The sequence below is a fragment of the Streptomyces sp. NPDC059906 genome (assembly GCF_042730645.1).
In the GTDB taxonomy this organism is placed as follows: domain Bacteria; phylum Actinomycetota; class Actinomycetes; order Streptomycetales; family Streptomycetaceae; genus Streptomyces; species Streptomyces rubrogriseus.
This window is the reverse complement of the sequence record NZ_JBHWKU010000012.1, coordinates 161847-219517: the sequence shown is the minus strand read 5'-3', so window position 1 is coordinate 219517 and position 57671 is coordinate 161847. Positions and strand designations below refer to the sequence as shown.

41 protein-coding genes and 2 pseudogenes (2 of these 43 cut by a window edge) are annotated in these 57671 nt (G+C 72.9%); 30 read left to right on the top strand and 13 right to left on the bottom strand.

Annotation, left to right across the window (positions count from 1 at the left end):
• Nucleotides 1-848, bottom strand: the 5' portion of a protein-coding gene (locus ACFV9J_RS20440; RefSeq protein WP_385356103.1) for a biotin/lipoate A/B protein ligase family protein. It extends 217 nt beyond the left edge of the window; only the first 848 of its 1065 coding nucleotides appear in the window; the start codon lies at nt 846-848; its stop codon lies off the left edge, out of view.
• A 316-nt stretch (nt 849-1164) separates the two neighbouring features.
• Nucleotides 1165-2133 (bottom strand): HAMP domain-containing sensor histidine kinase, encoded by a 969-nt coding sequence (locus tag ACFV9J_RS20435; RefSeq protein WP_385356101.1) that lies wholly within the window; start codon nt 2131-2133, stop codon nt 1165-1167.
• 119 nt (nt 2134-2252) lie between these two features.
• Here ACFV9J_RS20435 and ACFV9J_RS20430 point away from each other — a divergent pair, with 119 nt between their 5' ends.
• The 6 genes from ACFV9J_RS20430 to ACFV9J_RS20405 all read left to right on the top strand — a co-directional run bounded on the left by ACFV9J_RS20430 (nt 2253) and on the right by ACFV9J_RS20405 (nt 8554).
• A complete protein-coding gene (locus tag ACFV9J_RS20430) occupies nt 2253-3023 on the top strand; it encodes an AraC family transcriptional regulator (RefSeq protein WP_385356100.1) in 771 nt (256 codons plus the stop codon).
• A 243-nt stretch (nt 3024-3266) separates the two neighbouring features.
• The gene (locus tag ACFV9J_RS20425) at nt 3267-4313 is read left to right on the top strand and encodes an iron-siderophore ABC transporter substrate-binding protein (protein ID WP_385356099.1); all 1047 of its coding nucleotides are present in this window, start codon (nt 3267-3269) and stop codon (nt 4311-4313) included.
• On the top strand, nt 4310-5353 hold the full coding sequence (locus tag ACFV9J_RS20420) for a FecCD family ABC transporter permease (RefSeq protein ID WP_385356097.1): 1044 nt from the start codon (nt 4310-4312) through the stop codon (nt 5351-5353). The genes ACFV9J_RS20425 and ACFV9J_RS20420 overlap by 4 nt, the downstream gene beginning before the upstream one ends.
• Nucleotides 5350-6402, top strand: coding sequence for a FecCD family ABC transporter permease (locus ACFV9J_RS20415; protein ID WP_385356095.1), 1053 nt, complete (start codon nt 5350-5352; stop codon nt 6400-6402). Before ACFV9J_RS20420 ends, ACFV9J_RS20415 begins: the two co-directional genes overlap by 4 nt.
• Nucleotides 6399-7262, top strand: a complete 864-nt coding sequence (locus tag ACFV9J_RS20410) for an ABC transporter ATP-binding protein (protein ID WP_385356094.1) — start codon at nt 6399-6401, stop codon at nt 7260-7262. The genes ACFV9J_RS20415 and ACFV9J_RS20410 overlap by 4 nt, the downstream gene beginning before the upstream one ends.
• The gene (locus ACFV9J_RS20405; protein ID WP_385356093.1) at nt 7259-8554 is read left to right on the top strand and encodes an MFS transporter; all 1296 of its coding nucleotides are present in this window, start codon (nt 7259-7261) and stop codon (nt 8552-8554) included. The genes ACFV9J_RS20410 and ACFV9J_RS20405 overlap by 4 nt, the downstream gene beginning before the upstream one ends.
• Nucleotides 8555-8629: 75 nt before the next feature.
• Here ACFV9J_RS20405 and ACFV9J_RS20400 read toward each other — a convergent pair whose 3' ends face one another.
• Nucleotides 8630-15577: a glycoside hydrolase domain-containing protein gene (locus tag ACFV9J_RS20400; protein ID WP_385356092.1), complete on the bottom strand. Its 6948-nt coding sequence runs from the start codon at nt 15575-15577 to the stop codon at nt 8630-8632.
• A 396-nt stretch (nt 15578-15973) separates the two neighbouring features.
• Between ACFV9J_RS20400 and ACFV9J_RS20395 the strand changes: the two genes are divergently transcribed.
• The 10 genes from ACFV9J_RS20395 to lysA all read left to right on the top strand — a co-directional run bounded on the left by ACFV9J_RS20395 (nt 15974) and on the right by lysA (nt 33770).
• Nucleotides 15974-17350 carry a hypothetical protein gene (locus tag ACFV9J_RS20395; protein ID WP_385356091.1) on the top strand — a complete coding sequence of 459 codons (1377 nt, stop codon included), beginning with the start codon at nt 15974-15976 and terminating at the stop codon, nt 17348-17350.
• Nucleotides 17344-19470: an MFS transporter gene (locus tag ACFV9J_RS20390; RefSeq protein WP_385356090.1), complete on the top strand. Its 2127-nt coding sequence runs from the start codon at nt 17344-17346 to the stop codon at nt 19468-19470. The genes ACFV9J_RS20395 and ACFV9J_RS20390 overlap by 7 nt, the downstream gene beginning before the upstream one ends.
• A gap of 88 nt (nt 19471-19558) precedes the next feature.
• Nucleotides 19559-23068: an amino acid adenylation domain-containing protein gene (locus ACFV9J_RS20385; RefSeq protein WP_385356089.1), complete on the top strand. Its 3510-nt coding sequence runs from the start codon at nt 19559-19561 to the stop codon at nt 23066-23068.
• 86 nt (nt 23069-23154) lie between these two features.
• Nucleotides 23155-27402, top strand: a complete 4248-nt coding sequence (locus ACFV9J_RS20380; RefSeq protein WP_385356088.1) for an amino acid adenylation domain-containing protein — start codon at nt 23155-23157, stop codon at nt 27400-27402.
• Nucleotides 27399-27806: a cupin domain-containing protein gene (locus ACFV9J_RS20375; protein ID WP_385356087.1), complete on the top strand. Its 408-nt coding sequence runs from the start codon at nt 27399-27401 to the stop codon at nt 27804-27806. The genes ACFV9J_RS20380 and ACFV9J_RS20375 overlap by 4 nt, the downstream gene beginning before the upstream one ends.
• A 19-nt stretch (nt 27807-27825) precedes the next feature.
• Complete coding sequence (locus ACFV9J_RS20370; protein ID WP_385356086.1) at nt 27826-29187, top strand: lysine N(6)-hydroxylase/L-ornithine N(5)-oxygenase family protein; 1362 nt, start codon at nt 27826-27828, stop codon at nt 29185-29187.
• Nucleotides 29184-29570: a cupin domain-containing protein gene (locus ACFV9J_RS20365; protein WP_385356084.1), complete on the top strand. Its 387-nt coding sequence runs from the start codon at nt 29184-29186 to the stop codon at nt 29568-29570. The genes ACFV9J_RS20370 and ACFV9J_RS20365 overlap by 4 nt, the downstream gene beginning before the upstream one ends.
• The gene (locus ACFV9J_RS20360) at nt 29567-31087 is read left to right on the top strand and encodes a class I tRNA ligase family protein (RefSeq protein WP_385356082.1); all 1521 of its coding nucleotides are present in this window, start codon (nt 29567-29569) and stop codon (nt 31085-31087) included. The genes ACFV9J_RS20365 and ACFV9J_RS20360 overlap by 4 nt, the downstream gene beginning before the upstream one ends.
• 83 nt (nt 31088-31170) lie before the next feature.
• Nucleotides 31171-32445 (top strand): acetyl-CoA carboxylase biotin carboxylase subunit family protein, encoded by a 1275-nt coding sequence (locus ACFV9J_RS20355; protein WP_385356081.1) that lies wholly within the window; start codon nt 31171-31173, stop codon nt 32443-32445.
• A gap of 2 nt (nt 32446-32447) precedes the next feature.
• Nucleotides 32448-33770: a diaminopimelate decarboxylase gene (gene lysA / locus ACFV9J_RS20350; protein ID WP_385356079.1), complete on the top strand. Its 1323-nt coding sequence runs from the start codon at nt 32448-32450 to the stop codon at nt 33768-33770.
• Here the strand turns inward: lysA and ACFV9J_RS20345 are convergent.
• The 3 genes and pseudogenes from ACFV9J_RS20345 to ngcE form a co-directional block, all read right to left on the bottom strand.
• Nucleotides 33739-34164 (bottom strand): cold-shock protein, encoded by a 426-nt coding sequence (locus ACFV9J_RS20345; RefSeq protein WP_385356077.1) that lies wholly within the window; start codon nt 34162-34164, stop codon nt 33739-33741. The genes lysA and ACFV9J_RS20345 overlap by 32 nt on opposite strands.
• A gap of 112 nt (nt 34165-34276) precedes the next feature.
• A pseudogene (locus tag ACFV9J_RS20340) lies at nt 34277-34406 on the bottom strand (IS5/IS1182 family transposase); the annotation flags it as partial.
• A gap of 33 nt (nt 34407-34439) precedes the next feature.
• Nucleotides 34440-35729 (bottom strand): N-acetylglucosamine/diacetylchitobiose ABC transporter substrate-binding protein, encoded by a 1290-nt coding sequence (ngcE, locus tag ACFV9J_RS20335; protein WP_385356075.1) that lies wholly within the window; start codon nt 35727-35729, stop codon nt 34440-34442.
• Nucleotides 35730-36100: 371 nt separating this feature from the next.
• Between ngcE and ACFV9J_RS20330 the strand changes: the two genes are divergently transcribed.
• Nucleotides 36101-36691: a prolyl oligopeptidase family serine peptidase gene (locus ACFV9J_RS20330; RefSeq protein ID WP_385356073.1), complete on the top strand. Its 591-nt coding sequence runs from the start codon at nt 36101-36103 to the stop codon at nt 36689-36691.
• An 88-nt stretch (nt 36692-36779) separates the two neighbouring features.
• Here ACFV9J_RS20330 and ACFV9J_RS20325 read toward each other — a convergent pair whose 3' ends face one another.
• From ACFV9J_RS20325 to ACFV9J_RS20300, 6 genes are all read right to left on the bottom strand, one after another.
• Nucleotides 36780-37424 (bottom strand): pyridoxamine 5'-phosphate oxidase family protein, encoded by a 645-nt coding sequence (locus tag ACFV9J_RS20325; protein ID WP_385356072.1) that lies wholly within the window; start codon nt 37422-37424, stop codon nt 36780-36782.
• Nucleotides 37421-38482, bottom strand: coding sequence for a LuxR C-terminal-related transcriptional regulator (locus tag ACFV9J_RS20320; RefSeq protein ID WP_385356071.1), 1062 nt, complete (start codon nt 38480-38482; stop codon nt 37421-37423). Before ACFV9J_RS20320 ends, ACFV9J_RS20325 begins: the two co-directional genes overlap by 4 nt.
• 2 nt (nt 38483-38484) lie before the next feature.
• Complete coding sequence (locus tag ACFV9J_RS20315) at nt 38485-39756, bottom strand: MFS transporter (protein ID WP_385356069.1); 1272 nt, start codon at nt 39754-39756, stop codon at nt 38485-38487.
• The gene (locus tag ACFV9J_RS20310) at nt 39753-41531 is read right to left on the bottom strand and encodes a condensation domain-containing protein (protein WP_385356068.1); all 1779 of its coding nucleotides are present in this window, start codon (nt 41529-41531) and stop codon (nt 39753-39755) included. The genes ACFV9J_RS20315 and ACFV9J_RS20310 overlap by 4 nt, the downstream gene beginning before the upstream one ends.
• A gap of 128 nt (nt 41532-41659) precedes the next feature.
• Nucleotides 41660-41839: a hypothetical protein gene (locus ACFV9J_RS20305; protein ID WP_385356067.1), complete on the bottom strand. Its 180-nt coding sequence runs from the start codon at nt 41837-41839 to the stop codon at nt 41660-41662.
• Nucleotides 41840-42458: 619 nt separating this feature from the next.
• Complete coding sequence (locus ACFV9J_RS20300) at nt 42459-46232, bottom strand: BTAD domain-containing putative transcriptional regulator (protein WP_385356066.1); 3774 nt, start codon at nt 46230-46232, stop codon at nt 42459-42461.
• 280 nt (nt 46233-46512) lie between these two features.
• On the opposite strand from ACFV9J_RS20300, the gene ACFV9J_RS20295 reads away from it, so the two are divergent.
• The 12 genes and pseudogenes from ACFV9J_RS20295 to ACFV9J_RS20240 all read left to right on the top strand — a co-directional run bounded on the left by ACFV9J_RS20295 (nt 46513) and on the right by ACFV9J_RS20240 (nt 56529).
• Nucleotides 46513-47385, top strand: a complete 873-nt coding sequence (locus ACFV9J_RS20295) for a diiron oxygenase (protein WP_385356064.1) — start codon at nt 46513-46515, stop codon at nt 47383-47385.
• A gap of 5 nt (nt 47386-47390) precedes the next feature.
• A complete protein-coding gene (locus ACFV9J_RS20290) occupies nt 47391-48236 on the top strand; it encodes a hypothetical protein (protein ID WP_385356130.1) in 846 nt (281 codons plus the stop codon).
• Nucleotides 48233-48967, top strand: coding sequence for a 4'-phosphopantetheinyl transferase superfamily protein (locus ACFV9J_RS20285; protein WP_385356062.1), 735 nt, complete (start codon nt 48233-48235; stop codon nt 48965-48967). Before ACFV9J_RS20290 ends, ACFV9J_RS20285 begins: the two co-directional genes overlap by 4 nt.
• Before the next feature lie 86 nt (nt 48968-49053).
• Entirely contained in the window at nt 49054-49878 is an 825-nt protein-coding gene (locus ACFV9J_RS20280; protein ID WP_385356061.1) for a class I SAM-dependent methyltransferase, read from the top strand.
• A complete protein-coding gene (locus tag ACFV9J_RS20275; RefSeq protein WP_385356060.1) occupies nt 49878-50849 on the top strand; it encodes a 3-oxoacyl-[acyl-carrier-protein] synthase III C-terminal domain-containing protein in 972 nt (323 codons plus the stop codon). Before ACFV9J_RS20280 ends, ACFV9J_RS20275 begins: the two co-directional genes overlap by 1 nt.
• On the top strand, nt 50846-51115 hold the full coding sequence (locus tag ACFV9J_RS20270; RefSeq protein ID WP_385356058.1) for a phosphopantetheine-binding protein: 270 nt from the start codon (nt 50846-50848) through the stop codon (nt 51113-51115). Before ACFV9J_RS20275 ends, ACFV9J_RS20270 begins: the two co-directional genes overlap by 4 nt.
• Nucleotides 51112-51918, top strand: coding sequence for a hypothetical protein (locus ACFV9J_RS20265; RefSeq protein WP_385356057.1), 807 nt, complete (start codon nt 51112-51114; stop codon nt 51916-51918). The genes ACFV9J_RS20270 and ACFV9J_RS20265 overlap by 4 nt, the downstream gene beginning before the upstream one ends.
• The gene (locus ACFV9J_RS20260) at nt 51918-52316 is read left to right on the top strand and encodes a holo-ACP synthase (protein WP_385356055.1); all 399 of its coding nucleotides are present in this window, start codon (nt 51918-51920) and stop codon (nt 52314-52316) included. The genes ACFV9J_RS20265 and ACFV9J_RS20260 overlap by 1 nt, the downstream gene beginning before the upstream one ends.
• A 137-nt stretch (nt 52317-52453) precedes the next feature.
• A pseudogene (locus tag ACFV9J_RS20255) lies at nt 52454-52561 on the top strand (IS5/IS1182 family transposase); the annotation flags it as partial.
• A gap of 162 nt (nt 52562-52723) precedes the next feature.
• Nucleotides 52724-54559 carry a gamma-glutamyltransferase family protein gene (locus tag ACFV9J_RS20250; RefSeq protein ID WP_385356053.1) on the top strand — a complete coding sequence of 612 codons (1836 nt, stop codon included), beginning with the start codon at nt 52724-52726 and terminating at the stop codon, nt 54557-54559.
• A 97-nt stretch (nt 54560-54656) separates the two neighbouring features.
• A complete protein-coding gene (locus tag ACFV9J_RS20245; RefSeq protein ID WP_385356052.1) occupies nt 54657-55502 on the top strand; it encodes an inositol monophosphatase family protein in 846 nt (281 codons plus the stop codon).
• A 136-nt stretch (nt 55503-55638) separates the two neighbouring features.
• A complete protein-coding gene (locus ACFV9J_RS20240; protein ID WP_385356050.1) occupies nt 55639-56529 on the top strand; it encodes a GNAT family N-acetyltransferase in 891 nt (296 codons plus the stop codon).
• 67 nt (nt 56530-56596) lie between these two features.
• Here ACFV9J_RS20240 and ACFV9J_RS20235 read toward each other — a convergent pair whose 3' ends face one another.
• On the bottom strand, nt 56597-57280 hold the full coding sequence (locus ACFV9J_RS20235) for an NAD(P)H oxidoreductase (protein WP_385356048.1): 684 nt from the start codon (nt 57278-57280) through the stop codon (nt 56597-56599).
• 104 nt (nt 57281-57384) lie between these two features.
• Between ACFV9J_RS20235 and ACFV9J_RS20230 the strand changes: the two genes are divergently transcribed.
• Nucleotides 57385-57671, top strand: the start of a protein-coding gene (locus tag ACFV9J_RS20230) for an AraC family transcriptional regulator (protein WP_385356047.1). The gene runs 655 nt beyond the window's last position; only the first 287 of its 942 coding nucleotides appear in the window; the start codon lies at nt 57385-57387; the stop codon falls past the right edge of the window.

Below are 57671 nucleotides of genomic sequence, written 5' to 3'. Positions count from 1 at the left end.
ATCTTCTCCCGCCCGATCCGCAGCACCTGGAGCATCTTGTCCGCGTCGATGTCGTACGACATGGTCACGTGGTGCAGCACGGCACCGGGCCCGCCCCCGGGCCCCACGACCCGCTTCTGCGCGGCGCCCGCGATCTTGCCCTGGTCGGTGGCGATGTCGTTCAGCGGCTGGTACCAGGCGCGGATGCCCATCTCGCCGAGCGCGCCCAGCACCCAGTCGTCGAGGTAGGCGTAGCTGTCCTGGAAGGACAGGCCCTGCACCAGCGCCTCCGGCACGGACAGGGAGTAGGTGATCGTGTTGCCGGGCTCCACGAACATCGCGCCGCCCCCGGAGATCCGGCGGACCACCTCGATGCCGTGCCGGGCGGCGCCCTCGGCGTCCACCTCGTTGCGCAGCGACTGGAAACTGCCGATGATCACCGCGGGGGCGCCCCACTCCCAGACCCTGAGCGTCGGCGGACGCAGGCCCGCGGCGACCTCGGCGGTCAGCACCTCGTCGAGGGCCATGTGCAGGGCGGGGGGCTCGGGTCCCTCGTGGATCAGCTGCCAGTCGTAGTCCGTCCAGTCCGTAGCGTGCGCCAGCGCGCGGCGCACGGCGATGCCGACGCCCTGCGAGGTCAGCCCGTACATGACGGGGCCCTCGGGCACCGCCGCGTCGATCCGCGCGGCGAGCCCCGCCGCGTCCGTGTCCGCCGGGGCGCCCTCCAGCGCGCGGTTCACGGCGTCCAGCGCCTCGTCCGGCTCCAGGAAGAAGTCGCCCGCCACCCGCACGTGCCGCAGCACGCCGTCCTCGGCCGCCACGTCCACGACGACCAGCTTGCCGCCGGGGATCTTGTATTCACCGTGCACCGTTCCGCCTCCGTTCCGCATCCGGCGACAACAGCGCGCCCGACCGGTGTGTTCCCGCCCTCCCGTGCCCGGCCACGCCCTCCCGTGCCCGGCCACGCCCTCCCGTGCCCGGCCACGCCCTCCCGTGCCCGGCCACGCCCTCCCGTGCCCGGCCACGCCCTCCCGTGCCTGGCCACGCCCTCCCGTGCCCGGCCACGCCCTCCCGTGCCTGGCCACGCCCTCCCGTGCCCGGCCACGCCCTCCCGGGCCTGGCCACGCCCTCCCGGGCCCCGCTCCGCCTTTTCGGGCCCCGCTCCGCCCTCCCCGGGCCGGGCGGTCACGCGACACGGGCGGGCACCCGGTCGCCGACGGGCACGGTCAGCCGTACCTCGGTGCCGCCCCCGCGCGCCGGGCCGACGGCGAGGTCGGCGCCGATCAGCAGGGCGCGCTCCCGCATCCCCCGGATCCCGGCGCCCTCGGCGGTCCCACCCGAGTCGTCGAAGCCCCGGCCGTCGTCCCGCACCCGCAGCCGGACGGCGTCACCGGACCGCTCCAGGGACAGCAGCACCAGGCGGGCCCCGGAGTGCCGGGCCGCGTTGGTGAGTCCCTCCTGGGCGACCCGGTAGAGCACCAGGTCGGCGTTGTCGCCGAGACCGGGCAGGCCGGCGGCGATGTCGTGGCGCACGGTCAGCGAAGGCCCGGTGAACTCGTCCGAGAGCGACCTCAGGGCGCTGCCCAGGCCCAGCTCCTCCAGGACCCCCGGGAGCAGCCGGCGGGCGATGCGGCGGATCTCGTCCAGGCTGGCCCGGGTCGTCTCCTGCACCTGCGAGAGCTGCTCACGCACCTCGTCGGGCGCCTGGTCCGCGACCCGCTTGAGATCCAGCAGCACGGCGGCGAGGGTCTGCCCCACCTCGTCGTACAGCTCCTGGGCGACCCGGTGGCGCTCCGACTCCTGCGCGCTCAGCGTGCGGGCGGCGCTCAGGGCGCGTTCGGCCTCCAGCCGGTCGAGCATGGTGTTGAAGGTGGTGATCAGCTCGGCGATCTCGCCGTCGCCGTCGACCTTGGGGCGGACCCGCGGCCGCAGCAGATCGGTCGTGGTCATGGCCCGCGCGAGCTGGCGCAGCGGTCCGAGGCCGATCCGCAGCAGCAGGATGTTGGCGATCAGTATGACCACCAGGCCGGCCGTGAGGATCGCGGCCTCGGTGAGCAGCACGGGGGTCGACACGGTGACCGGTCCCAGCAGCAACGCGGTCGCCGCGATCAGCACCACCGAGTTGAACAGCGAGATTCTCCAGAACAGGGGCACCGCAGCAGCGTCCGGGACGCGCGCCACGGGCGTCCATCGGTTCGCACACCCATTTCCGGCCCGCAGCGCCGTGTACCGGCCGGACGGGACCGGCGGCCCCGCCGGTTAGCCTGGGCCGCATGCGTGTCACCAGGGAACTGCCGGCGCTCGCCGCCGGCGAGGTGGACGTCTCGTTCGTGATCAAGGCGTACGAGGAGGTCGTCGCCGCCGACACGACCTGGACCGAGCACTCCCACCCCTGGCACGAACTGCTCTGGAACGCCCACGGCGCGTCCACCGCCGTGGTCGGCTCCCAGGTCTGGTGCATCACACCGACGCTCGGTCTGTGGATGCCCGCGGGGCAGCTGCACTCGGCCTCCGCCGTCGCCGGAACCTCCTACCGCGCCCACTTCTTCCGGCACGTCACGGTCTCGGCGCTGCCCGACGAGCCGGTGGCCGTGGACATCACCCCGCTGCTCAGGCTGCTCCTGGACCGGCTGGGGGAGCCGGACCTGCCGCCGCGCTCCCGGGACGTCACCGAGGCCATGGTGCTGGACGTGCTGCGGCCCTCACCCAGGGCGCTGCTGGTGCACCTGCCCACGTCCGCGCTGCTGCGGCCGATCGTGGACGCGGTCCGGGCCGATCCCTCCGACCAGCGCACCCTGACCGCCTGGGCCGGCGTCCTCGGCCGCAGCGAGCGCACCCTGACCCGCGCCTTCCGTACCGAGACGGGCACGAGCTTCGCCCGCTGGGTCGCCTCGGTCCGGGCGCAGCACGCCGTGCGGCTGCTGGCGCGCGGGTTCGAGGTCGACGTGGTGGCCGACGCGGTGGGCTACCGCTCGGCGAGCGCCTTCGGAGCGGCGTTCCGGCGGACGACGGGGACCACCCCGGGCAGGTTCCGGGCGCGCTGAGGGCGGGCGCGCCTGGCGCACCGTCGCACGCCGGCCGCACCGTCACCGTCGCACGCCGGCCGCACCGTCGCCGTAGCGCGTCGGCCGCACCCGTGTCCCGATCGCTACAACCGCTGTCGAAAAGGCTCGATTGCTACGGGTGCGCGGGCTGCTTAGTCTGAGCGGGCGAGTTCAGGTAAGCCTTACCTAACTGACTCTGCCGGACTTCCCGTGCCCTCCTCCCTGAAAGTGAATACCGGGTCGATGAGAACACCCCGCCTTCGCGTACTCGCCCTCGCGGCGGCCCTCCTGCTCGGCCTCACCGCGTGCGGTGGCCAGGACGACGACCCCAAGGCCGACGGCGCCGCCGCCGGGGCCGACGCCGCCGGGCAGTTCCCCGTGACGATCAAGCACGCGCTCGGCACCACCGTCGTCCCCGAGAAGCCGAAGCGCGTCGCCACCGTCAACTGGGCCAACGACGAGGTGCCGCTGGCCCTCGGCGTCGTCCCGGTCGGCATGGCGAAGGCCAACTTCGGCGACGACGACGGGGACGGCGTACTGCCCTGGACCGAGGACCGACTGAAGGAACTCGGCGCCAAGACACCGGTGTTGTTCGACGAGACCGACGGGATCGACTTCGAGGCCGTCGCCGACACCCGGCCCGACGTCATCCTCGCCTCGTACTCCGGGCTGACCGCGCAGGACTACGAGACGCTCAGCGAGATCGCTCCCGTGGTGGCCTACCCCGAGGCCGCCTGGGCGACCCCGTGGCGCGACATCATCCGGCTGAACAGCAAGGCCATCGGCCTCGCCGACGAGGGCGACGAGCTGATCGGCGAGCTGGAGGGGCAGATCGCCGAGACGGTCGCCAAGTACCCCGGGATCAAGGGGAAGTCGGCGATGTTCATGACCCACGTGTCCTCCAAGGACGTCAGCGAGGTCGGCTTCTACACCACCCACGACACCCGCACCCAGTTCTTCACCGACCTGGGCATGAAGATCCCGGCCAGCGTCTCGGGGCCGTCGAAGGACACCAAGAAGTTCGTGCTCACCAAGAGCGCCGAGCGCATCGACGACTTCAACGACGTCGACATCGTCACCGGCTACGGCGACGACAAGGGCGAACTCCTCAAGGCCCTCAAGAGCGACCCGCTCACCTCGAAGCTCACCGCCGTCAAGCAGGGCTCGATCTACCTGCTCCCCGGCAGCAGCCCGCTGGCCACCGCCGCCAACCCCACCCCGCTGTCCATCCCGTACGTCCTCGACGACTACGTGAAGGCGCTCGCCGCGGCCGCGGACAAGGCCGCGTGATCGCCACCGGGACCCTGCGCGCGCCGAACGCCCTCCCCATACGGCGTTCGGCGCGCGTGCGCGTGACATGGCTCCTCGTCCTCGCGGCGGTCCTGCTCGTCGTCATGACCGCCTCCCTCGCCCTCGGCTCCCGCGACGTCGCCTGGTCCGACGTGTGGGCGGCGCTCGGCGGGGCCGAGGACACCCTGGAGGAGGCGGCGGTCGCCAAACGCGTACCGCGCACCCTCCTCGCCGTCGTCGTGGGCGCCGCCCTGGGCCTGTCCGGCACCGTCATGCAGGGCGTCACCCGCAACCCGCTCGCCGACCCCGGCATCCTCGGCGTCAACATGGGCGCCTCGCTGGCCGTGGTCACCGGCATCGCCCACTTCCAGCTCGCGTCGGCGGCCGGGTACGTCTGGGTCGCGATGGGCGGGGCCGCCCTGAGCGCCGGGTTCGTGTACGCCGTCGGCTCGCTCGGCCGCGGCGGCGCCACCCCGCTGAAGCTGGCCCTGGCCGGCGCCGCCATCTCGGCCGCGCTCGCCTCCCTGGTCAGCGCGGTCGTCCTGCCGCGCAACGACATCTCCGACACCTTCCGGCTCTGGCAGATCGGCGGCGTCGGCGGTGCCTCCTACGGGCAGCTCGGCAGCGTCGTGCCGTTCCTCGCCGCCGGGTTCGTGCTCTGCCTCGCCAGCGCCCGCGCCCTGAACTCGCTGGCCCTGGGCGACGACCTCGCGGCCGGGCTCGGCGAACGCGTGGCCGTCGTGCGGGCCGTCGCGGCGCTGGGCGCGGTCGTGCTGTGCGGCGCGGCCACCGCCGTCGCCGGTCCGATCGCCTTCGTCGGCCTCCTGGTGCCGCACACCTGCCGCCTCCTGGCCGGCGTCGACCACCGCTGGCTGCTGCCGCTGTCCGCACTCGGCGGTGCCGTCCTGCTCACGGCCGCGGACGTGGTGGGACGGGTCGTGGCACGGCCCTCCGAGATCGACGTGGGGATCCTGACCGCGATCCTCGGCGCCCCCTTCTTCATCCACATCGTCCGCCGACAGAAGGTCAGATCCCTGTGAGCGCCCCCGCCGTCGACACCCCGGCCACGCTGCGGACCGTCACCCGCACCCGCGTCCGCGGCGCCCTGCGGCGACGGCTCCTCGTCCTGACCCTGCTGGTCCTCGTCGCCGCCGCCTTCGTCACCTCCCTGATGGCCGGGCACACCTTCTACCCGGCCCACGACGTGCTGCGCGTGGTCATGGGGGAGGACGTGCCCGGCGCCTCCTTCACCGTGGGGAGACTGCGGCTGCCGCGCGCGGTGCTCGCGCTGAGCGCCGGACTCAGCTTCGGCATCGCCGGCGTCACCTTCCAGACCATGCTCCGCAACCCGCTCGCCAGCCCCGACATCATCGGCATCAGCGCGGGCGCGAGCACCGCGGCGGCCATCGCCATCGTGATCTTCTCGCTGGGCGGGACCGAGGTGTCGGTCGTGGCGATCGCCGCCGCGCTCGGGGTGGCGCTGCTCGTGTACACCCTCGCCTTCCGCGACGGCGTCGCCGGCACCCGGCTCATCCTCATCGGCATCGGCGTCTCCGTCCTGCTCGACAGCGTCACCTCCTACGTCCTGTCGCAGGCCGGCCAGTGGGACCTCCAGGAGGCCATGCGCTGGCTCACCGGCAGCCTCAACGGCACCACCTGGGACGAGACCGTGCCCACCGTCCTCGCGGTGCTCGTACTCTGCCCCGTACTGCTGTCCCAGGGCCGCAACCTGAGCGCCCTCAGCCTCGGCGACGACACGGCCTCCGCGCTCGGCGTCCGCGTCGAACGCACCCGCGTCGTCGTGATCGTCGCCGCCGTCGGGCTGATCGCCTTCGCGACGGCCGCCGCGGGACCGATCGCCTTCGTCGCCTTCCTCTCCGGCCCGATCGCCGCCCGGCTGGTCGGCACCGGCGGCTCCCTGCTGGTCCCCGCGGGACTGGTCGGCGCCCTGCTCGTCCTGGTCGCCGACTTCACCGGCCAGTACGCCTTCGACACCCGCTATCCCGTGGGCGTCGTCACCGGCGTCCTCGGCGCGCCCTACCTCGTCTACCTGATCGTCCGCACCAACCGGACCGGAGGCTCACTGTGACCGCGTCCCACACCCTGTCCACCGAGGACCTCACCCTCGGCTACGGCGACCGCGTCGTCATCGAGGGCCTGGACCTGACCCTCGCCGCCGGGCGGATCACGGTCATCGTCGGCGCCAACGCCTGCGGCAAGTCGACACTGCTGCGCTCCATGTCCCGCCTGCTTGCCCCCCGCGCGGGACGCGTCGTGCTCGACGGCAAGGAGGTGCACCGCACCCCGGCCAAGGAACTCGCCCGCACCCTGGGCCTGTTGCCCCAGTCGCCGGTCACCCCCGAGGGCATCACCGTCCTCGACCTGGTCGGCCGGGGACGCCACCCGCACCAACGCGCCTTCTCCCGCTGGACGGCCAAGGACGACGCGGCCGTCGCCGCCGCATTGGAGGCCACCCACACCACCGACCTGATGGACCGCGCCGTCGACGAACTCTCCGGCGGCCAGCGCCAGCGGGTGTGGATCGCCATGGCGCTGGCCCAGCAGACCGACCTGCTGCTGCTCGACGAGCCCACCACCTTCCTCGACATCAGTCACCAGATCGAGGTCCTCGACCTGCTCACCGACCTCAACCGGACCCGCGGCACCACCATCGTCATGGTCCTGCACGACCTCAACCTCGCCGCGCGCTACGCGGACCGGCTCATCGCCCTCGCGTCCGGAGGGCTGCACGCGGCCGGATCCACCCGGGACGTCATGACCGAGGACACGGTGCGCTCCGTGTACGGCATGGAGAGCCGCGTCATCGAGGACCCGGTCTCCGGCAAGCCCCTCGTCCTGCCGATCGGCCGCCACCACACGACCGCCACCGCGGCCGCCACCACGACCACCACCGCGGTCGCCGACGGGGACGGCGGAGCAAGGTCATGACCTCGAAGCTCACCGCCCTGCTGCCGGACCTCGCGCCCTGGCGCTCCTCCCGCGACTTCCGGCTCCTGTGGGTGCAGGGGCTGGTCACCTACCTCGGGAGCGTGATGGCGCTGATCGCGCTGCCGCTCCAGATCAAGGAACTGACCGGCTCCCCGCTGGCCGTCGGCGTCATGGGCGCCGTCGAACTGGTGCCCCTGGTGGTCTTCGGCCTCTACGGCGGGGCGCTCGCCGACGCCGTGGACCGGCGCAGGGTCATCGTGCTCACCGAGGCGGGCCTCGGACTCCTCGCGGCCGTCCTGCTCGTGAACGCGCTGCTGCCGCGGCCCCTGCTCTGGCCGCTGTACGTGGTCGCGGGCGGGGTGGCGGCCCTGGCCGGTCTCCAACGCCCCGCCCTGGACTCGCTGCTGGCCCGGATCGTGCCGCACGACCAGCTGGCCGCCGCCGCGGCCCTGAACGCCCTGCGCTGGCAGGCCGGCGCCATCGCCGGACCCGCCCTTGCGGGCCTCGTGGTCGCCTACGCGGGCAACGTCCCCGCCTACACCACCACGGTGGTCTGCTTCTGCGCCTCGGTCCTGATGTGCCGCGGGCTCTCGCCCGTGCCGCCCGTCGAGCACGCGGCCCGGCCCTCCCTGCGCGGGATCGCCGAGGGCGCCCGGTACGCCTGGTCCAGGCCGGTGCTGCTGGGCACGTACGCGATCGACCTGGCGGCGATGCTGTTCGCGTTCCCGAACACCATCTTCCCCTTCCTCGCCGACGAGCTGGACGCCGACTGGGCGCTGGGCCTGATGTACTCGGCGGGCGCCGTCGGCTCCCTGGTGGTCAGCCTGACCAGCGGCTGGGTGTCCCGGACCCGGAGGCACGGCCTGCTGGTGGTGTTCGGCGCCACCGGCTGGGGACTGGCGGTCGCGGCGGCCGGCTGGACCTCGCAGATCTGGCTCGTGCTGGCCTGCCTCGCGCTGGCGGGCGCCGGGGACATGCTCAGCGGCCTGGGCCGCACCACCATCTGGAACCAGACCATCCCCGACCGGCTGCGCGGCCGCCTCGCCGGCATCGAGGTGCTCTCCTACAGCATCGGGCCGCAGCTCGGTCAGGTCCGCGCGGGCGCGATGGCCGGCTGGACCGGCGCCCGCCCGGCGATCTGGACCGGCGGGGTGGCCTGTGTCGCGGCCGTGGGACTGCTCACCGCCGCCCTGCCCCGGCTGGTCGGCTACGACGCCCGCACCGACGAGGACGCCCTGCGCCGCGCCCGGGAGGGCGCCGGACCGCGCGCCGAGGAGCCGACCCCGACGTGAGAACGACGGACCGCCCCGCCACGGACGTGCCGTGACGGGGCGGTGCACCGAGGTCGGGCCGCGGTCAACTCGCTGTCAGTTCACAGCCCGCTCCCACTCGCGGGCCGGTGACCAGAGACCACCACCACCGCCACCGCCCCCGCCCCCGCCGCCACTGCCACCGGCCGTCCCACCGCCGGTGTCCCAGAGCGCGCCCGGCCGGTGCGGGTGCCGCTCCGTTGGCCGGAGCCCGACCGTGTAGGTGCGGGTGAACTCACCGTCGGCCGAGGTCACCACGAGGGTGCGGGTGCTGAACCCGCGCTGGGAGGAGGAGACCGTGGAGCTGCCGGACGTCACCTTCACCCGCGCGCCCGACGCGGCCGTCACGGCACCGACGGCCGGGATCCGCCTGTTCCTCGGCCAGTCCACGACGTAGGTGCTCACGTCCGGGTCGAACCCGTCGAGCCGCACGCCCCCCACGGTGATCGCGGCGGCCTCGGCCACACTGGCCTCGGTCGCGTCCGGGAAGCCGGTCACCGTGACCGACCCGTCGGTGTTCACGACCACGTCCGCCGCCATCGCCGCCGCCAGGTTGATCCGCTGCCAGCCCGGCCCGCCGGAGCCGGTGAGGTCGAGCGGGTACCCCGAGTCCGTCGCGGTCTGCTCCAGGACCTGGGCGCGCTGTCGCTCGGTGAGGTCCGGGAAGGCCGTGATCAGCAGCGCCGCCGCGTCGGACGGCGCGTCGAGGGCCTGCCCCGCCTCCCCGGTACGGGAGAACCCGTAGGTTAGCCGCTGGGTGTACCGGTCGACCTGCTGCGCCGTGCTCAGCCCGGCGTACGGATCGCCCGCGCAGGCCGTCAGGGTGTCGCCGTAGCCCTCCTCCTCGCACCGTGCGAGCAGCACGTTCTCGATCTCGGTGTGGGCCTGCCGCAGCAGCTTCGCGAACTCCGGGTCCGCCCAGCGGTGCGCGACCGTGGCCTGGGCCGTGATCCGGCCGCCCATGACGTCGAGCGGGTAGTGGAACCCGAGGACGATCCGGTTGTCCCCGTACTCCGAGCTGCGCGCGAGGATCGACGGCGCCAGGTCGGGCAGCAGCGTGGCGAGGATCGTCCCGGCCTCGTAGCCGCCGTAGGTGTGACCGCTCGGGTACGAGCCCTGGCCGGCGAGGCCGCTGTACGAGCTGTCCTGCGACTCGTAGACCGCGCCGCCGTCCCCGGCGAAGCCGAGCCGCACGTACGGCCGCAGGTACTGGTAGTGCTTCTTCGCCGCGTCGTGGGTGTCCAGATTCTCGTTGACGCGGGAGAACAGCGCGCTGGTCTTGGGCAGGCGGCCCTCCTTCAGGGCTTCGCCGTACAGCGGGCCGAGCCGGGAGCCGAGGCCGTCGGCCATCGTGACGGTGGCGCTGTTCGACGCGTCCACCTCGGCCCGGTCGACCTGCTGCCGCGTCGCCGCATTGTTGACGCTGACGGTGATCCTGTCGTTCTCGGCGCCGAGCGGGGTGCCCGCGGGCACCTCGGAGTTGGCGCCGAGCGTGGCGGGGCCGAGGTCGTCGAAACCGGAGAGCAGGTGGGTGAACCAGTCGGACCCGTCCCCGGTCTCGGGCCACGTGTCCGAGGCGTAGGCGGCGTCGAGCGTGTCGTCCGGGAAGGGGGACGGCTCGTACTCCGCCGGGTCGGAGGCAGAGGCGGCAGAGGCGGCAGAGGCGGCGGACGTGGCCGGGGCGGTGGAGACCGTCGCCCCGGGGCCGTCCGAGCTGCCCGCCCGGGTCACCGCGGTCACGGTGGCGGTGTGGGCCTTCGCCCCGCCGGCCGCCGTGAGCACCGCGGTGGAGGTGGTGCCGGAGACGTGCGCGGTGGTTCCGTCGTCGAGGGCCACGGTGTAGCCCACCACCGGGAAGCCGCCGTCGCCGGCCGGCCGCCAGTTCACCCGGACCCGTTCGCCGTCGGTGACCACACCCGTGACGGTCGGGGTCTGGGGCCTGTTGTCGCCCGTGACGGCGGGCTGCGTCGTCGCGCTCCAGGGGGAGTCGCCGAGGGCGTTCACCGCGCGGACCCGCGCCGTGTACGACGTGCCGTCCTTCAGCCGGGTGAACACCGTGCTCCGGCTGTCCGGATCGGCGATCTCGACCTGCCGGCCGCCGCTGAGCGTGATCTCGTAGCCGGTGACCGGCGAACCGCCGTCGTCCTCGGGTGCGGACCAGGTGACCTTCACACTGGTGCCGGAAGGGGCCGCGGACACCGCGTCGGGCGCGGCCGGCACCGTCCTGCGCTTCGTGGTGAGCGAGGACCTGGCCCGGTCGAGGGCCGCGTACCGTTCGGTGAGGGTGCGGTCCGTGGCGGCCTCGTCCGCCACGGCCGTCCTCGCCGCGGTGAGCGCCGTGGTGAACGCCTTCCACGAGGCGTCCGTGTAGCGCTCGTCGGCGAGAGCGGACGCCGTGGCGACCAGGCTCTCCAGCCGCAGCCTCGGCAGCGGCACCAGCTGGTTCGCGGCCAGCGTCAGGCTCCGGGTCCGCAGGTCCGCCTCGAGCTGTGTCGCGTCCTCGGCACCGAGGAGGTCGCGGGCGGCGGCGAGTTCGCGCCGGAACACCCCGAAGTCGATCGTGCCGTACCGGTCCGCGTCCTCCGCCAGGCCCTCGTACTGGTCGACCGCCTTGCGCAGCGCGGACAGATCCGTCGGCGCGGGCGCCTCGACACGGTCGAAGGTGACCTGGCCGAGGTTGGCGACATAGGGGTGCGAGGAGTCCGCGTTCGTGGTCAGTCGCAGGTGCACGGCGTGCGTGCCGGTGATCGCCTCGGGCAGGGTCAGGCTGGTCGTCCCGCCCGACGACCACGAACTGCCGGTGACCGGCAGCGGGAGGGTCGCGTACGGCATACCGGGGGCGTCCGGGTCGAAGGAGTCCAGGTAGAGCTGGACGGCGGAACCGGTGCCGCAGCGGGCCGAGTTGTTGACGTAGGTGAGCGTGACGGTGTTCTTGGGGGAGTCGCCGAAGTCGACGTCCCCGTAGTCGAGCCAGGCGCCGTCGTAGGTGCCGCCGAGACTGGTGGCGGAACCCGCGCCGCTCCAGGTGGCCGGTTCGCTCTTCAGCCCGCCGCCGCTGTCGCCCTCGAAGGCAGTGGCGTCGAACACCACCGGGGCGTCCGCCTGCCGCGTCAGGGTGAGCGAGTGGACGTTGGCGACATAGGGCTGTGCGTCGGTCTGGGTGCTGGAGACGAACACGGCGTAGACGTCCTGGGTGCCCTCGAAGACGTCCGGGTCGAGCCGCGCGCTCGTGTCCGCCACGGTGCCCCAGCCCGAGCCGGTGTAGTCGAGCGGGACGGTGACGGCCGTCGGGCCGTCCTTCGCACCCAGGCGCAGTTCGAGGTGCGAGTCCGACGCCGCGCGGGAGCGGGGCTTGTCGTAGCTGACGGTGACGGTGTCGGCGCCGTCACCGAGGTCGGTGTCCCGCCACTGGGCCCACGCGCCGTTCGTCACGTTCTCGAAGACGCCGCCCGAGAGCTTCAGCGGGAGTGAACCGTCCCCGGTCGAGGTGGTGTTGGCCGTGGTGAGCGTCGCGAGTGTGGTGATCGGGGAGGACGAGGGCGCCGCTTCGGGCGAGAACTGGTACCAGTCGAAGTTCGACACCCACTGCCGCCCCGAGGGGGCGTGGAACACGAAGGTCGCGCCCGACGCCTCCAGCAGGGCCTGCGGGTCCAAGACCGCCGCCCGCACGGTCGTGTAGTACTGCCAGCCGCCGGTCCCGGGCAGGGAGACGGTGGCGACGACGGGGCCGTCGGCGTCCCCGGCGTGGATGTCCACGCTGCTCGGTTCCGCCGCCGCGGCCTGCGAGTTGGCGTAGCGCACGGAGACGCTGCGCGGGGCGACCCCGCCGAAGTCGAGGTCCGTGTACTGCTCCCAGGCGCCCTCGGTGACGCCGCCGAGGTCGCCGTCGGAGTAGTACGCCTCCTTCACGAGGCTGGGACCCTCCATCCGGTCGGGGTCCTCGGCCTGGAGGACGGCGTAACCGCCCTCGTCCAGGGTGAGCGCGTCGACGGCCGAGCGCAGCGCGTCGTGCGCCGCCATGAGCGTGCCGGTGGCGGAGGCGGAGTCCGCGAGGACGGTCCGCGCGCGCTCCAGCGCCGTGCGGAAGACGCCGTAGGAGCCGTCGGAGTAGTTGCCCTCGCGCACCAGGGAGGCCTCGTCGACGAGCGCGGCGAGGCTGCCCCGGTGCACGGCCGCGGCCGAGACGACCAGCGGGTCGGTCACGGACACGCCGGTGCCGGTCACCGTGGAGGCCGGTATGCCGTGCGGGAAGGCCCGGTCGCGGAAGGTGATGCCGAAGCGCGCGTCGGTCTTCGTGGTGCCGGTGAGCTTCAGCGACGCGGTGCGCCTGCCCGTGACCCGGAGGTCCGCCGTGACCCCGGCCGGGAGGCCGGTCACGCTCGCCGCGCCGGTCCGGGTGAGGCTGGTGCCCTTCCGCGCCGCGAACGACGCCCTGCCGGACAGCCGGAGCCGGACGCTCGCGTCGACGGTGCCGTCCGCGGCGGTCCGGACGGTCTCCGGGCGGGCGGAGACGACGGTCGTGCCCCTGCCGGGCCCGTGGTCGTCGTCACCGTCGCCCGAGTCGGTGTTCAGCGAGTACGCGGGCTCGGTGCGGGCGCCCCAGGACGACGGCTCGGAGCCCATGTCGAACTTCAGGGTGCCGCCGGCCACGATCTGCGAGTAGTCGAGCCACGTGTTCGAGAACCGCTTGCCGTTCAGAGAGGCGCTCTGCACGTAGTAGTCGTCCGGCGAGACCCCGTCGGCCTCCACGGTGAACTCGGCGCCGCTTGCGTAGGTGATCGTCGTGGAGTCGAAGAACGGGCTGCCGATCTGGAACTGGCTGGAGCCCGCGGTCACCGGGAACAGCCCGAGAGCGGCGGCGACGAACATCGTCGACATGGTGCCGGCGTCGTTGTCCATGGTCGGCAGGAAGCCGTCCGGGGCGAGTTCGTAGGCCTTGGTCTTCACCGGCGGCCTGAACTCGCCGCCGGAGCTGGGCGCTTCGTTCGTGGAGCCCGTCGCGATGTACCGGTTCCAGGTCTCACCCGTGTAGATGGCGCGCACCCACTTCTGCGTCAGGCTCGGCTCGCCGACGTAGTTGAAGAGGTAGGGGGCCTGGAGGTCGATCTCGTTGGCGTTGGAGTGCAGCATGGTCGAGCCGTCGTCGGCGTCGGAGTCCTCGCCGAACATGTGCCGGATCGCGGCCCGGCCGGCCTTCTCGCCGCCCATGGCCTCGATGAGGCCGCCCATGTCGTACGCGTCGTACCAGTGGTACTGCCACAGGGTGCCCTGGTAGAGCCTGGCCTCCTCGAACTTCTCGTAGTCGACCTGCTGCCAGTCGCCCTCGCCGTCGCGCGGCGTGAGCAGACCCACCTCGGTGCCGTCGGCCGCGGTCCAGGCGCCGGGCTTGACCAGGTTGTCGGTCGCCATCGTCGCCTGCTCGCGCAGCTTCCCGGCGTCCGCGTCCTCGCCGAGCGCGTCGGCGATGACGGACAGCGCCCACTGGTCGTAGCCGCGCTGGACCGTCGTACCGGGGTCACCCGCGATGTAGCCCTGCCGCAGCTGCGTGCCGGTGTAGTAGCCGGTGTACGACTTCAGCGCCGGGTACGCCTCGTCCAGCCGGTCGAAGTCCTTGAACCCCTTCGACAGGGCGTCGGCGATCACCACGGCCGAGCGTTCCCAGCGCACCGTCGGCACCGAGTGGGTGAGGCTGCCGAGGCTCTTGCCCGCGGCGTGCGCGTCGGCGAAGAGGATGACCGCGGACTGCACCATGTCCCGGTAGGTCGCCGGGTCGATGTAGGCCTCGACCGAGTACTTGCGGAAGTCGTCCCAGGTGGACCAGCCGTCGTAGTACGTGAAGCCGTTCGCCTTGTGCACGGCGCCGTCGACGCCGCGGTAGGTGCCGCTGGTGCTGGTGGCGTTCACCGGCAGCGCGTACATGCGGTAGAGGTGCGTGTAGAACTGCTTGGTGAGCGTCGAGTCCGGGTCGGCCTTCTTCGAGGCCTCCACCGCCACGGCGCCGAGCGTGCGGTTCCAGTCCGCCTTCGTCCGCGCGCGCACCTCCTCGAAGGTGCGGCCCGCGACCTCCTCGTGCTGGTCGGTGGCGGCCTGTTCGGCGCTGATCGGCGACAGCGTGACGCGCAGTTCGACGTCATCGCCGTCGGCCGGGTCGAACCCGAGGACGGCGCCGGTGTCGGTGCCGTCCCGCGCCGTCGCGTCGCCCAGCGCGCCGTCGTCGCCCCAGGTGCGCAGCGAGGTCACGGGGACGTTCGTGGTGGCGTAGTAGTACAGGCGGTACGAGGCGCCGTTGAACGATCCGGCGATCTGGCCGCTGATCGCGGTCGTCCCGTCCTTCAGCCGTGTCGCGTCCAGGGTCGCGCGGGTGCGGCTGGTGAAGTTGTTGGCGAGGTCGAGGACGAGCTGGGGCCGCGCTCCCGCGGGGAACGCGTACCGTTCGAGCGCCGTGCGGGTCGTCGCCGTCATCTCGGCGTCGATCGTCCCCGAGGGGGACCCGAGCCCCACCCGGTAGGAGCCGGGCGTCGCGCTCTCGTCGTCGTGGCTGTAGGGGTGCGCGTACGTGCCGGTGGCCGGGCGGCTGTCGTACTGCTGGGAGGTCGGGACGACCAGCAGGTCGCCGCCGCCGCCCGAACCGCCCACGCCGTCCAGGTTCGTGGCGGTGAACCCGGCGATGTGGTCCTCGTTGTAGTCGTACCCCGAGTGGTTGCGGCCCGGGGTCGTCATCGGGTTGACCTTGGCCAGGCTGTGCGGCGCCTGGGCGCCGGGAAGGTCGTTGCCGTCGTCGCCCGCGGTGGACACGAACGGGTCGACGAGCTTCGTGTAGTCCGTTGCGCCGGACGCCTCGCCGGTCGAGGGCGAGGCCTTCGTGACGGGCACGGCGACGGCGGTGCCGCCGCCCGTCAGCGCGGCCAGGCCGAGTGCCCCGGCGAGCACCGCCGCGACCGTGGCCCGCAGGGCGGCCCGTGGACTGGACGACCGTATCGGCGGTCTCTTGGATCTGTCGGGCATGACGAGCACGGACCCTTCCCTGTTGGACAACGTTGTCAAGCGGCTTCCGAAGCGTGCGCTCCGGGTGAACGCTCCGCCATCACATAGGGAGAAGTCATACAACGGGGAAACGGAGTTCGTACAGAGGTTCACCCGGTCGCGGGCGCCGCGGACGCGGGCCGCCGGCACCCGGTGTCCACGTAGTGGTATTTGCCGATTGCGTGCGACCCGTCGGCAAGATGTCCGCGAACCCGTGTGTGCGGCGCGGGATTTCTTCGCCCCGGACTCCGTACCGAAGAGGCATCTTCCGGCGCGTCGAACCGGTGCCGGCGACGTGGCGATAGTGTTCCGCTCCAGCGGCTGGGGGGACGCGGAAACCCCCCTGTGCGAAATCGGCATCAGGACATGCGGGGGGGCATGGAGAACAATCTCGGTTCATCGCGTCGTTCGTTCGACATCTGGAGTGAACTCGCCCCGTCCTTCCGTGAAAACGCCCTGGCCCGTTCGGCCGCCGGCGCGCGGAGCGTCCATGACGGAATCAGCGGCTCCAAGGGAACCTGGCGCCCGGTGCGCCCGAGCTTCGTCGACCGGAGCCACTACGACGAACTGGGCCGCGTTTCCGCACGTCTGATGCGGTTGATCCTCGATTCCTGCCGCCGCAGGGCCACCACGGTCGGCGAGCTCCAGGAGGTGCTGGGGGTGGACGAGGCCGACACACCGCTGCTGTCGCGCACCGAGCTTCTCGGCGACCACCTGCTCGTCGCCGCACGCCCCGACATCGTCTATCGCTCCGGCGTCCCCCGGTTCGTCGAATTCAATATCGACGGTGCGCTCGGCGGCACACTCCAGGCCGATCTCCTCGCCGCACGATTCCGCGATCTCTACCGCCCGCTTCCCGGCGGGGACCGTATCGACGCCCCGCCGTCCGCCGTGGATTCCCGTTTCGCCGAAATCCGTACGTCACTGGGGCTTTCGGAGGGGACGCGGGTCGCCATTCCGGTGTTCCGCAAGGGCGCGGCACCCGGACTCGAGGACCCCGACGCCTTTCTCGCCTGGCTGGCCCCGATGTGCGAGAGCGGCCGACGGCACGGCATGGACACCGTCGCCTGCCCCATGGACCGGCTGGAGACCGGCGAGGACGACGTCCTGCTGCTCGACGGGCGGCGGGTGGACGCCGTGTTCCGGCTCTTCCTCAGCTTCGACCAGCCGCCGAGCCGCGGCCTGGACGCCCTGGTCCGCTCCGTGCGCGCCGGCCGGGTGCGGATGCACACGTCCGAGGCGACCTGGCTGCTCAGCGACAAGACCACGATGGCCTGGCTCTGGGCGGACAAGGACACGCTGCCCGAGGACGATCAGCGGCTGATCGAGCGCCACCTGCCCTGGACCGCCCTGTTCCCCGCACCCGGCTCCGAGGGCGACGCGCTGCTGCGGCACGCCCTGGCCCACCGCACGGAGCTGGTCCTCAAGCCCGTCGGCGGCTACGGCGGCGGGGGCGTGGTCCTCGGCCCCGAGGTCCGGGACGAGGACTGGCGCCGGGCGCTGGAGGACGCCCGACGGGCCGGACGCCACATCCTGCAGACCCATGTGACGCCGGACCGGCTCGCGCTGGACTTCCAGGACCAGGAGACCGGGGCCCTGGAACACGCCGAAGTACCCTTCGTCGTCGGCCCGTTCGTGTTCGGCGGCGCCCCCTCGGGCGTGCTGGTACGGCACGGCGTCCCCGGCGGCGGGCCCGTCCTCAACGCCCACCACGGTGCCCTGATGAGCTCCGTGGTGCTGGCGGACCGATGTTGAGTGCCACCCGGAGGGGACGGGAAACCCCGGGCAAGGAGCGGCTCGGCTCGCCGTTCCGGCTCTTCCAGTCCGCCGTGGTCTCCTCGGACCTCGCGGACGGCATCTACAAGATCGCGGTCCCGCTGCTGGCCCTCGGCATCAGCCGCTCCGCGGTCGCGGTCGGTGCGGTCGGACTCGCCGTCCGGCTGCCCTGGCTCATCGCCACCCTGCCCGCCGGGGTGCTGGCCGACCGGTACCCGCCCCGCAGCGTCATGCGCTGGGCGTCGGCGGTCCGGCTGCCACTGGTGGCCGTCATGTGTGCCCTGGCCGCCACGGACCGGCTGCCCCTGTGGGCGCTGGTCGTCACCGCCTTCCTCATCGGCTGCGCCGGCATCTTCGTCGACGTGGCCGCCCAGTCCCAGCTGCCCCGGCTGGTCCCGGTGGGGCAGCTCCCCAAGGCCAACGCCTCCCTGCAGTCCACCCAGATGTTCCTCGCGCAGCTGATCGGCCCGGCACTCGGCGGCTACGTGGTGGCGCTGGGCTCCGGCGGCGGACTGGCGGTGGTGGTCGCCCTGTACGTGGTCACCGTCTGGGCGCTGGGACTGCTGCCCGCGGCCGTCGAGCAGGCGGCGGCCAGCCACACCCGGCCGGCACCCGAACCGGTCCGGGCGGGCGGGCGCCGGTCGTCGCTCGGCTCCCTGGTCGCCGAACTCGGCGAGGGGCTGCGCTACTTCCGCGGCCGGGGGGACCTCGCCCGGCTCGCGACGGCCGCCGCCGTCAACAACCTCTCCTACTCGATGTGCCTGACCATGCTGCCGCTGTGGGCGGTGCGCCCCGGACGGCTCGGCCTCTCCGAGACCGGGTACGGGCTGCTGCTCACCTGCCTCGCGGTCGGCAGCATCCTCGCCGGCCTGGTGACCGGACGGATCCTCGCGGCGGTCGGCGACGGGCCGGTCATGCGGTTCGGTGCGCCGCTGCTCGGCGTCTGCTTCCTCGCCCTGGCCGTGCCCGCGGTGCCCGTCGTCGCCCTGGGGCTGTTCGTCTACGGGCTGGTGTCCATGGTCTGGAACGTGGCGGTGGTCTCCTACCGCCAGGCGACCATCCCGCTGCCCCTGTTCGGCCGGGTCAACGCCGCCTACCGCTGGCTGACCTGGGGAGTCATCCCGTTCGGCTCGCTGCTGGGCGGCACCCTCGCCGCCACGGCCGGCACCACCTGGGTCTTCCTGACCGCGGGCGCCCTGCCCCTGGTCGCGGCGGCCCTGCTGCCCCCGCCCCGCCCGCGCACGGTCCCCGAAGCGTCGACGCCTGCCGCGCCGGCCCAGGAACCGCCGGTGCCCGAGGCACCTGCCGCCGAAGCCCCGCTGCCTGACGTGCTCGCCCCGGAGGGGGCGGTGTCTGGTGCGTCGGCCGCCGAGGGGTGGGTGTCTGAGGTGCCGGTTCAGGAACCGCGCGTGTCCGAGGCGCTTGTCGGCGAAGCGCCGGTTGCCGACGTGCTCGCCCTGGAGGGGGCGGTGCCTGGTGCGTCGGCCGCCGGGGGGTGGGTGTCTGAGGTGCCGGTTCAGGAACCGCGCGTGTCCGAGGCGCTTGTCGGCGAAGCGCCGGTTGCCGACGTGCTCGCCTTGGAAGGGGCGGTGTCTGGTGCGTCGGCCGCCGAAGCGTCGGTGCCTGACGTGTCCGCCCAGGTACCGCTGGTCCCCGAAGAGCCGGTGCCTGACCTCTCGGCCCACAAGCCGCCGGTCCTCGAAGCCCCGGACCACAAGCCGCCGGTCCTCGAAGCGACGGCTCACAAGCCGCCGGTGCCTGATGTGCCGGCCGCCAATGTGCCCGCCAATGTGCCGGCCGCCAATGCGCCGGCCGTCAACGCGCCGTCTCCCGACGCGCCGGTCCTCGAAGGGCCGTCTCCCGACGCGCCCGCGTGGACCGGTGAGGGTGCCGACGGTGCCGGCGGCACCGCGGCGGGCGGTCCGGCCGAGGCACCCGGCGGGCAACCCGACCATGCTCCGGGAGCCGGGCGTACCGGCCGCCCGCACCTGGACCGACGGAAACCGGCGTTCACCGACGTCCCGGACGCGGCAGCCGCCGCCCGGCCCGCCGACCCGACCTCCCCCGGGGTGGACGCGACCCGCGCCGCGCGGGACTGACGGGGCCCACCGGACCTCCCCGCGCCCACCCCTCGTACCGCCTTGCCTACCGCAGTCCGCACCGACCACACGGAAATGGTGTCCACGCATGTCGTTCCTGCATGACCTGCTCACGGCGCAGGCCGCCTCGGCCCCCACCCGCACGGCAGCCCTCCTCTCGGACTCGTCGGCCACCTACGGCCAGGTGGAGACCGAGGCGGACCGGGTCGCCGCGGCCCTCGTGGCCCGCGGCGTCCGGCCCGGCAGCCGGGTCGGACTGCACATGTCGCGCTCCCTGGCGCTGCTCCCCGCCGTCTTCGGCATCCTGCGCGCGGGCGGCGTCTGCGTCCCGGTCGACCCCGAGGACCCCGCCGAGCGCCGCGCCACCATCCTGGAGTACTCGGGCGCCACGCTCGTCGTCACCGAGCGCGCCCTCCTCGACGGGCCCGCGCCCGAAGGCACCCGGCAGCTCGCCGTCGAGGACCTGCTCGACGAGGCCGTCGAACCGCTCGCCGGACCGGTCGAACTCGCCCCGGAAGCCCTGGCGTTCATCTTCTACACCTCCGGATCCACCGGCACCCCCAAGGGCGTGATGCTCACCCACCGGGCCCTGCTCAGCGGACAGCGCTGGCTCCAGCGCACCTTCCCGCTCGAACCCGGCGACCGCCAGCTGCTGCGCACCACCCTCAGCATCACCAACCTGGTCCGCGAGGTGTTCTGGCCGGTGCTCTCCGGCGGCACCGTGGTCATCGTCCCGCCCGGTGACCACAAGGACCCCGACCGGCTGGTCGAGCTGATCAACAGCGGTTCCGTGACGACGCTGATGGTCGTACCGGCGCTGCTCTCCGGCATCCTGGAGAACCCCGGCCTCGCCGCCAACACCTCGCTGAAGTACGTCTTCTGCAGCAGCGACGTGATGCCCGGCGCGCTGCCGGAGAAGTACTTCGCCACCGGCCTGTCCGCCCGGCTGTTCAACGTCTACGGACTCACCGAGGCCCTCTACAGCACCTACTGGGAGTGCCTGCCCGGCGCCGTGTACGACGGCTTCGTGCCGGTCGGTCACCCCGCCGAGCTGACCCCCCGGATCCTCGACGCCGACCTCGGCCCGGTCCCGCCGGGCGAGACGGGCGAGCTGTGCCTGGCCGGCGTGGGCATGGCCGAGGGCTACGACCGGCTGCCCCGGCTCACCGCCGAGAAGTTCGCCGACACCGACGACGGCCGGGTGTTCCGCACCGGCGACCTGGCCCGGCAGTCCGAGGACGGCCGCCTCGAACTCCTCGGCAGGATGGACGACCAGGTCAAGATCGCCGGCTACCGGGTGGAGCTGGGCGAGGTCGAGGCCCGGCTGCTCGAAGTCCCCGGCGTCACCGGCGCCGTCGCCTCCGGGCTGCGCGGCGCGGGCGGCCACCAGCGGCTGGTCGCCCACCTGACCTGCGACGGGGAGCCGCCCACCGCCGCCGCGATCCGCGCCCACCTGGGCGACCGGCTGCCGTACTACATGGTCCCGGCCGCCTTCACCGTCATCGACGCGATCCCGCTCACCCACAACGGCAAGGTCGACCGCCGCTCCCTGCACGAGCTGCCGGGCGCCCACCTGGAACTGGCCGAGGACTACACGGCCGCGCGCAACGAACTCGAGAGCTACCTGTGCGCGCTGTGGGCCGAGACCCTGGAGCTGCCCGCCGTCGGCATCCACGACAACTTCTTCGCGCTCGGCGGCGACTCCATCCAGGGCTTCCTGATCAGCGCCAAGGCCAACCGCGACGGCATCGGCCTGAGCGCCACCCAGGTCTTCGCCACCCCCACCGTCGCCGAGACCGCCGCCTTCATGGCGGCACAGGGCGACACCGGCCCCGCCCCGTCCGGCTCCTTCGACCCGCAGGGCTTCACCCTCGCCGAGGAGGACCTGGCCGCGGTGCGCGCGGCCGCCGCCGACCCCGACGGCGTCGAGACGGTGTACCCGCTCACCGAGATGCAGAAGGGCATGCTGTTCCACTCGCTGCTCGACCCGGACTCCGGCGTCTACTTCGAGCAGTTCCTGTACGCGGTCGACGGCGAGGTCGACCTCGACGCGTACCACCGGGCCTGGCAGCAGGTCGTCGACCGGCACGAGATCCTGCGGGTCTGGATCGCCACCAAGGGCCTGTCCGAGCCCCTCCAGGCCGTGCAGCGCACCGCCGAGCTGGGCTGGACCGTCCTGGACTGGTCCGACCGCACCGAGGCGGAGCAGAAGGAGCTGCTGGAGCGCTACCTCGACGAGGACCGGCGCCGCGGCTTCCCCTACGACCGGGCGCCCCTGTTCCGGCTGACCCTGGTCCGGCTCGGCGCCACCGCGTACAAGCTGGTGATGAGCTACCACCACCTGATCCTCGACGCGTGGTCGCTCTTCGTCCTGCTGCGCGACTCCCTGGAGATCTACCACTCCGGCCTCGAAGGGAGGCTGCCCGAGCTGCGCCCGACGCGTTCCTTCGGCGACTACGTGTCCTTCCTGGAGCACGAGGACATCGAGGGCGCCCGGGACTACTGGCTTGAGCGGCTGGCCGGCTTCCGCCGTCCCACCGTCATCGGCCGCTCCACGCAGCTCGGCCTCTCCGCCAGCTCGCAGGAGATGCACGCCGAGGCCCGCCTCGACCTCGGCGAGGAGCTGACCGAGCGGCTGCTCGCGTACGGTCGCGCCAACCAGCTGACCCTGAACTCCCTGGTGCAGGGCGCCTGGGCGGTGGTCGTGGGCGGGAGCAGCGGCCAGGACGACGTCTGCTTCGGCATCACCATCACCCACCGCCCGGTGGCGCTGGCCGGGGTCGAGGACGTCGTCGGCATCTTCATCAACAGCCTCCCGATGCGGGTGAACCTGGAGCCCGGGCAGCCCGTCGGCCGCTGGCTGCAGCAGATCCAGCGTACCCAGGTCGCCGCCCGCTCCCACGACCACTACCCGCTGCCGCTGATCCAGCAGCGCACCGACCTGCCCAGCGGCCAGCCCCTGTTCGAGTCGCTGCTGATCTTCGAGAACTTCCCCCGGGGCACCGGGTGGACCGGCCGGGGCGGCCTCGACGTGCGCCAGGAGCGCTACGTCGGCTGGACCAACTACCCGTTCGCCATCGAGGCGATGCCCGAGGAGCAGCTCTTCTTCCAGGTCAAGTACGACCTGGCGTTCTTCGACGCGGAGTCGGTGGAGCGCATCCTGGGCGCCTTCCGCGGCGTTCTGGAGGCCATCGCGGACGGCGGCACGACCCCGGTGGGCAAGCTCGCCGAGCACATCGCGGCCAACCGGCCCGGCCCGGCGGCCGGACCCCGGCCCGCGGACACCGGTGCGCGGGCGCTGTTCCCGGCCCGCGGCACCGCCGCGGCCGCCGGGGTCACCACGGCCCCCGCCACCGAGGACGAGATCGCGCTGGCCGCGATCTGGGCGCAGGTGCTCCAGGTCGAACAGGTCGACGTCCACACGCCGTTCCTGGCGCTGGGCGGGTCCTCGCTGGCGGCCATGCGGCTGGTGGCGCTCGCCCAGGCGGAGGGCTTCGACTTCGAACTGAGCGAGCTGTTCGCCGAGGACGGCACCGTCCACCGCCTCGCCGCGGACGCGGACGGCGACGCGGCCGGGGACGGCGGCACCGGACGGTAGCGGCACCCGGACGAAGGCGGTGGCCCCGTCGCGGGCGGGGCCACCACAGGGGCGACGACGGACACAGGTCGGAGGGGTACGGCGAGGTGGAAGACACACAACGGGGTGCGGGGGAGCGGGACCCGCTCGCGCTCCTTCGCGAACTGGCCGAGCAGGGCGTCACGGTACGCTCCCGCCGCGGCAGACTGTCCGTCGACGCCCCGCCGGACGCCCCCCGGGAACTCCTCGACCGCCTCACGGCCGCGAAGGAGCCGGTCCTCGCGGCGATCACCGCCCACCCCGGCCTGCCCGGGCCCCGGGTGGCCGCCGCGGACCCGGCGCCCCGACCGTCCGGGCGCCCCTTCCCGGTGACCGACCTCCAGAGCGCCTACCAGGTCGGCGAGTGGGACTTCCCCGAACTGGCCACCCCGGCGTACATCGCGCACGGCTTCGAGGTCCCGGCCCTCGACACCGGACGCTGGCACGGGGCGCTGCGCACGGTCCTCACCCGGCACGAGATGCTCCGCGCCGCGGTCGGCCCGGACGGCCGCCAACGGGTCGTCCCGCTCGACGACGGCTGGGGCCCGGCCCTGGTCGACTGGAGCCACCTCGACGCCGCCGAGGCCCGCGCGGCCTTCCACCGGGAACGGGAGACGGCGGCCGCACTCCTGCCCGGCCTGACGGACGGCCCCCAACTGGGCTGCGCGGTCTACTCCGCCCGGGGCACCACCTTCGTCCTGCTCTGCCTGCGGCTGTTCGTCCTGGACGCCCGCTCCATCGGGCTGCTCTGCCGCGACCTGGCCGACGCCTACGAGGGGCGGGCCTTCGCCGAACCGCCCGTGGAGCCGGGGTACTTCGCCCGGTACACCGAGGCCCTCGCCGCCCACCGGGACAGCCAGGCCCACCGCAACGCGGTCGCGCACTGGCAGCGCCGGACCCCCGCCCTGCCCGGCCCGCCGACCCCGCCGACCCTGTCCCGCCCGGCCCGCGCCCGCTTCGCCCGGGTCCGCCACCGGCTGCCCGCGCCGGAGTGGGAGGCGCTGCGCGAACGGGCCCGCGGCGCCGGCCTGTCGGCCAACTCCGTGCTGTGCGCGGCCTACGCCGAGGTGCTGCGCCGCTGGTCGGGCCGGCCCTCCTTCACCCTCACCGTCCTCGTCGCCACCCGCGCCATGCTGGCCGCCGGCCCGGACGGCACCGACCCCGCACCGGCCGCCTGCGTGGGGAACTTCGGCAGCACGCTGCTGCTGGAGTGCGACGGCACCGGCGACACCTTCGCCGAGCGCGCCGGGGCCCTGCAACGGCGGCTGATGGCGGACCTGCCGCACACCTGGCTGTCCGGCGTGGAGGTGGCCCGCCGGGCACGCCGAGAGAGCCCCGGGACCGCGGTGGGCAGCCCGTTCGTCTTCGCCTCGGGACTCGACGACGCGGCGTCCGACGCGCTGCCCCCGCACCTGCGGGCCGACGGATGGGAGCTGGTCTTCAAGTCCATGCACACCCCGCAGGTCCTCCTCGACCACCAGGTCTCCGAGGAGGACGGGGAACTCGTCTGCACCTTCGACCACGTGGCCGAGGCCTTCCCCGAGGGCCTGGTCGACGAGCTGGCGGCGGCCCACGCCGACCTGCTGCGCCGCCTGGCCGGGAACGACGCCCCCTGGGCCGCCCCGCACCCGCCGCCGCTGCCCGGGGCCCTGCTGGCCGCGCGCACCGCCGCCAACCGCACCGCGCGCGACCTCCCGGGCGGCGGGGTCCTGGACGGGCTGCGCGAGAGCGCCGCGCGCACCCCCGACCGCGTGGCCCTCCACGGCGCGGACGGCAGGACCACCTACCGCGAGGCCGCGGACCGGGTGGGGCGCACGGCAGCCGCGCTGACCGCCTCCGGGGCCACGCCCGGCGAACTCGTCGGCGTGCTGGCGCGCAAGAGCCCCGGCCAGTACCTCGCCGCGCTCTCGGTGGTCGCGGTCGGCGGCGCCTACGTACCGCTCGGCGTCGACTGGCCGCCCGCCCGGCTCGACGCGCTGCTCACCCGGCACGGCATCGGCAGGGTGCTGGCCGACGCCGAGGGGGCACGGCTCCTCGCGGAGCTGGAACGGCCCGTCCACGTCCTCGCCCTCGACGCCCCCGGGCACCCCGGCGAGCCGCTGCCGCTGCCGCTGCCGGTGCCCGCCCCCGACGACCTCGCGTACGTCATCTTCACCTCGGGCTCCACCGGCACCCCCAAGGGCGTCGCCATCCCGCACGGCGGGCTGCTCAACACCGTCCAGGACATGGTGGAGCGCTTCGGCGTCGGCCCGGACGACCGGCTCCTTTCGCTGTCCGAACTGCACTTCGACCTCTCGGCCTTCGACCTGTTCGGCGCCCTGTGCGCCGGCGCGACCGTCGTCGTCCCGCCCTGCGCAGCCCGCCCCGACCCCGACCTGTGGGCGCACTGGGTGCGGCACAGCGGCGCCACCGTCTGGAACACCGTCCCGGCGCTCCTCGACATGCTCCTCGACCACCTCGGCGACGAACGCGCCGCCGACGTCCTGGGCGGACTGCGGCTGGTCCTGCTCAGCGGCGACTGGATCCCGCTCGGCCTGCCCGACCGGGTCCGGCGGGCCGCGCCCAAGGCCGAGGTGGTCGCCCTGGGCGGCGCCACCGAGGCGTCCATCTGGTCCAACCACCACCTCGTGGACCGGATCGACCCGTCCTGGAAGTCCGTGCCGTACGGGCTGCCCCTGGCCAACCAGCGCTACCACGTCCTCGACGCGGACGCGGGCTTCGCGGACGTGCCCCACTGGGTGCCCGGCGAACTCTTCATCGCCGGTGACGGCCTGGCCACGGCGTACTACGGGCAGCCCGAACTGACCGCGGCCCGCTTCCCCACCCACCCCCGCACCGGCGAGCGCCTGTACCGCACCGGCGACCACGCCCGCTACCGGCCCGACGGCACCCTGGAGTTCCTCGGCCGCCTCGACAGCCAGGCCAAGGTGCGCGGCTACCGGGTGGACCTCCTGGAGGTCGAGCAGCAGCTGGCGGCGCAGCCCGGTGTCCGGGCCGCGGCCTGCGTCGTCACCGGCACCGGTGCCGCCGCCCGCCTGATCGCCTTCCTCGTCGCCGAGGAAAGCGGCGGTCCGGGCCCCGACGGCGGTCCGGGCCCCGACGGCGAGCCGGTCCCCGGTCCCGCCGCGTTGCGCGCCCGGCTGGGCACCATCCTGCCCTCGTACGCGGTGCCCAGCGCCTTCCACACCGTCGCCGCCCTCCCGCTGACCGCCAACGGCAAGCGCGACGCCCGCGCGCTGCTCGCCCTCGCCGAGGAGCACGCGGCGGGGACCGGGGACGCGGACGCCGACCGGACCGCCGCGTCCGGCCGCGCACCGCGCACCGAGCGGGAGTCCGCGCTGGCCCGGCTGTGGCAGGAGGTGTGCGGCACGGCCGTCCGGTCGGTCGACGACGACTTCTTCGCCAGCGGCGGCAGCTCGGTCTCCGCGGTGCGGCTGGTCCGCCGGATCGAGGAGGAGTTCGGCGTCCGGCTGCCGCTGTCCAGCCTCTTCGAGGCGAGCACCGTCGCGCAGCAGGACACACTGCTCGACCGGCACGTCGACACCCTGCTCGTGCCGGTCAGACCCGGCGACGGGGCGGCGGTGGTCCTGGTCCACCCGGTGGGCGGACACCTCCTCGGCTACCGCGCCCTGATCGACGCGCTGCCCGCCCCGTACGCGGTGTACGGCCTGCAGGCCCCGCCCACCGGCCGGCTCCCCGCGACCCTGCCCGAGCTGGCGGCGCGGTACGCGGGGGCGGTCGCGGCCCTGGGGCGGCCCGTCCACCTCCTCGGCTGGTCGATGGGCGGCGTCCTCGCGGCGGAGACCGCCCGCCGCACCGACCTCGTCCAGCCCCTCTCGCTGACCCTGGTCGACAGCTTCGTGGCCGCCACCGACGGCGCGGACCTGGACGAACGGGCCGCCGCGGCCGGGTTCTTCACCGACTACCTCGGCCAGCGGGACGGCACCGCCGAGATCGCCGTACCCGCCGGCCACCCGGACCCCTTCGGGCACCTCGCCGCCACCCACCTGCCCCAGGAGCCGGCCGACGCCCTGCGCGGCCTCTACGACCAGTACCGCGCCCTGTACCGGCTGCTGCTCGGCCACCGCCCGCGGCCCCTGCCGCAGGACTGCCCGCTCCTGGTCGTAGAGGCCGAGCGGGAACGACCGGACGCCTTCGGAGGCCTGACGCCGCTGCACCTGCACCCGGCCGGGCTCGTCCCGCCCGGCGCGCGGATCGCCCCCCTGCCCGAGACGCACTACTCCGTGGTCCGCGACGGTGCCGCCCGGCGGCTCGCGGAACTCTTTCACACCCGTACAGCGAAGGGATCGGCATGACGAGCAGAACGATCAAGGACATCGTGGTCCTCGGCGAGTCCGAGCCGGAGAACGTGCGCCAGGTGCGCAAGGGCCCGGACCGCTGGATCTCCGGCGAGCTGGCCATCACCAACACCCTGCACTTCACCAGCCCCGACGGAGCCTTCACCTCGGGCATCTGGGAGAGCACCCCGGGCAAGTTCCGCGCGGTGTACGAGGAGGACGAGTTCTACCACATGCTCCACGGCCGGGTGGTCATCGCCGACGACGACGGCAACGCCCGCACCTTCGTCCCCGGCGACACCATCGTCGTCCCCGCCGGATTCACCGGCACCTGGGAGGTCCTGGAGCCCACCAAGAAGTTCTACGCCCACTACCGGCCGCTGGACGAGGACCGCACCGGCCCCGCCGTCCAGGCCGGCTGACCCGGCGGAGAGGAACACCATGACCACTGCCCCGCGCGGGGGACACCCGCACCACCGGCTGCTCGGCGTCGGCTACGGGCCCTCGCACCTGTCCATGAGCGCGCTGCACGCCTCGGCCGGACCGGCCGCCGCCGGGACGTCCCTGCACTTCCTGGAATCCAGGGACGCCTTCTCCTGGCACCCCGACATGCTGCTGCCCGGCGCCCGCATGCAGGTCGCCTTCCTGAAGGACCTGGTGACCCCCAGGGACCCGACCAGCCCGTACAGCTTCGCCAACTACCTGGTGTCCAAGGGCCGGCTGGAACCCTTCCTCAACCTGGGCACGCTCAACCCGACCCGGCGCGAGTACGTCGACTACTTCCGCTGGGCGGCCGACCGGCTCGCCGGCTACGTCACCTACGGCAGCACCGCCGAGGCGATCCGCCCGGTGACCGGTCCCGACGGGCGGGTCACCCGCCTGGAGGTGGACCACCGCGGCCCGGACGGCACCCGGCACACCGTCTGCGCCGACCACGTGTCCCTGGCACCCGGCGGCACCCCGGTCGTCCCGTCCGGCGTCGAGCCCGGCACCCTCCGGGACGGCACCGTCCTGCACAGCAGCTCCTTCCTGGGCGGCATCCGGCGCTTCCACGACCGCGGCCGCGAGCTGCCCTACCGCTTCCTGGTGGTGGGCGCCGGACAGAGCGCGGCGGAGATCTTCCAGTACCTGGCCGGCGAGTTCCCGGCGGCGGACGTCACCCTGGCGCACCGCGGGTTCGCGCTGATGCCCGCCAACAGCAGCGCCCTGGCCAACGCCATCTTCGACCCGGCCTCCGTCGACCTGTTCCACGGCGCCGGACCCGAGCGCCGCCGCGGCATCCTCACGGAGCTGAAGGCGACCAACTACGCCGCCGTCGACGACGAGGACATCACCGCCGTCGCCGAACTCCTCTACGACCAGCAGGTGCACGGCGGGCAGCGCCTGCACCTGAGCCGGTTCACCGAACTGACCGGTGCCCGCACCGAGGACGGCCTGGTCACCGCCACCCTGCGCGACCTGCTCACCGGCGAGGAACGCGGCGAGCGCCACGACGCGGTCGTGCTGGCCACCGGCTACGACTTCCGCGAGGCCCGCGGCCTGCTGAGCGGCGTCGACCCGTACCTGCTCAGGGACGGGGACGGCGAACTGCTCGTCGACCGCGACTACTCGGTACGCACCGACGAGAGCTTCGCACCGCGGGTCTTCCTGCACGGCGCCGCCGAACACACCCACGGCCTGACCAGCACCCTGCTGTCGCTGCTCGCCCACCGCGCCGGAGACATCCTCGACGCCGTCCTCGACACCCCGGCCGCCGGCCACCAGGATCTCGCCACCCCACTGTTCGAAGGAGTCCACGCATGAGCGGCATCCGGATCCAGCGGCGGGCCGACGCCCTCGTCAAGGAGGAGTACGGCTGCGCGTTCCGCCGCATCCTGCCCTGGGAGTCCAGCGGACCCTCGGACACCGGCATGGGCGTGTGTACCGTCCCGCCCGGCACGGCCACCACCCCGCACTCCCACGAGGACCACGAGCACTTCTACGTGGTGCGCGGCAGCGGCCACGCCGAGGTCGACGGGGAGCGTACGCGGATCGCCGCGGGCGATGCCCTGGTCGTCGGCGCCCACCAGCGCCACCACTTCGAGAACACCTCGGACACCGAGGAACTGGAGATGGTGTCGGTCTGGTCCCTCGGCCCCTTCGGCGCCGCCCCGGCCGCCGGGCAGGCCCACGGGGAGGACCGATGACACCGGCCCCGCGCCGCTTCCTGGTCACCGCCACACCCCCCACCACCAACGGCGACCTGCACGTCGGCCACCTCTCCGGGCCCTACCTGGGCGCCGACGTGTTCAGCCGCGCCCAGCGGATGCTGGGGCACACCGTCCTGTACGCGTCCGGCGGCGACGACCACCAGACGTACGTGGTCACCACCGCCGAGCGGCTGGGCCTGGACCCGGTGGAGCTGGCGGCGCGCTGCAACCGCGAGATCGTCGGCACACTGGAACTCGCCGGCATCGACATCGACGCGTTCACGAGCCCCGACGACGCCTACCGCGCCGAGGTGCGGGAGTTCTTCACCGGCCTGCACCGGGCGGGCCGGCTCAAGACCCGCACCTGGACCTTCCCGTACTGCGGGCGGACCGGCCGCTACCTCCTGGAGGCCTTCGCCACCGGGTACTGCCCCGAGTGCCTGGTCGGCACCTGCGGGGCGATCTGCGAGAACTGCGGCCACCCCAACGACGTCGACTCCCTGCTCTTCCCCACGAGCACCGGCGCCGGGCCCGCCACCACCACCCAGCCGCGCGAGACGGAGATCCTTGTCCTGCCGCTGGAGGAGTACCGGGAGCAGTTCACCGAGTTCTACCGCGCCCGGCGGGCCACGATGCGCCCGCACGTGCTGCGCTTCGTCGACGAGATGCTCTCCCGGCCGCTGCCCGATTTCCCGGTCAGCTACCCGGCCGACTGGGGCATCCCGGTCGGCATCGACGGCTTCGACGGCCAGGTCTTCAACGTCTGGGCCGAGATGCTGCCCGGCCTGAGGCACATGGCCGAGGCCGCGCGGGCCCGCCGCCGCCCTGCGACGCCGCCCGGCGTGTGGGCCGCGGACTCGGGCTTCGAACTCGTGCAGTTCCTCGGCTACGACAACACGTTCTACTTCGCCTTCGCCCACCTCGGGCTCACCTTCGCGCACGGCGGACTGACCGAGCCGGCCGCGATCGTGACCAACGAGTTCTACCACCTGGACGGGGCCAAGTTCTCCACCAGCCGCCGCCACCTCGTCTGGGCCCGCGACCTGGTCGGCAAGTACGGCGCGGACAACGTGCGTTTCCACCTCGCGCTCGGCAACCCGGAGCACCAGCCCGCCAACTTCACCGAGGCGGACTTCCTGGACACCGTACGCACCCGGCTGCACCAGCCGCTGCAGAGCGTCGCGGCGGCCCTGGCCCCGCACACCGGGCGGCCCGTGACGGCCGGGCCGGGGAGCGAAGTGCTCCTGGACCGCTACCGCGACCGGATGCGGCGGGCCTACACGCTGGAGACCTTCTCGATGCGGCAGGCCGCCGAGACCACCGCGAACCTGCTCGCGCTGCTCGCCGCCAGGGCGCCGGACGATCCCGGGCTCGCCGTCGCCGGTCTCCGGGCCGCCGCCGAGCACGCCGCGCCCCTGGTGCCCGGCCTCGCCGCCGCCGTCGAGGCCCGGTACACGGCCGCGGCCCCGGGCACCGTGCCGGACCTGGCCGACCTCCTGCCCGTCACCCTCTGACCGCCCCGCCCCGCCCCGCCCCGCCCCGCCCCGCCCCGCACCGCCCCGGCCCTCCCTCCTTCAGCGACCCCTAGGCAGAACCCATGCACATCGCGTTCGTCGACTCCAACCCCGCCGCGCTCGAAGCCATCCGGCTGGCCAAGGAGGCCGGTCACCGGGTGACCTACCTCCAGTCCGCCGACCCCTTCTATCCGCCCACCGAGAAGAACCTGCGGATCGTCGGCTCGGTGGACCACCTGGTCGACAACCTCGTCACCACCGACGCCGAGACCGTCACCCGGGTCCTCGCCGCCCGCCACGCGGCGGACCCCATCGACGTGGTCACCGCCCAACTGGAGCTGAGCGCCGAGGCCGTCGCCGTCGCCTGCCGTGAACTGGGCCTGCGCGGCACGGCGACCGAGGGCGTCCTCACCGCCCGCCGCAAGGACCGGTGCCGGGCCGCGCTGGACAAGGCCGGGCTCGCCTCCGCGCGCCACGCGCTGGCCGAGACCGAGGAGGCGGCGCTCGCGGCGGCCGAGGAGATCGGCTACCCGGTGATCCTCAAGCCGCCGTCGGGCGCGGACAGCCTGCTCTCCTACGTGGCCACCAACCCCGAGGAGGCCGCCGCCGGCTGCCGCGGGGTGCTGACCGGACTGGACGCGGTGCCCGTGCAGTGGCACGAGCAGTTCACCCGCGGCATCCTCGTCGAGGAGTACCTGGTCGGCATCCTGGTCTCGGTCGAACTGGGCGCCAGGGACGGGGAGTTCTTCCCCTTCGCGGTGTCCGGGCGATTCCGCTGGGCCGAGGACGAGGTGGTGGAGCTGGGCTCCTACATCCCCGCGGCGCTCTCCGAGGAACAGACCGCGGCCTGCGTCGCCTACGCCGCCGACGTGTGCCGGGCGATCGGCCTGGACCTGGGCGTCTTCCACCTGGAGATCATGGTGACCGAGCGCGGACCGGTCCTGGTCGAGGTCAACCCCCGGGTGATGGGCGGCGCCCTGCCCACCATCTACCGGCACGCCACCGGCACCGACATCTTCTCCGGACTGCTGGCGATCCTGGAACCCGGCGCCGAGGTGGCGCTGCCCGGCACGCTCGACGGCTGCGTCGGCGGACGCAAGGTGATGGCCCGCGACGGCGGAACCCTCGCCCCCGACGCCTCGCTGGACCGGATCGCGGGCCGGCCCGGCGTCCTGGAGGTCGTCGGCTTCGACAGCTACGGCACCGGACCCGGCCGGACGGTGCGCGCCGGACAGATCGTGGCCCGCTTCATGCTGCGCGGGCCGGACCATCCGTCCGTGGTTCGGACGGCCGAGCAGATCTTGCGCCGTTTGGAAGAAGATCTCGGTATTGCCCTGATGATCGGCGAGAAGGACTGACCATGACCTCCCCAACCGCCCCTTCCTCCGCGGAGCAGCCCCGCCTGCCCGGCGCCCTGGACGGCCCCCGGCTGGCGGCCGCGGCCGCCGAGCACGGCACCCCGCTGTGGCTGTACGACGCCGCGACGATCCGCGCCCAGATCGACCGGCTGCGCCGCTTCGACGTCATCCGCTACGCGCAGAAGGCCTGCTCCAACCTGCACATCCTGCGCCTGATGCGCGAGGAGGGCGTCCACGTCGACGCCGTGTCGGAGGGCGAGATCGAGCGGGCGCTCGCGGCCGGTTACCGGGTCGGCGCGGACGACGAGCCGATCGTCTTCACCGCCGACCTGCTGAACCGCTCCACGCTGCGCCGGGTGGTCGAGCTGGGCATCCCCGTCAACGCGGGCTCCCCGCAGATGCTGGACCAGGTGGGCCGGGCGGCCCCCGGTCACCCGGTGTGGATCCGGATCAACCCGGGCTTCGGGCACGGCCACAGCCGCAAGACCAACACCGGCGGCGAGCACAGCAAGCACGGCATCTGGCACGAGCACCTCGAAGAGAGCCTCGCGCTGGTCGACCGGCACGGGCTCGACCTGGTCGGCCTGCACATGCACATCGGCTCCGGGGTGGACTACGGTCACCTGGAGTCGGTCTGCGAGACCATGGTCAAGCAGGTCAGGATGGCCGGGCGGGACATCCGCGCCATCTCCGCCGGCGGCGGCCTCTCCGTGCCGTACACGCCGGGCGACCCGGAGATCGACACCGACCGCTACTTCGAACTCTGGGACGCCGCACGCCGGGAGCTGGTCTCCGAACTCGGCCACCCGGTGCGGCTGGAGATCGAGCCGGGACGCTTCCTGGTGGCCGGCTCCGGAGTCCTGGCCGCCGAGGTGCGGGCCCACAAGCCCGTGGGCAGCAACTACTTCGTGCTGGTCGACGCCGGGTTCAACGACCTGATGCGGCCCGCGATGTACGGCAGCAACCACCGCGTCTCGGTGCTCGACGCCGCCGGCGCCCCCCGCGCCTCGGACGCCCGCGACACCGTCCTGGCCGGACCGCTGTGCGAGTCGGGGGACGTCTTCACCCAGGTCGAGGGCGGGGACGTGGAACCGGTGCCGCTGCCCCGCACCGACGTCGGCGACCTGGTCGTCTTCCACGACACCGGCGCCTACGGCGCGAGCATGTCGTCCAACTACAACTCCCGGCCGCTCATCCCCGAGGTCCTGGTCGACGGCGCCGAGACCCGTCTGATCCGCCGCCGCCAGACGGTCGCCGAACTCCTGGCCCCGGAGCTGGAACCCGGCCCGGCGCTCAGTCCTCGACCCAGCCGTGACTCTCGCTGAACTTCACGAGCGCGCCGCGGACGGCGAGGATCTGTTCCGCGGTCAGCTGCGGACTCGCGGTCAGCAGGAGCTCCGTCACATCACGCCGGTACTCCTCGGGACTCAGCACATCGCACATCGGATGCCCGTTCTCGTCGGCCATCACGGTACGCGCGGCCTCCGGGTGGCGCCGCGGAACCTGCTGCCGCGCGCCCTCGGCAAGCCGGATGTTCGATGCCTTGAGCCCCCGTTCACCTTGCTCCACCTCGAATTCCACGACCACGCCGGAGCGCACGTACTCCTCGGGAACGAGGAGGTCGTTCACATGCAGGAAGACGTCCTCACCGCCGTCCTCCGGCGCGATGAACCCGTAGCCCCGCGTACCGTCGAAGCGCACCACACGACCCGCGACCATGCGGACCCCCAACCTCTGGAAACCACACCGGTCCGGGGCCCTACCCCGGAACCATGAGTGGATGTTAGAGGAAGAAGGGACGCACGGCGATCGGCGGCCCTCCCGGCAGCTGAGCCGGGCGGAGCGGGCGAGGACCACAGTGGCCCGCCGAAGGGGTCGGCCAGGACCTGCACGTTCATCCCGTGAGGCTTGCGTTTCCCCGGGTAGTACGGGGGGTCGGCGGCGACCCGGTCGATCGGCAGGCAGCTGGACTGATGCGCAGGGTTGTCAGCCCCTCACGGGTGCCGGTACTTGGTGACCTCCGGGTCCCTGGCCGTGTCGTCCGCGGCCCGCTGGATCCGCTCGATCGCCTCGGCGGGCTTGATGCGGTCCGCCATCATCTCCCCGATGAGACCGGCGATGACCTCACGGTTGAGCGTCTGGTACCAGTCGGTGCGCGGGGCGACGATGTTGCCGCCCGCCGCGGCCAGCATCGCGTCTGCGGAGGCCAGCCCGGAGGGCAGATCCATGCCTTCGAGGGCGCCCCGCACGGTGGTCAGCGACGACGAGTGCAGTGCGAAGTCCCGCGCGGTCCGCCGGGAGAGCATGAGCCGCAGCAGTTCGAAGGCGCCTTGCGGATGGCGCGCGGCGCGCGGAATCACATAGGCCTCGCCGACCTGCGCCCACACCGTGCCGAACGGCAGCGCGTCCCCGTCGTCGAGACCGGTCGGCGGGGCGACGGTCATCCCGAAGCCCTCGGGGGTGACGTCCTCGGTCTCCTTCTCCACCCAGGTCCCGTTGGGGATGAACAGCGCCTCGCCTCGTGCCCACGCCGCCTGCGACCGGACGTGGTCCAACTCCGGTGTTCCGGGCAGCACATACCCGCGGGCGGTGAGCTCGTGGTACGCCTCGAAGGCCTGCCGCACCGCCGGGTGCTTCCAGGCGTTGGGCTCCAGGTTGTCGATCGCCTTCAGTACGTCGACGCCGCCGATCTTGGCGATGAAGGGGTACAGCGTCCACTGCAGGTAGTACGGGTACGCGCCGGGATAGGTCCATCCGGTGATGCCTTCCTTCTTCGCCTCGGCGCACAGCGCAAGCATCTCGCTCCACGTCTTCGGGTAGGTCCAGCCGTGCTTGTCGAGCAGCCGCTGCGAGTACCAGACACCGAAGGCGGTGTAGGCGTAGTTGAGGGCCCACACCTCGTCGCCGCCGAAGCGGCCCTTCGCGGCCACTCCGGGTATCAGCGTCTCGCCGACGGTGCGGTGCGGGTCGTCGGGTGCGGGTGCCTCGAGCAGCGGCCGCAGGTCGGTGAGTTGTCCCGCCGCGGCCAGCGCCGCGGTGGGCAGCGATCCGGGACCGGTGTTGTCGAGCAGGTCGGGCGGATTACCTTGGTCGAAGCGGTGCCGCAGGGCGGCCTGGATGTCTTCGACGGCGGTGTGGGTGATCCGCGCCGCGGGGTGGGCCGCACGGTAGCGCTCCTCGGTGTCCAGGACGTATCGATCGCCGAGCCCGCCGTCGAAGACGACGACTTCCAGGCCCTCCGATTCCCGGACCCGGAACGGGTTTCCAGCCGCGTACTCAGTCATGTCTGAAACCTCCATGGATACGAATGAACGGAAACACGCCAACGGAAGGGTGCGGACGTGAATCTATAACGGATCCACACTCTTCCAGCATTTCAATGGCGGCACTTGAGAGCCATCTGACCTGCACATACGTACACTTCCACGAGTCGGCATGCGCGGTTTCGGCAGTTTCGGCGGAATATCGACTGTACATCTTTCGCGACCGCACTTCCGGCTTCCCGAAGGCCGATTGACATACGTCTCGCAGTGCCGGGATGCTGCATCATGCGTATTCCTGTCAGCCTTCAAGGAAGGTGCTCGTGGCCGCTGATCTGCAAACTCACACATTCAAAGTCGACCACTTCGGGAACGATCTCCCGTACGTTCTTTCCGTGCCTGCCGGATACGGCGGGGACGAGACGGTCCGCTGGCCGCTCCTGCTCTTTCTGCACGGCGCATCGGAGCGCGGCGACAACCCCGCGGTCCTCACCGCACACGGCCCGCTCAAGCAGCTGTCGCGGGGTGAGCAGCTGCCCTTTGTCGTGCTGGCGCCGCAGTGTCCCGCCTACAGCACCTGGGCCGCCGAGATCTCCGGGGTGTACGCACTCCTCGACCAGGTCGCCACGGAGTACCGGATCGACCCGGACCGGGTGTACGTGACCGGTCTGAGTATGGGCGGCGCCGGCAGCTGGGCGATCGCCGCGCGCTATCCGGACCGGTTCGCGGCCGCCGCGCCCATCTGCGGGTCGTGGCTGCCGGAGGCCGCCGACCGGATCGGCATGCTCCCCGTGTGGACCTTCCATGGCGAGGAGGACGACAACATCCCGGTCCTGCACACCGAGAAGATCGTCGACGCCCTGCACCGGCGCGGCAACCCCGCCCGGTTCACCCGCTATCCCGGCGTCGGGCACGACTCGTGGACCCGGACGTACGACGATCCCGAGGTCTACGCCTGGTTGCTCGCGCAACGCCGCGGCGCCTGACCGGCCCGCCGCACCCGGCGGCCTGCCGGTGGCGCCCTGCCACCGGCAGGCCGCCGGATGCACGTGCCGTGCGTGTCCCGTGCGGTGCTCACAACGCCTCCCGAAGAAGGAGCAGTTCCTCCCGCAGGGCGGCGTTCTCCCGCTCCAGGCGGTCCACTTGCGCAAGGCGCCGCCGGGTGGGTTCGAGGACTTCGGACAGCTCCCGCTCGCTGAAGCGCGGGGTGATGTGGCGGTGGCAGTTCCAGTCCCAGCCCTCGACGGCGATGACGACCAGCCGCTCCACCCGGCCCTCGGTACGCGTCGCCTGCAGCAGCGCGGCCAGTTCGGGGCGCTCGTCCTCGGTGCTGACGGTGGCGCGGCCGTACATCTTCAGGCGGGCCGCGCGCGCGTGGTCCAGGAAGAACAGCGCGACCCGGTCGTCACCGCGGAGGTTCCCGGTGGTGATGTACTGCCGGTTGCCCCCGACGTCCGCGAAGGCGACCGTCCGCTCGTCCAGGACGTGCAGGAAGCCGGGCGGACCGCCGCGGAACTGGATGTACGGCCAGCCGGTCTCTCCCACGCTGCCGAGGAGAAACCCGTCGAGACCGGCGAGGAAGGCCGCCTCTGCCGGGCCCAGCGGGTCGCGGCGGTCGGCCGGGGCGCGCAGCCGGCGGCCCGCCGCGAGGGCGCTGCCCCGCTCAGCCTGGACCGCGCGTACGGTCGGCGTGTACGCGAGGTGTGCGTAGCGGCTCACGCGGACTTCACCGCCCGGCCGCGGCCCTGGGCATCGGAGCCGACCGGATCGACGAGCCCGGTCCGCGTCGCCATGACCCCCGCCTGGAAGCGGCTGCTCGCCGCCAAATCCTGCATGATCGAGGCGACATGGCGGCGGAAGGACCGCTCGGACACTCCGATCCGGCGGGCGATCACCTCGTCCTTGATGCCGGACGCGAGCAGTTCCAGGATGGTGGCCCGCAGGTCGTCGCGGACGCCCGCGTAGCCGGCCGCACCGCCCTCCAGCGGGAACGCGGGCTCCCACCACTGGTCGTGCAGCCCGCCGAGGAACGCGGCCACCGTCGGCTCGTACACCGCGGCGACCCCCGTGCCGCCCTCGGCGGTGCCCTCGGCGGGCACGAACGCGACGGTACGGTCGAACACCAACGACCGCCCGTGCACCTCGCGCGAGGTGCGTACCGCCCCGCCCGCGTCGACCAGGTCCCGCACCCGGGAGCGGGTACCGGCGTCCCCGCGGGCGGTGTGCGGGTACAACACCCGTACCCGTACGCCGCGTTGCAGCGCTTCCAGGATCAGCGGATGCGCCTGCCGCAGCTCGGTGTGCTCCTGCGCCACGCAGGGCTGCATCAGCAGGATCTCCCGGGTGCAGCGCTGCGCCGCATCGAGGAGCCGCAGTGCGATCTCGTCCGCGTCGTCGGTGACGACGACCGTCCCGCCGTGCGGCCGGTTGCGGTGGCCGGCCTCGAAGGCCTTCATGAAGGACTGCAGCCGCCCCTTGACCCCGGCGAGGCGGCGCCGGTGGTCGTGCAGGGCGAGCTCCAGCGGGACCAGGAGTTCGATGCGTGCCGCCTCGGGGTCGACCGCGACCAGTTCCCCGTCGCCGCCCTCTTCCTCCTTGACCAACTGCAGTCCGCGCAGGACGTCCAGGGCCTCCTCGACGTCCTGCGTACGGGTGTTCAGGGCCCGGCCCATGGCGGCACGGGTGACGCCGCCCTGGGCGAGAAGGTAGTCGTAGACCTGTACCGCGAAGGTGTCGACCGATGCGGGCAGCGAACCGGGTGCGGGGATGCTGGACAAAGTCACTTCCTCACGTCGTCACCGGCGGGTCGCGGGCCGTCGGGCTCGGCGGCACGCAACTGCCGGATGGCGGGTACGGCGAGCAGCAGAGCGCTGCACAGCAGGCCGAGCACGGTCGCCCACGCCATCAGCGCGCGCGAGCCGACCAGCGAGGACAGCGGGCCCGCCAGGGAACGGCCCAGGGCCATGGAGACGAGCGAGCCGGCCACGTCGTAGGCGTAGACCCGGTTGAGCAGGTCGGCGGGGATCTGGGTCTGCACCGTGGTGGTCCAGATGACCGCCCAGAAGGCGAGCCCCGCCCCGGCCACCGCCCACACCAGGCAGAGCACCACGATGTGCGGGTCGATCGCGGTCACCGCCGGGAACAGGGCGTACAGCGCCCAGCCGGCCGAGCCCACGGCGAGCGGGCGGCTGCTGCGCACCTTGATGGCGACCAGGCCGCCGAGCACCCCGCCGCCGCCGAGCGCGGCCATACCGATGCCGAGGCCGGTCGAGCCCAGGTGGTCGACGATCAGGTCGGCGCCGACCGGGAGCGAGACACCGGCGACGAAGCAGCCGTACAGGAGGAAGGTGGAGATGACGCCCCACAGCCAGGGGCGGGAGCGGAACTCCGCCCACCCTGTGGCCAGTTGGCGCAGCATCGACTCGGAGGCGACGGCCTGCGCCTGGTTCAGGCGCAGGCCGAACAGGCAGGCGCCGCTGACCGCGTAGGTCGCGGCGTAGATCGCGAAGACGGTGCCCGCTCCGGAGAAGCCGACCAGGGCCCCGGCGAGCGCCGGGCCGAGGACGCCGACCGTCGACTCGGCGATGCGCAGGACTCCGTTGGCCCGCTGCACATCGGAGGCGACCTGCGGGACCATGCTGGCGACGCCCGGCTGGAAGAGGGCGGTGGCGCAGCCGGAGAGGAACTGCAGCCCCACCACGGCCCACAGCGAGATATGGCCGGTGACGAACATGACGGCCATCACGGCCTGGATGACGAGGCGCACCATATCGGCGATGACCATCATGCGCCGCGGTGTGAACCGGTCGGCCAGGACTCCGCCGAAGAGCATGCACAGCGCCAGGGCTCCCATCCAGGCGCCGAGGGCGTAGCCGACGCCCGCGTTGCCGTAACCGGCATCGAGGAGGCCCACGGAGAGGGCGACCGGCAGCATCGCGTCGCCGAGCAGCGAGCTCGTGCGGGCGCCGAAGTAGAGGCGGAAGTTGGTGGTCCGCAACGGCCCGCGGGCGGCGTCCGCCGCTTCGGTACGCGGTTCGGTCTCGGTGCTCACGCCTCGTCGCCTTCCGTGCTGCGTACGCCCTCTTGACGGCGTCCGGTGGTTTCGCCGAGGACGGGCAGCGCGGACCAGGCCGCCGGGTCGCCCGCGTCGCCGTCCGGCGCTGCCGCATGGAGCAGGTACTGGTGGGGGGCGAGTGCCGTGACGCGCCCGGGCAGCGCCGCCAGCGCGCGTTCGTGGACGTCCTGTGGGTCGGCCGGCGCGGGCAGGTGGCACACCAGGCGGTGCCCGAGGCGCTCGTCGGGCACGGCGGTCACCAGGTGCGGGGCATCCCCCAGGACGTCCGAGAGCAGTGCCCGTACGGCATCCAGCTCGATCCACGAGTGATCACTGAGGAACCAGCCCGCGCCCCGCTCCACGGGCTGCAGCGTGGTCAGGGACGGCAGGTCCTTCAGCGCGAACACGCCCTCGGCAGCCACCTCCAGAAGCCGCAGCAGGGCCCGGCCGAACTCCTCGGCCTCGGCCGTGTCCAGGGTCGTGGGATCGACCCACAGCGCGAGTTCGAACTCCTCGTCCATCCGGTACAGGCAGGCGAAGAACCGGCAGGGGATGTCCTCGGCGGGCAGCCAGGAGACGCTGTCGGCGCGCTCCGGGTCCTCCCCGGGCGGCGGCTGGTGGCCGGGGATCCACACGGCGGGCAGCCTGCCGCGCGCGGACTGGTCGGGCGACTCGGCCGCGGTGGCCAGGGCGCTCATGTCGTTGAACACCAGGTCGCGGGCGAAGCTGATGCCGCGTTCGGCGCTGACGCCGTTGATGACCTGCCACACGGCGGTCGGGTCGAACCAGCTGCTGCGGTACGCCGGGAGCGCCGCGGACCGGACCTTGTGCACGACGTCGTCGAAGCTGTCCAGGCCGTCGAACTCGACCGGGAGCAGCGCGTCCTGGGCCAGCGAGCCGAAGAAGCCGCGGAGCTTGCGCACCACTCGGTTCCCGGACAGTGAGGTGGTGACCACCGTGCGGTGTCCGGTGCGGTGCCCGAGCAGCGCCGTGAGCGCGGCGAGTGCCACCGCGGAGGTGCTGGCACCGGTCCGCTCGGCGATCGCCTCGAGGTGGCGGGGGGCGGTGCGGGAGCGGATGCTCAGCCCCGCGTGCAGCCACGAGGTCTTGGCGGGGGCGTGGTGGGAGGGGGTGAACATGGCCTGTGGCACCCGGCGCAACTGGGCCTCCCAGTAGCGCAGCGCGCCCTCGCCCAGGCGCCGGATGCTCGCGCTCTGCTCCAGCTCGACCACTTCCACGGGCTGCAGGCCTGTGGGCGGCAGCGTGCGGCCCGCCACGAGGGCGCTCCACTCGGTGTGCAGGGTCTCGCAGGCGGCGACGTCCATGGCGGCGTGCGTGACGACCCAGACCAGGTGACGCGGGGTGCCGCCCTCGGTCACCACGGCGGCGCGGAAGGGGAGTTCACCGGCGAGGTCGAAGACGCGGGACCGAAGCCTGCGCGCAGTCTGCTCGGCGACGGCCAGCGGGCCGGCGGCGGCCTCGTCCGCCGAGATCAGCTCGACCGCGAACTCTCCCTCGCCCGCGATCTGTTGCACGGGAGGTGTGGTGAGCAGGTAGGTGGTACGCAGCGCTTCGTGCCGTGTGACGAGGAGGTGCAGAAGCTCCGCGATCCGCTCCGGGCCACCGGAGCCGGGGGCGTCGAAGACCATCGCGAGATTGAGCCGCGTGGGGTCGTCGTCGATGGTGATGGCGCGCACGATGTTGGCGTGCCCGAACGACAACGGCCCACTGCGGCTGGGCAGACCGGAAAAGGACACAGTGAACTGCGACAAGAGAGTCACCTCGTTGGGGGGGGGAATGATGGAGCGGGGCCCAGCTGCGCCCTGAAGGCGCGCGGGGGGCGAGTCACACGCCGGCCCCGGGCGGAAGCAGGACAGACACACAGCGGCCCCGGAGGGAATCAGGGCAGCGGCAGGCCGGTGCCGGACGGCGTGGGCACGCAGAGCGCCACCGACGCAGCATCATGCGCCGCGGCAGCGAGGAACGCATCCGAGCCGTCCTCGGCGAACCGGTCGAGGAGCAGGGGCCGGCGCTTCGCGTACGGCTCGGCCGGCCGGTGGGCACCGCCGTTGAGTGACACACGCGGTGGACCTCCTTCGCGGGCAGGCTGCCGACGGCGGCGGCCGCCGCCCGTGGTGCGCAGTCGGTGGGCGGACGGGATGCGCGTACGGCGTGCACGGTCGGATCGGGGAACTGGACCAGGGCGGCACCACCGTCGGGGACCAACAGGTCCGGGAAGCACCCCGTTGACGTACGATGGTGACCGAGTCCCCCTGGCGCGGCAGCTCGCGCGGGGACGCGGCCTCCTGCCGGATCAGTCCTGGCGCGAGGCGGGTGCCGAGTTCCCGCGCCGGCCCGCGCTCGCCGTGCCCGCAGTCGGACACGGCGGGGCCGACTCCGTCGCTCGGCGCGGCGAAGCACCCCCCGGTGACCACGAGGTCCCCGGGGTCCGCCGTGTCTCTCCCGGTGCGTGTGGCGCCGGTGATCTCCACGCGGCTTCTCCCTTCAACAGCCGGTACCTCTCAGGACTGGTCTGTACCTTTCGACTGAGAGCGTACGGAGGGCTGTTGGACACCTGGCCACAGTGCGGCCATAGCGGCGAGCCCCCTTGCAGGCGCCGCGCTTCCTCTCTCCTCAAGCCACTGACCTGCCGGGATGCCGCACCGTCGGAACCGGCGCCGGTCGGGGCGGCAGAAAACTCAACGCCTCCCACCGGCAGCTCCCCGCCCGCGCGGGCCGGTGCGGCCGATGGCGAAGTCCCGATAGCCGGCGATCCCCATCTCCCGGAAGAGCAGCAGGGCTTGGCGGCGGTGTCCGAAGGCGAGGTCCGGCCTGCCGCGCGCTCCATACCCCCCGGCGAGGATCACGAGGCTGCGGGCCTCGCCGGGCCGGTGCCCCGTCTGCCGGTGCATCGCCAGGGCCAGGCCCGCCTCCTCGATGGCCTCGTCGGTGTCGCCGAGCCGCAGCCGGGCCAGGGCCAGGGCGTGCAGGGCGCTGGCCTCGAGGACCTGGAACTCCGCCTCCCGGGCCTGTTCCAGGGCCTGACCCGCGATGGCCAGGGCCTCCTCGGGCGCATCGTGGCGCGCCGCGAGGGTGGCCAGGGCGATCAGCGCGGTGGCATGCGGGAAGCGGTCGTTGACCCGTTCGGCCAGCTGCAGCGTCACCCGGTAGCTGTCCGCCGCCGCTCCCTCCCCGGCCCGTTCCTGGGCGGCACCCATCGCCAACCAGGCGTTCGCCTCGAGCCGCGGGTCCTGCAGAGCCTGCGCGCTGGCGATGGCGTCCTGCGCCAGGCGCAGCCCACGCACGTGATCGCCCATGTCCGAGTGGGCCACTGACAGCGAGCTCAGCGCCACGGTCCGGCTCGCCATGTTTCCGCCCTCGGCGTGTATGGCCAAGGCCCGGTCCAGCATCTCGATGGCCAGGGCGGGACGGCCCATGGCCCGGTGCACGACCCCCAGGTTGGTCCGCACGATCGCGGCCCCGCCGGGCGAGCTGAGCTCGTCGCGGAGCCGGGCCGCCTGTGTGTAGTGGTCCACCGCCTCGTGCAGCCGCCCCAGCTTCCAGCAGATCAGGCCCAGGTTCATGAGGTCCTCGGCGGCCCCGGGCCCGGCGTTGCGGGGCGTGAGGTCGCGGGCCCGGGAGAGGCAGAGCGAGGCCTTGGCCATCGCGCCGTTCTCCAGGTGCGCCCGGCCGATCCGCCGTAGGGCCACGGCCTGACCTTGCCGCCACCCGCATGCCTCGGCGACCGCGAGGGCGTGGGCGTACTCCCGCTCGGCGTCGGCGTTGTGGCCGCGCCCCCAGTGGCAGTCGGCGAGCCTGAGCCGCGCCGCCGACTCGGCCCGCGGCTCCCCGTCCGCGACCGCGGCCACGAGCCCGGCTCTCGCGACGGCGAGCCGGTCGGCGGTGTGCATACCGAGGGAGAGGAAGCCGTGCAGGGCCTGGGCAAGTCGCCGGGCCACCGCGTGGTGCCCGTTGTCGACCGCGTACCGGACGGTGCTGACCAGGTTGTCGCGTTCGGCCGTGAGCCACTCGGTGGCCTGCGCGGCGTCGGCGGGGCCATGCCTGACCGCAGCGGGCCGCGGGGGCTCGCAGGTGTGCAGCAGGCCGTCCGGGTACAGGAGTTCCGCGGCGTCCTCGGTGCGCGTCAGATACCAGTCGAGGAGCCTCAGTACTGCCTGGGGCTCCTCGTCGCCGGCGAGTTCACGGGCGTACGACCGGAGCAGGTCATGCAGGCCGAAGCGGCCCGGTGTCGGCTCCTGGACCAGATGGGAGTGGGCGAGGCGGCGCAGCAGCCGGCTCGCCTGCGCGGCAGGTGCGCCGATCAGGGCGGTGGCTCCCTCGTCCGTGACGTCCGAGCCGGGTACGAAGCTGAGCAGCCGGAAGGCGCGGCGAGCGGGCTCCGGCAGCGCGAGGTAGGAGAGGTCGAACGCGGCCCGGACGGTGGAGCGTTCGTCGCCCTCCACTTGCAGCCCGCCGATCAGGCTGCCGCCCGCCAGCTCGGTGCAGTACCGGGCGATGCTCAGGGTGGGGTTGGCCATCAGGTTGGCCGCGGCGATCCGGAGGGCCAGTGGCAGCCCTCCGCACAGCTGGGCCAGGCGGACCACCGCGTCCGGTTCGGCGGCCGTACGGGTCTCGCCGAGGATGCGGCCGAGCAGTGCCTGGGCCTCGAAGGCGTGCAGGACGTCGAGGCCCAGGCGCCGGGCGCCTTCGGTCGCGACCAGACCGGCCAGTTGGCTGCGCCCGGTGATGAGCACGCGGCAGCGGCTGCCGCCGGGCAGCAGCGGCCGCACCTGGTCCACGCTGCCCGCGTTGTCCAGGACGACGAGCATGCGCCGTCCGGCGAGGAGCGTGCGGTACAGGGCGGCCGCCTCCTCCTCGCCGGTGGGCACCCCGTCGAGGGGCACGCCCAGGGCGCGCAGGAAGCGGCCCAGGACGTCCGCGGGGCCGAGCTCCGGGAGCGGCGAGTGGCCGCGCAGGTCCACGAAGAGCTGGCCGTCCTCGAAGTGGTCCCGGTGCGCTTGGGCCCATTCGAGGGCCAGGGCCGTCTTGCCGACACCGGGCGGCCCGACGACGGTCATCACGGTGCCGTGCACAGCGGGCTCCACGCCGAGCAAGGCGTCCAGCTCCCGCAGTTGGCGCTCGCGGCCGACGTACGCGGAGGTACCGGCGGGCAGTTGGGACGGCTTGGCATGGACGGGGGCGGTCTGGGAGGAGGCGGCCTGAGCAGGGGCGGTCCGATCGAACCCTGCCTGCCCGAAGTCGGCCTCAGCGAAGGCGGCCTGCCCGATGAAGGCCGGACCGGTGGCAGCAGTCTGGCCGAAGGCGAGGGGACCCGTTGAGGCGAGGCCGGTTGCGGCGGGACCGGCGGCCGAGGTCGCCCCGCCGGGGTGCGTCCGTCGGGGCCGCGGGATCTGCTGACGCAGCACGCGCAGATGCGCCTCCTGCAGCTCCCGGCCCGGCGTGATGCCGAGCTGGTCGTCGAGCCGCTGACGGAAGGTGCCGTACGCACGGAGCGCCGCCGCCTGCTCGCCACACCCGGCCAGCGTGAGCACCAGGCGGGCATGCACCCCCTCGTGCAGCGGTTCGCTGCTGGACAGTTCCCACAGCACGGGCACGGCCTGCTCCGGCCGCCCCAGGGTCAGGGACGCGTCGGCGTACCGCAGCGCGGCCTCCACCCGCTGCTCGGTGGCGAGTACCGCGCTCGGATGCTGTTCGAAGAGCGGATCCACATCGCTGAGCACCGGCCCCCGCCAGCACTGCAGGGCGAGCGCGAGTGACTGGTGGGCGATCTCGAGGTCGCCGACGTCGTGCGTCCGCCGCGCCCGCGCGACCAGATCCTGGAAGCGGCCCAGGTCGGTCTGGTTCGCCTCGGCGCGCAAGCGATATCCGCCCGGTACGCGTTCCACGCTGTGCGCGGCATTCCCGCCGCTGCCCATGCTGCTCTTGTTGTTGCCGCCACGACTGCTGTGGGCGTTGCCGGTGTCGTCCAAGGTCCTTTGCGGCTCCAGGAGCTGGCGCACCTGACTTACATAGGTATGGACCAGACTCCGCGAGGATTCCGGCGGGCCCGACGGCCACAGCACATCCACGATCTCACGGTACGTCGCGGGCTGCGGGGCTTTGAGGACCAGCAGCCCGAGGAGCTTTCGCAGCATCGGCCGGGTCACGGGAACGGCGGAATTTCCGCGTTCCACCGAAAGCGTCCCGAGTATGTGCACCCGAAAGCGCACGGAACTACTCTCCGTATTCCGCCGGGCCGCCGCATGCAGCTTCAGGGCCTCCGCGCCGGGCAAGTCCAGGGCCTCCGCAAGCCGTTGCAGGGTCCGCAGCTGCGGTCGCGCCACCCGGCCGCGTTCGATATCGCGCAGCGCGCGTGTACTCAGGCCCGCCCTGGCCGCCAACTCGCGCTGGCTCAGCCGGGCCCGGCTGCGCAGCGACTGGATGTGCCGCCCCATGGCAACCGAGTCGTTCACAGTGCGTACTCCCTCCCTGGGACACCGTCCGGGCCGGAATCGACCGACGGACCGGCCGTCGGTCGACGGTAGCGGGTCTAGACCATTCGCGGACATGGATCAGGCACACAGGCCGCCTGGATCTGCGCACGTCCGGCCCCGGATCTGCGCACGTCCGGCCCGGGACCGGCGCACTGTCCGGTCCCGGCCAGGCCGCTTCCGGGCGTTGAGCCGCTCTCGAGTGCCGCCCTAGATTCGTCGTCGACGACATCAACCCGAGCCGATCGGAGGCCTTTACTCCATGGTCAGCGAGGTCATCGACCGCAGTCCGCGATTCCAGGGAATACTGGACCGGCTGAGCGCGAAATCGATCGACGACTACTACAATCCGTACCGGATTTTCGAATGGCCCGATCAACTGCCGGAAGACATGTGGTGGATGAGCCCGGAACTCACCACCGCGCATGACACCGAGCTCGCGGATTCGCTGAGCACCGAGCAGCTTCAGACGCTTTCCCGGTACGAGAGCATCAACTTCTACAGCCTGAATGTGCACGGCATCCGGGAGCTCCTTGTCGAAGTGGTCAACCGTATCCACACCAAGGGTTTCGAGGCGCCGTCGGAGTTCTTCCACCACTTCATCGGTGAGGAGAACGAACACATGTGGTTCTTCGCCGAGTTCTGCCTGCGCTACGGAAACGGGAAGATCTACCGGCAGCCTGCCGGCGGGAGCGGCGCGGTCCCCTCGCCGAAGGTGGAGAGCCTGCTGGTCTTCGCCCGGATCATGATCTTCGAGGAGCTGGTCGACCACTACAACTCCACGATGGCGGCCGACGAACGTCTGCACGAGACGATCCGCGGCATCAACCGCATCCACCACCAGGACGAGTCCCGGCACATCGCCTTCGGCCGCGAACTGGTCCAGCTGCTCTTCGAGGACGTGCGGCGCACCGCCACAGAGGCCGAATTGGACGGTGTCTCGCACTACTTGAAGCGCTACATGACCCACAGCTTCGAGTCGATGTACCACCCCCAGGTCTACCGCGACGCGGGCATCGACAACCCGCACGAGGTGCGCCGCACACTCCTTGCCTCACCTGCCCGGCACCGCGCCGAGGAGCGGACCTTCCGCAAGACGGCCAAGTTCCTCCAGAAGACGGGAATCATCCGGTGAACCGGCTGACCGGCAGCTCCGGCGCGCCCGCCCTGGCCATCCTCGGCCCAGGCGCCACCCGGCTCGTGCGCGAACTCGACCAGCTCTTCGCAGGCTGGGGCGTGGCGGCCGGTGCGGAGGAGATCAGTCCGCCGCCGCTGTATCCCGTGACCGACCTGGAGAAGTTCGACGTCTACGACAACTTCCCGCACCTCGCCTGGGTCGCGGGCGGTCTCGACCTGGACGGCGGTGACGTCAAGCCGGTGGACGGCGCCTTCGCCCCGTCCGGCCTGCGCGAGACCCGCTACGGCCTGCCGCACGCCACCTGCTACGGCGCGTACCTCTACCACGAGGGCACGGATCTGCCCGGCGACATCCTGGTGACGCTGGTCAACCGCTGCTTCCGCAACGAGGACCACTACGGCGGGCTGCGCAGGCTGGCCAGCTTCCAGATGCGCGAGATCGTCGCCCTCGGCAGCTATGAGCACACCCAGCAGGTCATCGCCCGGTTCACCGAACGCATCGAGGCCTTCGCCGAGGCGCTGGGCCTGGGCCTCACCCGGGAGGCGGCCAGCGACCCGTTCTTCAAGAACGACGGCGCCCGCGCCCTGTTGGCCAAGCTCAGCCCGGTCAAGTACGAGTTCCAGTACGGGGACCTGGCCATCGCCTCGGTCAACACACACCGCAACTTCTTCGGCGAGCGCTGCGACATCCGCCTGCCGGCGGGCGAGCACGCCTTCACCTCCTGTGTGGCCTTCGGTCTCGAACGCTGGCTCGCCGTCCTGTCCGAGGTGCACGACACCGATCTGAGCGCCGCTCTGGCGGCGGTGCGCGGCGCGGCCGCCGCCGTGGGTCCGGCCCCAGCGGCATGACCGGGCCCGCCCCGGCAGTCGTCGCGCAGGCGCCGATCACCGTCGCACTGCCACGGATCGGTGTGGACCTGGTGCCGCTCTCCCGGATCTCCCAGCTCCGCGAGCCGCCGTCGGCACCGGCCCTGCACCGCATGCTCACCCCCGCAGAGCTCCGGCTGTCCGACGAGGCGGGCGCCGCGGGGCGGCTGGCGGCCAAGGAGGCCGTGTTCAAGCTGTTCGGCACGCCCGGCGGACCGGTCCCCTGGCTCTCGACCGAGATCCTGCCGGGCCCCGGCGGCCGGCCCACGCTCCGGCTGACCGGGCGGGCCGCCCGCCTGGCGCGGGAGGCGGGGCTCGGGCCGGTCGACCTCAGCATCAGCCACGACGGCGGCTGGGCCGTCGCCGTGGCGGTCGCGGTCATCACCTCGCCCACGCCACCCACCGCACTCATCTCCTCCACTCAAGAAGCAACTGAATCAAGAAGCAACCGAACGAAGGGAATCGCCATGAGCTCCGCCGTGGACACCACAGGGATCGACAAGGTCAGGGACTGGATCCTCGGTCGCCACCCCGACCGCTCCGAACTGGCCTACGACGTCAACATCATCGAGAACCGCCTCGTCGACTCGCTCGCCTTCGTCGAGCTGGTCTACGCGATCGAGGACGCCAGCGGCCAGGAGATCGACTTCGACACCATCGACGTCGAGGACTTCCAGTCCCTGGCCACCATCCAACGGGCCTTCTTCTCCTGACCGTTCTGCCCGTGACCCAGACCGTCGCCACCGCCCGCTGTCTTCGCCCGCTGTCTTCCGCCGAAGATCCCGAAAGAGGCCGACCGATGCACGCAGTCTCGTACACCGCCCAGTGGATGGCCGCCGCCCGGGCCCTGGAGTCCGAGCGCGACGACGCGCTCTACACCGACCCGCTGGCCCACGACCTCGCCGCCCCCAAGGGCTTCGAACTCATCGACCGCTACGAGGGAGGCGGGCTGCTGCCGTTCATCTCGATCCGCACCAAGTACCTCGACGAGTCCATCGAGTCGACCCTCGCCGAGGGTGAGATCACCCAGGTGGTACTCATCGCCGCCGGTATGGACACCCGCGCCTTCCGTCTCGACTGGCCCGAGTCCGCCACGGTCTTCGAGGTGGACCACGGCCCCCTCATCGCCGAGAAGCGCCGCCGCCTCGACGCCCTGGGCGCCACCCCGCGCACCGACCGGCGGGAGGTCTCCGCCGACCTGACCGGCGAGTGGCTGCCCGACCTGGAGCGCGCCGGCTTCGACCCGGCCAAGCCCACGCTGTGGATCGCGGAGGCCCTCACCTTCTTCCTCACCGAGGAACAGGCGGGCGGCCTGCTGGAGTTGCTCGCCTCCGCCTCCGCGCCGGGCAGCCGTCTCGCCTTCGACATCCTCGGCCGTGCGCTGCTGCGCTCCCCCTTCACCAAGCGCTTCCTCGACACGCTGGCCGCGGACGGCACTCCGTGGATCTTCGGCACCGACGAGCCGGAGGAATTCCTCACGGCGCACGGCTGGAAGATCACCGACCTCAAGGAGCCGGGCGAGCCGGGCGCCGGCGAGGGCCGCTGGCCCTACGAGGTCCAGCCGAGGAGCCGGCGCGGCGCCAACCGTCTGTGGCTGATCCGCGCCGAGACCGTGGCCGCCTGATGGCCGCACACACCACCTTGGAGCGCATCGAGTCGTACCTTCCGGAACGGAGCGTACGGATCGAGGAGCTCGGCGAGCATCTCGGTCTGCGCCGGGCCGCGCTGGGGGTGTTCCGCAAGTTCTACGGACTCGACACCCTGCGCTTCGACCCCGACCTGAACCTCTTCGACCTGCTGCGGCCCGCCGCCCGCGGCGCCCTGGACGCCCTGCCGGACGGTGCGCGCGTGTCCTATCTGGTCTACGCGCACACCACCCAGGCCGTCGCGCCCCCGGACGTGGAGGTCGCCCAGGTGGTCCGCGCCGACCTCGGGCTCGACGAGACCGAGGCGTTCGCCCTCAGCCACCAGGCCTGCGTCTCCAGCCTCGGCGCCCTGGACGTGATCGGTGAACTGCTGCGCGCGGACGGCGACGAGAACGCCTACGCCCTGATGGTCACGGGTGAACGCGCCTACTCACCGGTCGTCCAGCACATCCCCAACACCGCGATCATGGCGGACGCCGCGGCTGCCTGCCTGGTCACCCTCGACGGCGCCGGCGACCAGGTTCGCTCCTTCGCCACCCGCACCCTGGGCGAGTACGCCGAGTGGCTGGAGCTGACCCCCGAGCAGAACACCGAGTTCGGGGAGCAGTACGGCACCCGGATCGCCGAGGTGATCGACCGGGCCGTGGCCGAGGCGGGCCTGACCTTCGCCGACGTCGACCTGATCATTCCGCACAACGTCAACATGCTGGCCTGGCGCCAGACCATCAAGGCCCTCGACGTGCCGACGGAGAAGGTCTTCCTCGACAACGTGCCCCGCTACAGCCACACCTTCGCCTCCGACGTCTTCGTCAACTACACGACCCTGCGCGAGGAGGGGCGGCTGACCGAGGGGGCCCACTACGTCCTGGTCTCGGTCGGCCTGGGCGCGACCTTCGGCGCCATGGTGATCACCCATCGCGCCGGGCGGAAGGGGGCGGCTGCCGCATGACCGACCGTCAGGAGGTGATCTCCGCGATCGAGAAGGGGCTCGCCGAGGTCCTGGAGCGGGAGATCACCGAGCTCACCGAGGACACCCGCCTCTTCGACGACCTCCGCCTCGACTCCTCGTCCGTGCTCGAACTCCTGCTCCTGGTCGAGGACTCCACCGGCGCCGCCGTCGATCCCGAGACCCTCGACATCGACCACCTGCGCTCCGTCCGCTCCTTCGCCGACTACGTCGAGGAGCTGCTGCGCGCCGGAGAGGAAGGGCAATGACCCAGCTCGCACTGCACGCCACCGCCGCGGTCCGGTCCCCCGAAGGTACGGGGCCGGCCGGAACGCCGGAGCACCTGGGCTTCTTTGAGGACCTGCTCGGCCCCTTCGGCGCCAAGCCGGACGAGGAACTCCTGCGTTCTGGGCGGCAGGTGACGCACCGTCATCTGGCGGACCGGCTCGTCGACTCGGAAGCGGTACGCGGCGCCCGCCCCCAGCTGCTGATCGTCGCGCACGCCCTGCCGGACGTGGTCCCGTTCACGGCCGTCGCGCCGCATCTCACCGAGCGGCTCGGCGGCGAGGCGGTCAATTTCGCCCTCTCCCAGCAGGGATTGGCGGCGCCGTTCACCGCGCTGCGGATCGCCGCCGCGCATGCCCGGTCCGGCCGGGCGGCCGAGGTGGTCCTCGCCGTCCTGGAGCAGACCACGCTGCCCGTCGACGTACCCCTGGTCCGGGAGAAGGAGCTGACGGACTCGGCCGCGGCCCTGGTGCTGCGGGCGGCGAGCGGGCCGGGCGGGGGTGGCCTCCGGCTTGGGAGGGTGGGATCGGGCGCGCTGCCCGACGGCCTCGACGGCGACGGCACCCTGCACGTGCTCGGCCCCTGCGTGACCGGCAGCGACGTACCGCACAAGACCGATGTGCACCGTGCGCCGTCCGGCACCTACTGCACCGGAGTGTGGCTGGAGCTGGCCGCGTACTGGCAGGAGTGGCAGCGCAGCCATCACACGGTCGTCCTGCGCGACACCGAACCCGGCACCGGCCGTGAGCATCACGCGGTGTTCACCACCGCACCGGCCGCCGCCTGATGCGGATCGGCGTCGACCTGCTCCGCCTTGGCGAGCTCGACCGGCTCCTGGCCCGCCCGTGGTTCCGCTCCTTCGTCTACACGGACGCGGAGTCGGCGATCGCGGCGGGATTCGGCCCGGACCGCGCCCGGGAGTTCCTGGCCGGGCGGTTCGCCGCCAAGGAGGCGGTGCTCAAGGCGCTCGGTACGGGCATGACGGGTGGTGTACGTCTCTGTCAGGTGGCCGTGCTGCGGACGGACGAGGGCGCGCCCCTCGTCCGTCTCTCCGGGGCCGCGGCGGACCGGGCGGCCGCGGCGGGCATCGTGGAGGTACGGGTCTCCCTCACGCACAAGGGGGACCTGGCCTTCGCGGTGGCGCTCGCGCTGGAGGGTGGACGGGCAGAGCCCCGCCGAGAGTGAACCGGCGGAGCTTCGCAAACTGCCCGCCCAGGAGGGGGCGTTCCCCTGGAAAGTGCCGCCAGAGGGCGCTTCCCCTCAGCACGGGTTCTCGACCAAGATCACCGCGGTTCCTGGCCGGACTGCTGTCGTCCAGGCGTCGGGACATTCGTGAGGCCATCGAGGTCCTGGCTGCCCTCGCCCCGACCCTGACCGAGGCGATGAAGACCACTCGGACGAAGGCGTTCGTCATCCTCGACGGCGGGCTGGTGGCTCCTGCGGAAGCCCCGCTGCTGTGCGCACTTCATGCCGGAGGCGGGGAGGAGGGGCCGCAAGGCGATCGATAGCCTGCTGGAGGATGGGGCCCCAGGCCCGACCCTGAGTACGGATTCGACCGTCCGACGCGCGTAAACAACGAGGTGAGACCCCGTATGTTCACTACCCGGCCGACCCTGCAGGGCACCTTCGGCATGGTGTCCTCGACCCACTGGCTGGCCTCCCAGTCGGCCATGGCGGTGCTGGAGGACGGGGGCAACGCCTACGACGCGGCCGTCGCCGGGGCCTTCGTGCTGCACGTCGTCGAACCGCACCTCAACGGGCCCGCCGGGGAGGTGCCGATCCTGCTCGCGCCGGCGGGGGGCGAGGTGCGGGTGCTGTGCGGACAGGGTGTGGCCCCGGCGGGGGCCACGGTGGCGCACTACAAGGGGCTCGGACTCGACCTCGTCCCCGGCACCGGACCGCTCGCCGCCGCCGTGCCCGGCGCCTTCGACGCCTGGCTGCTCCTGCTGCGCGACCACGGCACCAAGTCGCTGGCCGACGTGCTGAAGTACGCCGTCGGCTACGCCGAGCACGGGCACGCTCCCGTGGAGCGCGTCGCCGAGACCGTCGAGACCGTCCGGGAGCTGTTCGAGACGGAGTGGACCTCCTCCGCCGAGGTCTACCTGCCGGACGGCCGTCCGCCCCGCCCCGGCCGGCTGCTGCGCAACCCGGCCCTGGCGGCCACCTGGAAGCGGCTGCTCGCCGAGGCCGCCGGCGCGGCGGACCGGGAGGCGCAGATCGACGCCGCGCGGGAGATCTGGCGCTCCGGGTTCGTCGCCGAGGCCCTCGTACGGCAGGCCGGGCGGCCCACCCTGGACACCAGCGGCGAACGTCACACCGGCACCCTCACCGCCGCCGACCTCGCCGGCTGGTCGGCGCACTACGAGGCGCCGGCGACGTACGACTGGAACGGCTGGACCCTGTGCAAGGCCGGACCGTGGAGCCAGGGGCCCGTCCTGCTCCAGCAGTTGGCGCTGCTCCCGCCCGAACTGCCCGCCCACGGCGGTGCCGACTACGTCCACCTGCTGGTCGAGGGCTGCAAGCTCGCCATGGCCGACCGGGAGGCCTGGTACGGCGACGCCGACGGCGCGGACCGCGTACCGCTCGGCGAGCTGCTGTCGCCCGAGTACAACGCGGCGCGGCGGCGGCTCGTCGGCGACAAGGCCTCCTTCGAACTGCGCCCCGGCGCCCCGGGCGGGCGCGTCCCGCGGCTCGCCGCCCACGCGCTCGTCGCCGCCGTGGAGGGGGAGGGCCTCGACGCCCTCGGGGTAGGTGAACCGACGGTCGCCAAGAGCCCGGTGTCCCCGGTGCCGGGGGAGCCGGACGTCGCAGCCGACGGGGGCACCCGCGGCGACACCTGCCACCTCGACATCGTGGACCGCTGGGGCAACATGGTCTCGGCCACGCCGAGCGGCGGCTGGCTCCAGTCCAACCCCGTCGTGCCCGAACTGGGCTTCCCGCTCGGCACCCGGCTCCAGATGACGTGGCTGGAGGAGGGCCTGCCCAACTCGCTCACGCCGGGCCGCCGCCCGCGCACCACGCTCACGCCCTCCATCGCCCTGCGCGACGGGGTGCCGGTCATGGCCTTCGGCACCCCCGGCGGCGACCAGCAGGACCAGTGGCAGACGCACTTCTTCCTGGCGGTCGCGCTGCGCGCGCGGGTGCGGGGCGGTCTCGACCTCCAGGGCGCGATCGACGCGCCGAACTGGCACAACGACAGCTTCCCCGGTTCCTTCTTCCCGCGCGGCATGCGGGCGGGCTCGGTCACCGTGGAGTCCCGCATGCCGGCGGAGGTCGTCGAGGAGCTGCGGCGCCGCGGGCACGACGTGACGGTGGGGGAGTCGTGGTCGGAGGGCCGGCTGTGCGCCGTCGCCTGGGACCCGGAGACGGGCGTGCTGTCGGCGGCGGCGAACCCGCGCGGCATGCAGGGGTACGCGGTGGGCCGCTGACCGGCAGGCGCGCGCGTGCACCTGATGTTCGTGCCGATTCCACCCGGAGTACACCACCCGGGTGGGGATTGTCAGTGGCGCGTGCTCTCATGGAGTCATGATCGAGGACAACGAAACCATCGACGAGTTTCTCGCCCGGCACACCGGCGACGTGGAGGAGGCCGTCCGCAAGGCGGCCGCGCAGGAGATCATGCCGCGCTGGCGCCGGCTCGCGGCACACGAGGTCGACCAGAAGGCGGGCCCGCACGACCTGGTGACGGACGCCGACCGCAAGGCGGAGCTGTACCTCACGGAGGCCCTGCCCCGCCTGCTGCCCGGCTCGGTGGTGGTCGGCGAGGAGGCGGTGCACGCGAACCCCGCTTCGTACGGGGCGATACGCGGCGAGGCCCCGGTGTGGATCGTCGACCCGGTCGACGGGACCCGGCAGTTCGTGCGCGGCGAGGAGGGTTTCTGCACGCTGGTGGCGCTCGCCCACCGCGGCGTCGTGCACGCCTCCTGGACCTACGCCCCGGCCGGTGACCGGCTCGCCACGGCCGTCCGCGGAGGGGGCGCCTTCCTGGACGGCGAGCGGCTGTACGCGGGGCCGCCCGAGCCGGGCCGGGACCTGCGGGTGGCCACCTCCCACCCGGACTACACGACGGACGAGCAGAAGCGCGACCTGCTCGCCCTGCGCACCCCGGGCGTGGCCCCCCGCCCCTGCGGCTCGGCCGGCCTGGAGTATCTGGCCGTCGCCCGCGGCGAGTCCGACGCCACCGCCTTCTCCTGGGAAGCGGCGTGGGACCACGCGGCCGGCCTCCTCCTGGTCGAGGAGGCGGGCGGCACCCACCTGACCCGCACGGGCGAGCCCTTCCGCATCACGGGGGGCAACGAACTGCCGTTCACCGCCGCCCGCGACGCGGCCACGGCCCGGCAGGTGGTGGCCCTGCTGTCGGGCGAGGCGTGATCCCCGGGGGAGCGCCGCCCGCCGCCCGGGAACCAGCCGCACGGGGACCCGGGTGCCCGGGAATTCCGGTGCCCCGGCGGCCCGTCGCGTGGTCGACTGTCGGTCCGACAGCCGTCGCCGACCGACCGGAGTCACCTTGTCCCCGCACGTCACCGCTCTCACCGATCCCGCCCGCACCCCGTCCGCCCATCGCCTGGCCTGGCTGGCCCGCGGGGACGACGGCGGTCCGCTCGGGTACGCGTTCCTGCGGGTGTTCACGCGGGAAGGGCAGGACCACCTGGCGGAGCTGACGCTGAACGTGCACGCGGCGGAGCGGCGCAGAGGCGTCGGGTCGCGGCTCCTCGACGAGGCGGTGGCCGCCGCGCGAGAGGCCGGCCGGCGGTCGGTCGTCGCGCAGGCCGACGCGGACACGCCCGGCGACCACTTCCTCGCCGCGAGCGGCTTCCGCAAGGTGCTGGCCCTGACGTACGCCCGGCTCGACCTGAGCGGGACGGGCGGCCGCCGGGCCGGGGAGACCGACGCGATCGTCGGGCGGCCGCACCCCGGCTACCGGTTGGTGTCCTGGCGCGGCACCGTCCCGGACGACCTGGCCGGGACCTTCGCCGACTCGCGCCGCGCGATGGACGACATGCCGATGGACGACACCGACTACGGCGTGGTGGCCTGGGACGTCGAGCGGGTCCTGGCAGCCGCCCGGGCCGTCGCCGACCGCGGGGAGCAGCTCACCACGGTGGCCGTCCTCGACGAGGCGGACGGCTCGATCGCGGGCTTCTCGGAGTTCGTCGTGCCCGGCGACGGCAAGGGCGACGGGCTGCACTACGGCACCGGTGTGCTGCCCGAGCACCGCGGCCACGGCCTCGGCCGCTGGATGAAGGCCGAGTCGATCCGCCTCGCCCGCGCCCAGCACCCCGGTCTCGCCGGTCTGGTCACCGACACGGCCGACAGCAACACGCACATGCGCCGCATCAACGACGCGCTCGGCTACGCCCCCACGCACCGGGCCCTGGAGTACCAGCTCGACCTGTGACGCCCGCGCCGGTCGCGCCGGTCGCGCCGGTCGCGCCGGTCGCGCGGGTCGCGCGGGTCTCCCGCCGTCAGGCCGCCACCCCCTCCGCGGCGAGGAACTTCTCCACCGCCTCCCGCGCACGACGGTCGAAGTCGGCGTACTGCGCCGCCCGCTCGGCGCCCTCGACCGCGTCGCCGACCAGCAGACTGCCCTCGGCGTCGACGCGCTGCGGGCGCTCCTCGGCGTCGGTGAGCAGACCGACGGCCGAGTGGGAGAAGCCGCAGTAGTAGGCGATGCCCTCGCTGAGGTTGGTCTCCAGGAGGGCGTGCATCGCCTCGGTGATCGGATCGTCGGCGGTGGCACCGGCCAGGCCCAGCCAGAGCATGCGCTTGCCCGCCAGGCGCGGCTTGCTGCGGCCGTAGGCGAAGCCGTAGTTCCACACCCGGTCGATCCATCCCTTGAGGAGGGCGGGCACGCTCTGCCAGTACACCGGGAAGACGGCGACGACCACGTCGGCGTCGAGCACGCGCCGCATGTGCGCCCGCGCCTCGTCCGAGTACGCCTTCTCCCGGTCCCCCCAGTCCGGCTGGTCCGCCGTGGTCATCCGCGGGTCGAAACCCTCGGCGTGCAGGTCGAGCAGGTCGACGCGGTATCCGGCGGCCTCGAGCCGCTCGGCGGTACGCCGGGCGGTGTGCGCGGTGAGGGAATCGGCGCGGTGGTGCGCGACGACCACGAGGGCGGTCCTGGCGTTACTGCTGCTGTGCTGCGTCACGGGGTCTCCCGGCTGGTCTCGGTCAGTGCGACGAGTCCAGTACAGCCGCGGCCGCATGGATGATCCATGGGAGAAACTCTCGGAAACATAAGAGATCGTCTACGATGACCGGCGTGGATCCCCTGAGTTCACTGCTGAGCGGCATCCGGGCCGAGGGCTCGGTCGTCAGCCACGCCGTCCTGACGGCGCCCTGGACCATCCGCTTCACCGACGGCGCACCGCTCACCATGGTCAGCGTGCTGCGCGGCGGCGGCACCCTGCTGCTGCCCGACGGCACCCGACGGGCGGTCGGCGTGGGCGACACCGCCCTCGTCCGCGGCCCCGCGCCCTTCCTCCTCGCCGACCGGCCCGCCACGGTCGACCGCCCGCACACCGAGTACGAGATCGCGTG

What these genes read in the sequence shown, in the direction of transcription:
- ACFV9J_RS20385 (WP_385356089.1), top strand. Translation starts at nt 19,559, where the DNA reads ATGTCGTTCCTGCATGACCTGCTCACGGCGCAGGCCGCCTCGGCCCCC.
- ACFV9J_RS20360 (WP_385356082.1), top strand. Translation starts at nt 29,567, where the DNA reads ATGACACCGGCCCCGCGCCGCTTCCTGGTCACCGCCACACCCCCCACC.
- ACFV9J_RS20400 (WP_385356092.1), bottom strand. Translation starts at nt 15,577, where the DNA reads ATGCCCGACAGATCCAAGAGACCGCCGATACGGTCGTCCAGTCCACGG.
- ACFV9J_RS20370 (WP_385356086.1), top strand. Translation starts at nt 27,826, where the DNA reads ATGACCACTGCCCCGCGCGGGGGACACCCGCACCACCGGCTGCTCGGC.
- ACFV9J_RS20270 (WP_385356058.1), top strand. Translation starts at nt 50,846, where the DNA reads ATGACCGACCGTCAGGAGGTGATCTCCGCGATCGAGAAGGGGCTCGCC.
- lysA (WP_385356079.1), top strand. Translation starts at nt 32,448, where the DNA reads ATGACCTCCCCAACCGCCCCTTCCTCCGCGGAGCAGCCCCGCCTGCCC.
- ACFV9J_RS20375 (WP_385356087.1), top strand. Translation starts at nt 27,399, where the DNA reads ATGACGAGCAGAACGATCAAGGACATCGTGGTCCTCGGCGAGTCCGAG.
- ACFV9J_RS20280 (WP_385356061.1), top strand. Translation starts at nt 49,054, where the DNA reads ATGCACGCAGTCTCGTACACCGCCCAGTGGATGGCCGCCGCCCGGGCC.
- ACFV9J_RS20265 (WP_385356057.1), top strand. Translation starts at nt 51,112, where the DNA reads ATGACCCAGCTCGCACTGCACGCCACCGCCGCGGTCCGGTCCCCCGAA.
- ACFV9J_RS20365 (WP_385356084.1), top strand. Translation starts at nt 29,184, where the DNA reads ATGAGCGGCATCCGGATCCAGCGGCGGGCCGACGCCCTCGTCAAGGAG.
- ACFV9J_RS20260 (WP_385356055.1), top strand. Translation starts at nt 51,918, where the DNA reads ATGCGGATCGGCGTCGACCTGCTCCGCCTTGGCGAGCTCGACCGGCTC.
- ACFV9J_RS20285 (WP_385356062.1), top strand. Translation starts at nt 48,233, where the DNA reads ATGACCGGGCCCGCCCCGGCAGTCGTCGCGCAGGCGCCGATCACCGTC.
- ACFV9J_RS20405 (WP_385356093.1), top strand. Translation starts at nt 7,259, where the DNA reads ATGACCTCGAAGCTCACCGCCCTGCTGCCGGACCTCGCGCCCTGGCGC.
- ACFV9J_RS20355 (WP_385356081.1), top strand. Translation starts at nt 31,171, where the DNA reads ATGCACATCGCGTTCGTCGACTCCAACCCCGCCGCGCTCGAAGCCATC.
- ACFV9J_RS20395 (WP_385356091.1), top strand. Translation starts at nt 15,974, where the DNA reads ATGGAGAACAATCTCGGTTCATCGCGTCGTTCGTTCGACATCTGGAGT.
- ACFV9J_RS20275 (WP_385356060.1), top strand. Translation starts at nt 49,878, where the DNA reads ATGGCCGCACACACCACCTTGGAGCGCATCGAGTCGTACCTTCCGGAA.
- ACFV9J_RS20430 (WP_385356100.1), top strand. Translation starts at nt 2,253, where the DNA reads ATGCGTGTCACCAGGGAACTGCCGGCGCTCGCCGCCGGCGAGGTGGAC.
- ACFV9J_RS20295 (WP_385356064.1), top strand. Translation starts at nt 46,513, where the DNA reads ATGGTCAGCGAGGTCATCGACCGCAGTCCGCGATTCCAGGGAATACTG.
- ACFV9J_RS20250 (WP_385356053.1), top strand. Translation starts at nt 52,724, where the DNA reads ATGTTCACTACCCGGCCGACCCTGCAGGGCACCTTCGGCATGGTGTCC.
- ACFV9J_RS20345 (WP_385356077.1), bottom strand. Translation starts at nt 34,164, where the DNA reads ATGGTCGCGGGTCGTGTGGTGCGCTTCGACGGTACGCGGGGCTACGGG.
- ACFV9J_RS20425 (WP_385356099.1), top strand. Translation starts at nt 3,267, where the DNA reads ATGAGAACACCCCGCCTTCGCGTACTCGCCCTCGCGGCGGCCCTCCTG.
- ACFV9J_RS20390 (WP_385356090.1), top strand. Translation starts at nt 17,344, where the DNA reads ATGTTGAGTGCCACCCGGAGGGGACGGGAAACCCCGGGCAAGGAGCGG.
- ngcE (WP_385356075.1), bottom strand. Translation starts at nt 35,729, where the DNA reads ATGACTGAGTACGCGGCTGGAAACCCGTTCCGGGTCCGGGAATCGGAG.
- ACFV9J_RS20245 (WP_385356052.1), top strand. Translation starts at nt 54,657, where the DNA reads ATGATCGAGGACAACGAAACCATCGACGAGTTTCTCGCCCGGCACACC.